Here is a 55,563-nt window from a genome sequence, read left to right as displayed (position 1 = left end):
GGCGGCGACCAGGCGCTCGAGGCGGAAGCTGACGCGCTCCTTGATGCCTTCTTTTTCGCGGGCATTGGCCGACAGGCGCATTTCTTCAAGGGCGTCATGCACCAGGGTGTGGGCCAGGGTGCCCGGCTTGTTGGAGACGTCGCTGGCGTCCTTCAGGCTCACGGCCTTCTTCAGGGCGGCGATCTCGCCACGCAGGCGGCGCTTGGCGCCCATCAGCTCGAAGCCCTTGGCGATCCAGATGGTCCAGGTGATGATCGAGGCGATGGCCAGGCCGATCATCACGGCCTTCACCACCACGTCGGCGTTCTTGTACATGCCCCAGGGGGACAGGTCGTGGGCCATGCCCAGCGACGTGTCCTCGACCATGGCCTGGACGTTTTCGTCAGTGGCGGCCGGGGCCTGGCCCTCGGCGGCAGCGTTGGCATCGACCGGCGCGCCGATAGGCGCCTGGCCTTCGCTGGCCGGTGCTGCCGGGGCACTGGCGGCAATCGGTGCGGCGGCCTGGGCGGCCGGCTCGTCGGCCATGGCCAGCGGGGCCAGGACCAGGCTGAGCATCAGCGCGGCGACGGCGCCCCAGGCGCGCGACGGGGTAGGCGAAGCGGAAGGTTGATTACGTGTCATGCTGGCCGGACCTGATGAAGAGAAATGGGTTGAGTTCTTCAAGGCCTCGAAACAGGCCGAGAACAGACAAGGCGGCCATTATTGCAAGTAATTCTTGTTAACAAAAGAATAGAGATTGCTTTTTTTAACCTTTGTCTAGCCGCTGATCGGTTGATCCGGTTAGCGTGAACCTTTGGATTTGGAGTGGGATGATGTCGGACCTCAGTGCATTGATCGTAGGTTGTGGCGATGTAGGAGGCCGTCTGGCCCGCCAGTTGCTGGCTCGAGGATGGCAGGTCGCGGGCCTGCGCCGCGCGGTGGGGGAGCTGCCTGAAGGGGTGCGGCCGATCGCCGCCGACCTGTCCGATCGCCGCCAGCCGGCCACCTGGCCTGAGCACGGGCCGGACTATCTGGTGTATTGCGTGGCGGCCAGCCAGCACGACGAGGCGGGCTACCGCGCGGCGTATGTGGAGGGGCTGCGGCATGTGCTGGGCTGGCTGGCCGCCAATGGCCAGCACCCTCGGCGATTGCTGTTTGTGTCCAGCAGCAGCGTGTATGCGCAGCAGGACGGCGAATGGATCGACGAGACGGCGGCCACCGCGCCCGAAGGCTATTCCGGCAAGGTGATGCTCGAGGCCGAGCGCCTGGCGCTGGATAGCGGGATCCCTGCCAGCATCGTGCGCCTGACCGGTATCTATGGCCCGGGCCGCGAGTGGCTGTTGAGCCAGGTACGCCAGGGCTATCGTGTGGCCGAGGAGCCGCCGCTGTATGGCAACCGGATTCATGCCGAGGATGCTGCGAGCTTGCTGGCGCACCTGTTGCAGGCGGATGCCCGCGGGGTGGCGCTGGATGATTGCTATATCGGTGTCGATGACGACCCGGCGCCATTGGCCGAGGTGGTTGGCTGGCTGCGGGGGTACCTGGGGGTTACCCAATGGTCAGAGGAGCAGCGGGTGCGGCGTACCGGCAGCAAGCGCTGCAGTAACGCGCGGGCGCGGGCCTTGGGCTGGGCGCCGGTGTATCCGAGCTACAAGGAAGGCTATGCCGCCATCCTGGAAGGTAAGGGCTGAAGTTACAGGCCTAGCGGCTCTTGTAGGAGCGGCCTTGTGTCGCGAAAGGGCCGCGAAGCGGCCCCTGAAATCTATGTGGCGAAGCTGAAGTCCTGGGGGCTGCTTCGCAGCCCTTTCGCGACACAAGGCTGCTCCTACAGAGGTAGGCGTGCTTCAGTCTTTCTCTAGTACCCACTGCCGCGCACCTGCGGCCAGTTGTGGCTTTTCGTCGGGTTGAGCAAGATTCATAGCCTGGTAGATTTCCAGGGTATCGCCGTCGCGCTTGAAAATCCAAGGTGCGCCGCGCTGGTTGCGTTCCAGCCACAAACTGTCATTGCCGTTGCCCATATCAGCGCAGTCGCCCGCCAGGCACAGCGCGAAGCGGTCCGGCCCGGGCAGGCCGGTGACAGTGCCGGTGTCGCTGAAACGCACGACCGCGCCTTTGCCCGGGCCTTCGACGATCTTCCAGTCGCCGCCCAGGTAGGCCTGGTACAGCGCCCTCTCGAAGCTGCCGCCCAGGGGCGCGTTGCCTGCCGCTTTACTGCGCGCGAAGGTCTGCTGGTGGCCGGAAGGGTCACTGGCCTGCAGTTCGTCGCCATCGAGCTTCAATTGCTCGGTCTGGCCGCCCTCGAAGTTGACCTGCCAGTTCTTCTCATCAGCGCTCAGGCGCCCGTCGGCGGCCTCGAAGCCATTGCTGAAGCTGGCTTGCTGGTTGCTGACGTCGATCTTCCACTCGAACACCGGGCCATGCTCGCTCAGCGCCTGGCGCAGGCTGATGCCCTTGGCGGCGGCGTCGATGGCCGTCTGGTTGATCCAGGTGCCGTTGAAATCTTCGGGTTTGTGGCTGGCGCAGCCGCCCAGGAGCAGGGCTGCCAGTGCGAGAGGCAATGCGTGGCGCATGGTGTGGACCTTGGCGGAAGAAGGGGTGACGGGCGAACGCCCGTCACCGGGGAGCATCAGTCGATGACCAGGATGGCGTCCATTTCGACCTGGGCGCCCTTGGGCAGCGCGGCAACGCCGATGGCGGCGCGGGCCGGGTAAGGCTGCTGGAAGTAGCGGCCCATGATTTCGTTGACCTTGGCGAAGTGGCTGAGGTCGGTGAGGAAGATGTTCAGCTTGACGATGTCCTTGAACGAACCGCCTGCCGCCTCGGCAACCGACTTCAGGTTCTCGAACACCTGCACGGTCTGGGCTTCGAAGCCTTCGACCAGCTCCATGGTCTTTGGATCGAGCGGAATCTGGCCCGACATGTAGACGGTGTTGCCGGCCTTGATCGCCTGCGAGTAAGTGCCGATGGCGGCAGGGGCCTTGTCGCTGTTGATGACGGTCTTGCTCATGATGACTCCTTGCGGTTGGCGGACTACGCACGCGTCCGGGTGATGCGGACCACGCCGGTGAGGGTGCGCAGTTTCTTGATCACACGGGCCAGGTGCACGCGGTCGCGCACGCTGACCACCAGTTGGACCACGCTGATACGGCCGTCGCGTTCGTCCATGCTGATTTTCTCGATGTTGCCGTCGGCGGCGTTGACGCTGCTGGCCAGCAGGGCGATCAGGCCGCGCTGGTGCTCCAGCTCGACGCGCAGCTCGACATTGAACTCGCCGGTGATGTCCTTGGCCCAGGAGAGTTGCAGGCACTTCTCTGGGTTGTGGCGGATTTCACTGATGTTGCGGCAGTCTTCCAGGTGCACCACCATGCCCTTGCCTGCCGACAGGTGGCCGACGATGGCATCGCCCGGGATCGGCGTGCAGCACTTGGCGTAGCTGAGCACCAGGCCCTCGGTGCCGCGGATCGCCAGCGGCCCTTCCGGCGCCGGCAGTTGCTCGCCCTCGGCGGACAGCAGGCGGCGGGCCACCACATAGGCCATGCGGTTGCCCAGGCCGATGTCCTCGAGCAGGTCCTCGACCAGCTCCAGGCGGTACTCGCTGAGAATGGCCTGGATGCGCTCCTGGGGAATCAGCTCCAGGCTGCTGTCGAAGCCGGTCAGCACCTTGTTCAGCAGGCGCTCGCCGAGGCTGATGGACTCGGAGCGGCGCTGCTGCTTGAGGGCGTGGCGAATATGCGTGCGCGCCTTGCCGGTGACCACGAAGTTGAGCCAGGCCGGATTGGGCCGGGCCCCCGGGGCGCTGACGATTTCCACCGTGGAGCCGCTCTGCAGCGGCTCGGACAGCGGCGCCAGGCGGCGGTTGATGCGGCAGGCGATGCAGCTGTTGCCGACGTCGGTGTGCACCGCGTAGGCGAAGTCGACGGCGGTGGAGCCTTTGGGCAGCTCCATGATCCGTCCCTTGGGGGTGAAGACGTAGACCTCGTCGGGGAACAGGTCGATCTTCACGCTCTCGATGAATTCCAGCGAGTTGCCGGCGCGCTGCTGCAGCTCGAGGATGCCCTTGACCCACTGACGGGCACGGGCGTGGCTACCCTTGGGCTGCTCCTGCTCGTTGGACTTGTACAGCCAGTGCGCGGCGATGCCGTTGTTGGCCATCTCCTCCATCTCGCGGGTGCGGATCTGGATTTCGATGGGCACGCCGTGCATGCCGAACAACGTGGTGTGCAACGACTGGTAGCCGTTGGCCTTGGGAATCGCGATGTAGTCCTTGAAGCGCCCCGGCAGCGGCTTGTACAGGTTGTGCACGGCGCCGAGCACGCGGTAGCAGGTGTCGACCTTGTCGACGATGATGCGGAAGGCGTACACGTCCATGATCTCGGTGAAGGCGCGGCGCTTGCCGCGCATCTTCTTGTAGATGCCATAGAGGTGTTTCTGCCGGCCGCTGACTTCGCCTGCGATGCCGTCGGCGGCCAGGCAGTTGGCCAGCGAGGTCTCGATCTTGGCGACGATCTCCTTGCGGTTGCCACGGGCGGCCTTGACCGCGCGGTGGATCAACGTCGAGCGCATCGGGTGCATGGCCTTGAAGCCGAGGTCCTCGAACTCCACGCGCACGGTGTGCATCCCCAGGCGGTTGGCGATGGGGGCGTAGATCTCGAGGGTTTCCTTGGCGATGCGCCGGCGCTTCTCGCCCGACAGCACCTCCAGGGTGCGCATGTTGTGCAGGCGGTCGGCCAGCTTGACCAGGATCACGCGGATATCGCGGGCCATGGCCATGGCCATCTTCTGGAAGTTCTCGGCCTGCGCCTCGGCCTTGGTCTCGAAGTTCATCTGGGTCAGCTTGCTGACCCCGTCGACCAGCTCGGCGACCGTCTCGCCGAATTGCTGGCTCAAGGCTTCCTTGGCGATGCCGGTGTCTTCGATCACGTCGTGCAGCATGGCCGCCATCAGGCTCTGATGGTCCATGTGCATGTCGGCGAGGATGCTGGCCACGGCCAGCGGGTGGGTCACGTAGGGCTCGCCGCTGCGGCGGCGCTGCCCATCGTGGGCCTGTTCGGCGTAGAAGTAGGCGCGCCGGACCAGGTTGACCTGTTCGGGGCCTAGATAAGTCGACAGCCGTTCGGCGAGGGCTTCTATACCCGGCATGGGTTCACCTCTTGCTGAAGAAGAGGGCCTTGCGCCGCACGGTGTCGACTGGGCATCAATCAGACCGCCTCGTTGTTCTCGTCCTCGAATGCGGCGAACACCGGATCTTCGGTGACGATCTCTTCGGCGGCGATGAATTCAGGGGTGACGATACCTTCGGCGATCTCACGCAGGGCGACGACGGTCGGCTTGTCGTTTTCCCATGCAACGCGTGGCTCTTTGCCGCCGGTCGCCAGCTGGCGGGCGCGCTTGGTCGAGAGCATGACCAGCTCGAAGCGGTTATCCACGTGTTCCAGGCAGTCTTCAACAGTTACGCGGGCCATGGTCTTCCTCAGTAGCAAATGCGGTAGGCGTGCGCCCAGAATGGGCAGGCGGACTCGATAGTTTAAAAAATCACCAGCCAATAGGGAAGGGCTGTTTTGTCGGGTGTGCCTGAGACGCCTCTATCGGGGGCGGTCCAGGCTACTGGAGCCCACCGCCGATGCCCGACAATAGCCTGCCGTCCATCGCCGACACAACCGCCCTTGACGCGTTAACGCAACATTGCGTCGCGCAGGCGCGGGGTCAGTTCCTCGAACAAGGTCTGCACCGAGCGCAAGGCCCGGCAGTCCGGGCGGGTCAGCAGCCACAGCTGGGTGTCGCAGCCCGGTAGCGGGCCGCTCAGCGCCTCGACCCCCGGCAGGGCGTGAACCATGTAGTCGGGCAGCGCCGCCACGCCCAGGCCGGTGGTCACCAGTTGGGCGATGGTCGACATGCCGCTGCACTGGTAGCGCGGGATCAGCCCGGGGTGGTGCTGGTTGCGCCAGACCACGGTGGCGTGGTCCTGCATGGAGTCGTCAGGGGCGATCCACGGCACGCTGGCGGGGGAGGCCTCGAGCCGCTCGCGCAGCTGCGCACGCCCGCAGATCACGTAGCTGGTCGAGCCCAGGCAGCGGCCCACCAGGTGCTCCGGCGGCGTATTGGTCAGGCGCAGGGCAATGTCGGCGTCGCGGCGGCTGAGGTTGGCGAACGTGTTGGAGGTGCCCATTTCCAGCGACAACGCCGGGTAGTTGGGCATGAACTCGGCCAGTGCCGGCAGCAGCAGGCTGTGCAGCACCGCTTCGGTACAGGTCAGGCGCACCGTGCCGCTGACCACCTGCTCGCCGCTGGTCAGGGCGATACGCGCGGCGTCCAGTGCCTGCTCGGCGCGCTCGGCCTGCTCGGCCAGGGCCTGGGCGGTGTCGGTGGGCAGGTAGCCCTTGCGGCTCTTGACGAACAGCGCGGTGCCCAGCGCCGACTCCAGCCGCCGGATCGAGCGGAACACCGTGGAAACGTCGACCTTGAGCAGCTCGGCGGCCTTGGCCAGGGAGCGCCCGCGTTCCAGCGCCAGGACCAGGGCGAGGTCCGCATGGTTGATCTGATATTGCATCGATGCACGCTCTGCTTGCCGAAATGCCAATGTCTGTTGCGTGGGGGCCATTTTATAGTGAAACGGCCCCCGGGAATCAATGCACCCGGTCGGCAACCAGCCCCCAACGATGGGCCAGTGAAAAGAACAACAGCAGCACCATCGTCGCCCTACCAGGCGTCATCCGCAGTTCCCACATCGCCGCTCCAAATCGAAGGATGTACAGCCATGACGTCGGTCTCCCCGTGCGCCAGTTCTTCCCGCGAGATGAATGAGTTCCTGGATGCCCATCCGGATACCCAGTACGTCGACCTGCTGATCTCCGACATGAACGGGGTGGTGCGCGGCAAGCGCATCGAGCGCGCCAGCCTGCACAAGGTGTACGAAAAGGGCATCAACCTGCCGGCCTCGCTGTTCGCCCTCGACATCAACGGCTCGACCGTCGAAAGCACCGGCCTGGGCCTGGACATCGGCGACGCCGACCGTGTCTGCCACCCCATCCCCGGCACGCTGTCCGACGAGCCGTGGCAGAAGCGCCCGACCGCCCAGTTGCTGATGACCATGCACGAGCTGGACGGCGCGCCGTTCTTCGCCGACCCGCGCGAGGTGCTGCGCCAGGTGGTGGCCAAGTTCGATGCCCTGGGCCTGGATATCTGCGCAGCCTTCGAGCTGGAGTTCTACTTGATCGACCAGGACAACCTCAACGGCCGGCCTCAACCGCCGCGCTCGCCGCTTTCGGGCAAGCGTCCGCAGTCGACCCAGGTGTACCTGATCGACGATCTCGACGAATACGCCGACTGCCTGCAGGACATGCTCGAGGCCGCCAAGGAACAAGGCCTGCCGGCCGACGCCATCGTCAAGGAAAGCGCCCCGGCGCAGTTCGAGGTCAACCTGCATCATGTCGCCGATCCGCTCAAGGCCTGCGACTACGCGATCTTGCTCAAGCGCCTGATCAAGAACGTCGCCTACGACCATGAAATGGACACCACCTTCATGGCCAAGCCCTACCCGGGCCAGGCGGGCAACGGCCTGCACGTGCACATTTCGCTGCTGGACAAGAAAACCGGCAAGAACATCTTCGCCAACGACGACCCGCTGCAAAGCGACGCGCTGCGCCACGCCATCGGCGGCGTGCTGGAGACCATGCCGGCGTCGATGGCCTTCCTTTGCCCGAACATCAACTCCTACCGCCGCTTCGGCGCTCAGTTCTATGTGCCCAATGCACCGAGCTGGGGCCTGGACAACCGCACCGTGGCCGTACGCGTGCCCACCGACAGCAGCGACAACGTGCGCATCGAGCACCGCGTGGCCGGTGCCGATGCCAACCCGTATTTGATGCTCGCGGCGATCCTCGCCGGCATCCATCACGGCCTGACCCAGCAGGTCGAGCCGGGCGCGCCGATCGAGGGCAACGCGTACGAGCAACTGGAGCAGAGCCTGCCGAACAACCTGCGCGACGCCCTGCGCGCGCTGGATGACAGCGAAGTGCTCAACCAATACATCAGCCCGGACTACATCGATATCTTCGTGGCCTGCAAGGAGAGCGAGCTGGCCGAGTTCGAAGTGTCGATCTCCGACCTTGAGTACAACTGGTACCTGCACACGGTGTAAGCCCATGAGCGCAATTGCGGTCCCCTTGATCGGTGTCAGCGCCTGCCGTCAGCAGGTGGGGAAGAACTCGTCGCACACGGTGGGCGACAAGTATGTCGAGGCCGCAGGCTTCGCCGGGCTGCCGCTGATCCTGCCGGCGCGCGATGGCGGCAGCGACCCGCAGGCGCTGTTGGCACGCCTGGATGGCATTCTTTTTACCGGTTCGCCTTCAAATGTCGAGCCGCATCATTACAATGGCGCGCCCAGCGTGGAAGGCACTCGCCACGACCTGGCGCGCGACCGGCTGACATTGCCCCTGCTGCAGGCGGCAATCGCCGCCGGCGTGCCGGTGTTGTGCATCTGCCGTGGTTTCCAGGAGCTGAACGTGGCCCTTGGCGGCAGCCTGCACCAGCGGGTGCAGGAACTGCCCGGCTACCTGGACCACCGCGAACCTGAGGACGCACCCCTGCAGGTGCAGTACGGCCCTCGGCACCCGGTCAGCATTGCGCCTGGCGGCGTGTTCGAGCGCCTGGGCCTGGCTGCGCAGTTCGAGGTCAACTCGCTGCACAGCCAGGGCATCGACCGCCTGGCCCCGGGCCTGCGTGTCGAGGCACGGGCCCCGGATGGCCTGATCGAAGCGGTGTCGATGCCTGACGCGCCGGGCTTTGTACTCGGCGTGCAGTGGCACCCTGAATGGCGTTTCGCCGAAAACCCGGTTTCGCTGCGCCTGTTCGAGGCGTTCCGCGAGGCTTGCATTGCCCATGCTGCACGGGAGGGTGCGCGTCAGAAAACACCCTGACGTTAGCCGAAGGTCCTGGATGACCGTGCCCCACCGCGAGCTTTCAATGAGTGAAAGCGGGCCCTCTACGGCGGGCCTGTGAAAACAATTCCAATAGTTACGGCACAGACTCATGAATGAATACACAGAAGCCGGCCGCCCACCCGACACGGCGTGCGACTCGGGCAACACCCAGCGCAGCAAGGGCTTGGCCAAGGGTCGGCTCGGCCTGCTGGCCAGCGTTGTATTGGGCATCTCCACCATCGCTCCGGTCTACACCCTGACCGGCGCGCTCGGCCCGACCGTGCGCGAAGTCGGCGCCCACCTGCCAGCGGTGTTCATCGTCGGCTTCCTGCCGATGCTGCTGGTGGCCCTGGGTTATCGCGAGCTGAACTCGGCGGAGCCCGACAGCGGTACCTCCTTTACCTGGTCGGCCCGTGCGTTCGGCCCGATGATCGGCTGGATCGGCGGCTGGGGGCTGGTGGTGGCCACCACCATCGTGCTGTCCAACCTGGCCGGCGTGGCGGTGGACTTCTTCTACCTGTTCCTCGCGCAGATCACCGGCAACCAGGAACTGGCGGCCCTGGCCGACAACCTGTTGGTCAACGTCAGTACCTGTTGCGTGTTCATCGCCCTGGCGGTGTGGATTTGCTGCCGCGGCATGGCCACCACCATGACGGTGCAGTACGGCTTGGTGGCGTTGCAACTGCTGGTGCTGGTCGGCTTTGCCTTCGCCGCCTTCGGTGAAACCACCGCGCCACCGCCGCTGGCGTTCGACCTGGCCTGGTTCAACCCGTTTGGCGTCGAGTCTTTCTCCGCCTTTGCCGCCGGCCTGTCGCTGTCGATCTTCATTTTCTGGGGCTGGGACGTGTGCCTGACCGTCAGCGAAGAGTCGGTGGGTAGCGAAGAGGTGCCGGGCAAGGCCGCCACCTGGACTGTGCTGCTGATTCTCGGCCTGTACCTGCTCACCGCCATCGCCACCCTGCAGTTCGCCGGGATCAGCGACCAAGGCCTGGGCCTGGGCAACCCGCGTATCCAGGAAAACGTCTTCGCCCACCTGGCCGGTCCGGTCATGGGGCCGCTGGCGATCCTGATGTCCATCGCCGTGCTGGCCAGTACCGCCGCCTCGCTGCAGTCGACCTTTGTGTCGCCGGCACGCACGTTGCTGGCCATGGGTTATTACGGTGCCGTGCCACAGCGCTTCGCCAAGGTCTGCCCGCGTTCGCAGACGCCGCGCTACGCGACCATCTGCGCCGGTATCGCCGCGGCTGTGTTCTACGTGACCATGCGCACCCTCAGCGAGAACGTGCTGGCCGACACCATCACCGCGCTGGGCATGATGATCTGCTTCTATTACTCGCTGACCGCGTTCGCCTGTGTCTGGTATTTCCGCCACAGCCTGTTCGACAGCGTGCGGCACTTCTTCATGCGTGGCGTGTGCCCGCTGGTGGGGGGAGTGATTCTGTCGGTGATCTTCGTGCGCACCGCCATCGACAGCGCTTCGCCGGACTTCGGCAGCGGCTCGCATGTGGCCGGGCTGGGGCTGGTGTTCGTGATCGCGGCGATCATCTCGGCACTGGGGATCGTGCTGATGATGCTGTCCCGCCTGCGGGCGCCGGCGTATTTCCTGGGGGCTACCCTGCGTCAGCAGGCGACCATTCCACTGCAGGAATAATGCTGGGGGCGCTTTGCGCCCCTTTCGCGACACCAGGCCGCTCCTACAGCAGATCGCATCAGTCCATATTGACGCGATCCCTTGTAGGGGCGGCCTTGTGTCGCGAAAGGGCTGCAAAGCAGCCCCGTGCGGTCTATCAGCAGAGCAGTTCTTTCAGCAGCCCACTGTTGCGCTGCTGTTGCTTCTTCAACGCCAGGCGATTCGAGCGGAACACCGCCTTCAAGTCTTCCAGCGCAACGGCGAAGTCGTCATTGATGATGACGTACTCGTATTCGTCGTAGTGCACCATCTCGCTGACCGCTTCCTTCATACGCCCGGCGATGATTTCCTCGCTGTCTTGCCCGCGGCCATCCAGGCGCTGGCGCAAAGCCTCCTGGCTGGGCGGCAGGATGAAGATCGAGCGCGCCTCGGGCATCAGCTTGCGCACCTGCTGGGCACCTTGCCAGTCGATTTCCAGGATCAGGTCGAAGCCTTGGTCCAGGGTTTCCTGCAACGCGCTGCGCGAGGTGCCGTAGAAGTTGCCGAACACCTCGGCATGCTCGAGGAAATCACCCTTGGCGATCAGTACCTTGAACGCTTCGTGGGCCACGAAGTGGTAGTTCACCCCGTGGATTTCGCCTGGACGCATGGCGCGGGTGGTGTGGGAGACCGAGACGCGTACGCGCGGGTCGTCCTTGATCAGGGCCGTGACCAGGCTGGTCTTGCCGGCGCCGGACGGGGCCGAGACGATGTAGAGGGTGCCGCTGCTATGGTTCATGGTAGGGGTGGCCTTACTCGATGTTCTGTACTTGTTCACGCATCTGTTCGATCAGCACCTTGAGGTTGACCGCCGCCTGGGTGCTGCGCGGGTCGAACGCCTTGGAGCCGAGGGTGTTGGCTTCGCGGTTGAGCTCCTGCATCAGGAAGTCCAGGCGCCGGCCGGCGGCGCCGCCGGACTTGAGCACCCGACGGACTTCGGTGACGTGGGTGCTGAGGCGGTCGAGTTCCTCGGCGACGTCGCTCTTCTGCGCCAGCAGGACCATTTCCTGCTCCAGGCGCTGCGGGTCGAGTTCGGCCTGCATGTCGCTGAAGCGGTCGAGGACCTTCTGCCGTTGGGCGGCCAGCATCTGCGGCACCAGGGCGCGCAGGGTGGTGACTTCGCTGGCCATGCTGTCCAGGCGCTCGTTGATCAGCCGGGCCAGTTCGGCGCCTTCGCGCTGACGGCCGGCCTTGAGCTCGGCCAGGGCCTCGTCGAACAGGGCGAGGGCTTCGGCGTTGAGGGCCTGGGGATCGGTCGCATCGGCCACCAGCACGCCTGGCCAGGCCAGCACTTCCAGTGGATTGAGTGGGGCCGGTTGCTTGATCAGGCTGGCCACGGTCTCGGCGGCGGCGACCAGTTGCGCGGCGCGCTCGCGGTCGACCTGCAGCGGCTTGCCGGCGTTGTCTTCGCTCAGGCGCAGGGTGCATTCGACCTTGCCGCGCGACAGGCCCTGGCGCAGGCCTTCACGGACCGCGCCCTCGAGGTCGCGCAGGGCCTCGGGCAGGCGCAGGTGAGGCTCGAGATAACGGTGGTTGACCGAGCGCAGTTCCCAGGCCAGGGTGCCTTGGCTGCCCGCGCGCTCGACACGGGCAAATGCGGTCATGCTGTGCACCATGGGGGCGTACCTCGCGAATTCAGGTGAACGGGGGAGAGCCTTCCGGCTGCAAGGCGCAGGATTGTAGCGCAGTGCGGCCCGGGCGCCCAATCCACCCCATGCTAGCGGCAGGCTTACGCGGGCATGGGAAAAGGCGACAGGTAGCGCGGGCGCGACGATAGGCATGTCTTCACCGGGCGTCGGGCTCTATAATGCTCGGCAGATTCAAATGTCCCGGTACAGGTATCCCAGATGAAACGTCCAAGTGGTCGCGCCGCCGATCAGCTCCGCTCGATCCGCATTACCCGCAACTACACCAAGCACGCCGAGGGGTCGGTACTGGTCGAGTTCGGTGACACCAAGGTCATCTGCACGGTCAGCGTCGAAAATGGTGTTCCCCGCTTCCTCAAAGGCCAGGGTCAAGGTTGGCTGACCGCCGAATACGGCATGCTGCCGCGTTCCACTGGCGAGCGTAACCAGCGCGAGGCCAGCCGTGGCAAGCAGGGCGGCCGCACCCTCGAGATCCAGCGCCTGATCGGCCGCTCCCTGCGCGCCGCGCTGGACATGAGCAAGCTCGGCGACATCACCCTGTACGTCGACTGCGACGTGATCCAGGCCGATGGTGGTACCCGCACCGCCTCGATCACCGGTGCCATGGTCGCCCTGTGCGATGCCCTGGCGGTGATCAAGAAGCGCGGTGGCCTCAAGGGTGGCAACCCGCTCAAGCACATGATCGCCGCGGTGTCGGTGGGCATGTACCAGGGCGAGGCGGTGCTGGACCTCGACTACCTCGAGGACTCCGCCGCTGAGACCGACCTGAACGTGGTCATGACCAGCGCCGGTGGCTTCATCGAGGTGCAGGGCACCGCCGAAGGCGCGCCGTTCCAGCCTGAAGACTTCAACGCCATGCTGGCGCTGGCGCAAAAAGGCATGGGCGAGATCTTCGAGCTGCAGAACGCCGCCCTGGCCGACTGATTTCGAGCTGATCTGAAAAAGCTGGGGCCGCTGCGCGGCCCTTTCGCGACACAAGGCCGCTCCTACCGCGAATCGTGTAGCAGCGGCCTTGTGTCGCGAAAGGGCTGCGAAGCGGCCCCAATGCTTTAGATGGTCAGCGTCCAGTCGTAGTCGACGATCAGCGGCGCATGCTGCGAGAAGCGCGGCTGGCGCGGCAGGCGGGCGTTGCGCACGAAGCGGCGCAGGCCTGGAGTGAGGATCTGGTAGTCGAACCGATAACCCAGGTTGAGCATCTCAGCCTGTTCGTTGTCTGGCCACCAGCTGTACTGGTCGCCCTCGCGGCTGACTTCACGCAGCGCGTCGACATAGCCCATGTCGCCGGTGATCGCGTCCATCCAGGCGCGTTCTGGCGGCAGGAAGCCGACCGCCTGCTGGCTGTCGCGCCAGTTCTTGATGTCGAGCTTCTGCTGCGCCACGTAGAACGAGCCGCAGTAGATGTATTCGCGACGCTTGCGACGCTGCTTGTCCAGGTACTTGGCGAAGTCGTCCATCAACTTGAACTTCTGGTTCAGGTCTTCGTCGCCGTTCATGCCCGAAGGCAGCAGCAGGCTGGCAATACTTACCTTGTCGAAATCCGCTTGCAGGTAGCGCCCGTAACGGTCGGCCGTCTCGAAGCCCAGGCCGGTGATGACTGCCTTGGGCTGCATGCGCGAATACAGTGCCACGCCACCTTGGGTGGGCACCTCCGCGTCGCAGGCGTAAAGGAAATAGCCATCGAGCTGGAAAGCTGGGTCGTCGAGTTCAAAGGCCGAGGCGCGGGTATCCTGAAGGCAGATGACGTCGGCATTCTGGGCTTGCAGCCAGCTGAGCAATCCACGCTCGGCCGCAGCCTGAATGCCATTTACGTTCACACTGATGATCCGCATAAATGGCCCCAAAAATCTCGTGCGTGTATGATACCCGAGCTCAACACATTTAGCTAAATCCGTGGTGTCCGGGACCTTTCATGCAGCCGTATCAGCGCGACTTCATCCGTTTTGCCATCGATCGCGGCGTTCTGCGCTTCGGTGAATTCACCTTGAAATCGGGGCGTACCAGCCCGTATTTCTTCAATGCCGGCCTGTTCAACACAGGTTCCGCGCTGGCCCAGTTGGGGCGTTGCTACGCCGCGGCCATCGTCGACAGCAAGATCCCCTTCGACGTGCTGTTTGGCCCGGCCTACAAGGGTATTCCGTTGGCGGCTGCCACTGCGGTGGCCCTGGCCGAACAGCATCAGCTCGACGTGCCATGGTGCTTCAACCGCAAGGAAGCCAAGGACCACGGCGAGGGCGGCAGCCTGGTCGGCGCCCCGCTGGCCGGTGACGTGCTGATCATCGACGACGTGATCACCGCCGGTACCGCTATCCGCGAGGTCATGCAGATCATCAACGCCCAGCAGGCCAAGGCCGCCGGCGTATTGATCGCGCTGAACCGCGAAGAGCGCGGCAATGGCGAGCTGTCGGCGATTCAGGAAGTCGAGCGCGACTTCGCTATCCCAGTGGTCAGCATCGTCTCGCTGACCCAGGTGCTGGAGTTCCTCGCCGACGACCCGCAACTCAAGCAGCACTTGCCTGCGGTCGAGGCCTACCGTGCCCAGTACGGTATCTGACGCAGCGGCGGCAATGAACAAGGCGACCTGAGGGTCGCCTTTTTCATGCCGGTGATTCAACGGCCGTTGGGGTAGGGATCCCGCTCGGCATCGCCGGCGCCCGTAAGGATTTTCCATGCGCGCTTGGGATGGGGGATGACCTTGAAGTCGGGGCAGGGCGGCAACGACCGCTTGCTCTGGTTGGCGTACTCGTAGCCGCAGTCCGCACACGCGTAACTACCTGCGGAGACATCGCTGCCGTAGGGCACCTCGTCTTTTTTCATCGCTGGACCTCCTATGGGTGAGAAGTGTCCATGCTAATCAGGCGATGAAAACAGGTGTTGTAGTACCTGTCCGGCATTGCTGTGGGATGGTTCTAAAGCGGACACGAGCCGCAGGAGCAGGCTTGCCGGCGAACACCGGCGTAGCCGGTGCCATTAACCGCGTCGCCTGGTTCGCCAGCAAGGCTGGCTCCTACCGTTATCGGTCAATCGGTACCGTATTTCGGCGAACGTGGCCCGTACAAGATGCCGCCGTTAGGGTACGGCGACAGCAGGCGTGCGCTGGTGATGCCGGCGATCGGGTAGCCGGCATCGTCCTGCACGCTGCTGATGACCTGGTTGATCGCGGCGGCTACCAGCATGCCGATCAAGCCGCCCTGGTTCTGCCGGCCCTCCTCGCTCGAGGCGGTGGCGCTGCCGGTCCACAGGGTGGCGCCGGTCTTCAGGTCGACCAGCTTGGCGTTGGCGGTGACGATGGTCGCGCTGCTGAGGATCATGTAGCGGGTGCCGTAGTCGCTGACGGTGACATACAGGCCGGCATCGGCACCGAAGATCTCCTGCAGCTTGGCCACTGGCAGCTGGTGGATATCGGCCGGAGTGGTCATGCCGTTCTGGCGGAACGTCTCGTCCACCAGGGCGACCGGCATCACGTAGTAGCCGGCTTCGGCCAGTGGGTAGGTAGCCTGGGACAGCATGCTGTAGGTGGCTTTTACATCCGGCGACTCGTTCAGCGGCGGCAGGATCAGGATCGATTTCGGCCGGCTCTGCTTGTAGGCCGAGTAGTCGATGCTCTTGCGCTCGGCGCAGCCAGCGAACAGCGCCAGCATGCAGGCGCCGACGATCAGGCGGGACAGGTGCTTGATCATTGCTTGGCCCCTTTGCTGGCGTTGCTCATCAGGAAGTCCATGTACTTGGCCGATTCGGGGAACAGCGCCTTCTCGGTACGGAACTGCTGGATCATCTGGTCATCCTTGCCCAGGCTGGAGTAGAGCAGGCCAAGCTGGGCGTGATAGCCCGGCGGCACGGCGCCATTCTTGGCCTTGATCTTCTCCAGGTCGCGCTCCAGGGCGATGGCCTGTTCTTCCTTGGCGTCGCCCTTGAGGTAGCTGTAGACCTGCGGCTGGTAGCTTTCCCACTGGTACAGGGGTTTCTGGGTATTGCAGCCGGACAGCAGGGCGCCGCCCAGTAACAGGCCCGCGACGGTACGCAGGGCCGGGGAGGTGATCTTCATCGAACGGTCTTCCTTGGGTTGTTCGCGTTACTGGGCCTGGGGTTTCCACTGGCCGCTTTCGACGGCGCCGACCAGCTTGTTCACCGCTTCGCGCATGGCCAGGTCGAGGACCTTGCCGTTGAGGGTCGAGTCGTAGCTGGCGGTGCCGCCGAAGCCGATGACTTCGCGGTTGGACAAGGCGTATTCGCCCGCGCCCTGGCTGGAGTACACCACTTCGGAGGTGCTGATGTTGACGATGTTCAGCGCCACCTTGGCGTAGGCGATCTGGGTTTTGCCGCGGCCGAGGATGCCGAACAGCTGGTGATCGCCGACTTCCTTGCGGCCGAACTCGGTGACGTCGCCGGTGACCACGAAGTCGGCGCCCTTCAGGCGTTGGACCTGGCCCTTGATGGCGGCTTCCTGCTGGATTTCGCCCATGTTGTCGCGGTCCAGCACGTTGAACCGGTTGGTCTGCTGCAGGTGGGTGATCAGAATGGTCTTGGCCTGGCCGCCGAGGCGGTCGACGCCGTCGGAGAAGATGCCGCGCATGTAGCTGGAGCGGTTGTCGAACTTGCCCACGGCGATGGGGGTACGCACGCCGCTGTAGGGGCGGTTGACGCTTTCGACCTGTTGCACGGCAACAGCAGTGGAGGTTTCAGTTGCACAGCCGGCGATGGACCCGACAGCCAGGGCGGCTGCCAGCACGAGTCCTTGTGATGCGTACTTCACGCGTGTTCTCCAGGTAAATAGAAACTATTTGCAACGAGCGTGCATTCTGCCACGTTGTTTCGGCAGTTTACCGGGATTCTTGATGATCAAAGATGAAGGTTGATGGCCTTGGGCCATCTGTTTGCCTGTGTCAATACAACCCGTAGGAGCCGGCTTGCCGGCGAACACCGGCGTAGCCGATGCCATGCACTGCGGCGCCTATTTCGCCAGCCAGCTCCTGCGGTCTGCGTCCGGCTGGATCAGCGCGGCTTGCGGTTGGTGATCAGGGTGCCCACGCCGCTGTCGGTGAAGATCTCCAGCAGCACGGCATTGGGCACGCGGCCGTCGATGATGTGCGAGCTGTTGACCCCGCCCTGGACGGCGTCCAGCGCGCATTTGATCTTCGGCAGCATGCCGCCGTAGATGGTGCCGTCGGCGATCAGCTCATTGACCTGCTCGGTGGTCAGGCCGGTCAGGACTTCACCTTGCTTGTCCATCAGGCCGGCGATGTTGGTCAGCAGCATCAGCTTCTCGGCTTTCAGCGCCTCGGCCACCTTGCCCGCCACCAGGTCGGCGTTGATGTTGTAGGACTCGCCGTTGGCGCCCACGCCGATCGGCGCGATCACCGGGATGAAGTCGCCCTTGACCAGCATGTTCAGCAGGTCGGTGTTGACGCTCTCGACTTCGCCGACGTGACCGATGTCGATGATTTCCGGGGTGGTCATCTCGGGCGTCTGGCGGGTGACGGTGAGCTTGCGGGCGCGGATCAGTTCCGCGTCCTTGCCGGTCAGGCCGATGGCGCTGCCGCCATGGCGGTTGATCAGGTTGACGATGTCCTTGTTGACCTGGCCGCCGAGGACCATCTCCACCACGTCCATGGTCGCCGCGTCGGTGACGCGCATGCCATCGACGAAGCGGCTCTCGATCGACAGGCGCTTGAGCAGGTCGCCGATCTGCGGGCCGCCACCGTGCACGACCACCGGGTTGATGCCAACGGCCTTCATCAGCACGATGTCACGGGCGAAGCCGGTCTTGAGCTCCTCGCTCTCCATCGCGTTGCCGCCGTACTTGATCACCAAGGTCTTGCCGACGAAGCGGCGGATGTATGGCAGTGCTTCGGACAAAACCTCGGCTACATGGGAAGCGGCATCGCGATCGAGGGTCATGCAGGGCTCCAGGTAAGGAACGGATAGTCGTCAGAACGGCAGTTGCAGGCCTGGTTGGACCTGCAGCAACTGCGTGCGGAATACAGCCTTGATACGGTCGAGCTCCGCCTCGCTGTCGGCCTCGAAGCGCAGCACCAGCACCGGTGTGGTGTTGGAGGCGCGGACCAGGCCCCAGCCGTGGGGGTAGTCGACCCGCACACCGTCGATGGTGGTCAGGTTGGCAGCGCCCCAGTCGGCGTCGCGTTGCAGAGCATCAATGATGCTGAATTTACCCTCGTCGGTCACATCAATGTTGATTTCCGGCGTGGAAATATCGTTCGGGAACGCGGCGAACAGGCTTTCGGCGTCCTGCTCGGCCTTGCTGAGGATCTCCAGCAGGCGCGCGGCGCTGTAGATGCCGTCGTCGAAGCCGTACCAGCGCTCCTTGATGAAGATGTGCCCGCTCATCTCGCCGGCCAGCAGCGAGCCGGTCTGCTTCATCTTCTTCTTGATCAACGAATGACCGGTTTTCCACATTAGCGCGCGGCCACCGTGCTGTTCGATCAGCGGGGTCAGGCGACGGGTGCATTTGACGTCGAAGATGATCTCGGCGCCTGGGTTGCGCGACAGTACATCCTGGGCGAACAGCATCAGCAGGCGGTCGGGGTAGACGATGCTGCCTGTGTTGGTCACCACGCCGACGCGGTCGCCGTCGCCGTCGAAGGCCAGGCCGATATCGGCACCGGTCTCTTTCACCTTGGCGATCAGGTCGACCAGGTTCTCGGGCTTGCCCGGGTCCGGGTGGTGGTTGGGGAAGTTGCCATCGACCTCGCAGAACAGCGGGATCACGTCGCAGCCCAAGGCTTCGATCAGCTGTGGGGCGATCACCCCGGCAGCGCCGTTGCCGCAGTCGACCACCACTTTCAGGCGCTTGGCCAGCTTCACGTCGGCGGTGACCTGCTGGAAGTAGCGCTCGAGGATCTCGACCTTCTCGACACGGCCTTCGCCGCGGGACAGGTCGTTGGTCTTCAGGCGGGTCAGCAGGGCCTGGATCTGTTCGTTGGCCAGGGTGTCGCCGGCGATGACGATCTTGAAGCCGTTGTAGTCGGAGGGGTTGTGGCTACCGGTGAGCATCACGCCCGACTTGCCGGCGAGCACATTGGCCGCGTAGTACAACGCCGGGGTCGGCACCAGGCCGACATCGCTGACCTGGCAACCGGCGTCGGCCAGGCCCTTGATCAGTTGCTCGACCAGCATCGGGCCGGACAGGCGACCGTCACGGCCAACCGAGATTTGCGGCTCGCCCTGGGCGAGGGTCTGGGCGCCGATGGCGCGGCCGATCCAGTAGGCGGTCTCGGCGTGCAGGGTCTTGCCGACCACGCCGCGGATGTCGTAGGCGCGGAAGATGCTGTCGGGCAGTGCGGGGACCAGCTGGGCCATGTCGTTCATCTCTGGGACTCCAAGTATTCAAAGGCTTCTGGGCAGGCACAAACTGAACGCTTGGACGGTGCTTTCGCCAGAGAGTTCGCCATCCATGGCCCCGACGGTCGGCTGACGGCTCAGCGGGTACCCGAGTGGCCGAAGCCGCCAGCGCCGCGCTGGGTCTCGTCGAACTGCTCGACGATGTCGAAGTGCGCCTGCACCACCGGCACCAGGATCAACTGGGCGATACGCTCGCCGACGGTGATGGTGAACGGGGTGTTGCCGCGGTTCCAGCAGGAGACCATCAGCTCGCCCTGGTAGTCCGAGTCGATCAGGCCGACCAGGTTGCCCAGCACGATGCCGTGCTTATGGCCCAGGCCCGAACGCGGCAGGATCATCGCCGCCAGGCCCGGATCGCCGATGTACACCGACAGGCCGGTGGGGATCAGCAGGGTCTGGCCCGGCTCGAGGACGCTGTCCTCCTTGAGCAGGGCGCGCAGGTCGAGGCCGGCCGAGCCAGGGGTGGCGTACTGCGGGAGGGGGAATTCCGAGCCCAGGCGTGGGTCGAGGATCTTGGCTTGAAGAGCGTGCATGGAACTTATTGAACCTGGTTGAGCCGTTCGGCGATGAAGGCGACCAGCTGACGGGCGATCTTGCCCTTGCTGGTCTGCGCGAAGAGGGTCTGGTGCTGCTGGCGGTCGATCACGGTCAGGGCGTTCTCCTCGCTGTTGAAGCCGATGCTGGGGTTGGCCACATCATTGGCGACGATCAGGTCGAGGTTCTTGTCCTTGAGCTTGCGCGTGGCGTAGTCGAGCAGGTGCTCGGTTTCGGCGGCGAAGCCGACGCTGAACGGGCGATCGGCCCGACCGGCAATGGTCGCAAGGATATCGGGATTGCGCACCATCTGCAGCAGCATGCCGTCGCCGGTGGTGGGATCTTTCTTGAGCTTTTGTGGGGCGACTACCTCTGGCCGGTAGTCTGCGACCGCCGCCGAGGCAATGAACAGGTCGCAGGGCATGGCCGCCTCGCAGGCCGCGAGCATGTCTCGGGCGCTGACCACGTCGATGCGGCTGACCCGATCGGGCGTCGACAGGTGCACCGGGCCGGTAACGAGGGTCACCCGAGCCCCTGCTTCGGCGGCCGCTTCGGCCAGGGCAAAGCCCATCTTCCCTGAACTATGGTTGGTGATGTAGCGCACCGGGTCGATGTTTTCCTGGGTCGGGCCGGCGGTGATCAGCACATGCTTGCCGGTCAGCGCCTGGCGCTTGAAGCTCTCGGCGGCGCACCAGGCCAGGTCCGTGGCTTCGAGCATGCGGCCCAGGCCGACGTCGCCGCAGGCCTGGCTGCCGGAGGCCGGGCCGAACACCTGGATGCCGCGGCGCTTGAGCAGCTCGAGGTTGTCCTGGGTGGCTGGGTCGCGCCACATGGCCTGGTTCATGGCCGGGGCCACGGCGACGGTGGCGTCGGTGGCCAGTACCAAGGTGGTCAGCAGGTCGTCTGCCATGCCTTGGGCCAGGCGCGCCATCAGGTCGGCGGTGGCCGGTGCGATCAGCACCAGGTCGGCCCATTTTGCCAGCTCGATATGGCCCATGGCCGCTTCGGCGGCGGGGTCGAGCAGGTCCATGTGTACCGGGTGGCCGGACAGCGCCTGCAGCGTGAGCGGGGTGATGAACTCGGCGCCCCCGCGGGTCATGACCACGCGCACCTGCGCGCCGTGTTCCAGGAGTCGGCGAATCAGCTCGGCGCTCTTGTAGGCGGCGATGCCGCCACCCACGCCGAGAACGATGCGCTTGCGATACAGCCGCTGCATAGGCTTGCCTTATATTCCAGTGAGAACGGTCGGCGACGTTCGGAACCGCTTGCGGCAGAACGTCTCATGTACGAGGCGAAATAGATTAACACATGGCCGGCGTTACTCGCTCGGCGTGACATTGATAGGAGGTTGAATGGGTATAAGGGATTGGCCGTTGGAAGAAAGGCCTAGGGAAAAAATGCTTAAGCATGGAGCCTCGCACCTCTCTGACGCGGAGCTATTAGCGGTATTTCTACGCACGGGTGTCTCTGGCACCGATGCTATAGAGCTATCTCGTAAATTGTTGAACCGTTTTGGAGGTTTCAGGAAACTTTTGGACGCGAAATACAGTGACTTTAAGCCAGGAATGGGGCTCGGTCTTGCGAGGTATTCTCAATTGCAGGCTGTGGTTGAGCTTGCTAAGCGTCACTTGGCGGAAACCCTCAAACAGGGTTCTGCCGTAGATAGTCCCAAATCCGTTAAAGATTATTTGAAATATCAGCTAAGGGGGAGGTTTAATGAGGTTTTTGGCTGCTTGTTTTTGGATAATAAGCATCGCTTGATAGGGTTTGAGCTATTGTTTGAGGGGACGATTGACAGGACGCATGTTCATCCACGTCAAGTCGTTCGAAGATGTCTTGAGCTTAATGCTGCGGCTGTTATTGTTTGTCATAATCATCCTTCTGGAGGTGCGGAGCCAAGTCAAGAGGATGTTTATATGACAAGTACTTTAAAAAAGGCGTTAGGTTTAATTGATGTTAGACTAATTGATCATCTGGTTGTAGGTGATGCGGACCCATTTTCTTTTGTCGAGCATGGATTGATGTGAGTGAAGCGGTGAAAGTGTTGGTGACTTTCACCGCCAAACTATTTATTCCCGCTCTGGAGGGAAGTCGACTTGCTCGCCGCTATCTTGAACAGCTCGATCAACCACCTTGGACTCAACATCAAGGTAAGAGTCTAGGTGTTCGCTAGAAATTGGTGTGGCTTCTTTTTTGCTATTCAGCCGGATAGCGGAGCCATCTGATTCTTTTCTACGGTTGTTGAAAGAGAAAAGAGTAGTGTATCGGCTTGGTGATACGCCTTCGAAGTTTTCAAAGACAACTTTTCCACTAGAGCTTTTGTCAATGGTGATGGCGTCGCCATGCAGCTTTATAGCTAGGCTTTTTTCGTAAGGCTCAATATAAACCACACGAGAGATCCCGGCTGCGATGATGTGTCGAGCGCAGTTATGGCACGGATATGTAGTGGTGTACATGATAGAGCCGGAGGTGTTGCCAGTCCCGCCTCGGGCTATATTGATAATGGCTTCCATCTCCGCGTGTATGGCACGAGAATATTCTATAATTGAGCCGAGTTGGGTTTGCTCCAATATGATCTTAGTCAAGTCTTGTGCTTCTGCGGTTGCAAAGCTAAGTTGTTTGACGGCATTGTCTTTTTTGGAGTTGGTTAAAATTTCCACAATTCGCTTAGCAAGCTTTTGCTTTGTATCATCGTTGTGGCATTTTTTTCCATGATTAATGCAGCGTTGATCGGGCTCCGACTCAGTATTGTAGAGGCCGCCACCTGCCGCAGGCACATCGTTCCACCCCACTGAAATCACATCTCCGCTATCATTGGTGATAGAGGCGCCAACTTGCCGACTTAGGCAGGCTGATTTGAGGGAGGCCGAGTAGGCTGCATACATCCCCGCTTCGTCTTTGGTAGGGGTGATTCCGTTTTCACCGTGGACTAAGCCTGCGAATCGTTTGCAAGGTTTAGTTATGTTTCCAACATTTGTAAGGCTATGCTTTACAAAAAAGTCGGAGCGGTGAATGGTTTTTTCGAGCTGTTGGCCATGATCAACATTATCTCGTCGGTCACGCTCGACTAGCTTCTGAGCGTCAACAGAATTGAGACCTTCAGCCTGCAAGTGCTCGAGGCGAGCTTGTTGAGGGCTCATTACTCCAATTAAGAAGAACGCATTTCTATACACGAGCTTGAATAAGTCAACTTCCGCTGGGTGCTTAAGTTGATCGACGATGTATACGACGCGAGGAGGGTTGGCATCCCCGCTTTCGTTCATTTTGATCTGACGCTCGGAGGAAATGGACTTTATTGCTTGTACGGCTAGAGCGTCATCACCCAAAGTGCTTCGAATATAGTTGCCGAGATCTTGCAAGGCTTCATATCTTGCAGAAAGAGAGAAGTTTTCGATCTGGTCGATTTTGCCTAGATATTTTGCGGGTGGCGGGACATCTTTAAAGTAGCTTTTAATAATACTACTAATTTTGATGTATTCAACTTCATAAGAGAAGGTGCTGAATTGCTCTCGGAGTTCGGCTACAACATCCTGTAAGTTACAACCTACAGCGCCGCAGACCCCGATAACAATCTCTTTGGTTCTACGAGATTTTATTTTTTCGCGAAGGTTTTCTTTAGCATCCGGCTGTACAACTTCGACCGATCCAATTTGAGGAAAGGCCTTAACGGTCCCTGTCGACATTCATTACCTCACCAGTTTAATTTTTTGGCCCGCTCCAGTATTTGAGCGATCGCGGTTTTGTAGTCTTTCTTTTTTTTGTGCTCTAGGAATACGTCCGAATAGATGACCGAACAACGAGCGGCTTCATCAGTTACTGGTTTAACTAATGGATTTGCTACTCTCTCTTCTTGTCTCATCTCGACACCTGATCCTCAGCTTATTGCCCTAATGAAGCGGCGCTTTACTCGTGATCGTCTACTGCTTTTGGTAGCTTAGATCACCAATCAAAAAAAACACGGCGAAAACGTGCTCGTGCTTAATATCTCCTGTAGGCTGGCCCCTCCCAAGGCGCCAGCCTACAGGAGAATTCTGCTTTGTCAACCCTGGAACTGTGAGCGCCATAACTTTGGCCGCGAAGGCTAGCAGGTGTAAAAAAAATCCAAAAAAAAGGATGACCAACGGTCATCCTTTAAAATGTTTTTGATCTTTCGGTCTCAGGTAGCCTCGCTCAGCGAACCGCCGACACCTTGCTGAAATCCTGCCGCCCGAACGGGCTCACCTGATAACCCTCGACCCCTTTGTGCAGCAGCGCCGCCGCCGTCGGATGCGCCAGTGGCAGCCACAGCGCCTGCTGCTGGATCAGCGTCTGCGCCTGCTGGTACAGGCGGCTGCGCACGCTCTGGTCGTTGGTGGTGCGCCCGGCATTGATCAACTGGTCCAGGCGGCTGTCGCAGAAGCGCGCGAAGTTGGTCCCGGACTTGACCGCCGCGCAGGCAAATTGCGGGCTGAGGAAGTTGTCCGGATCGCCGTTGTCGCCGGCCCAGCCCATGAACAGCAGGTCGTGCTCGCCGGCCTTGGCGCGGCGGATCAGCTCGCCCCATTCGATGGTGCGGATCTCGGCCTTGATGCCGACCTTGGCCAGGTCCGCCTGGAGCATCTGCGCGCCGAGGTTGGGGTTGGGGTTGAGCAGGCTGCCCGCCGGTCGGGTCCAGATCGTGGTTTCGAAGCCCTTGGCCAGGCCGGCCTTGGCCAGCAGCGCCTTTGCCTTCTTTTGGTCCAGGGCATAGCCGGGCAGGTCCTTGGCGTAGCTCCAGGTGTTCGGCGGATAGGGGCCGTTGGCGGCGGTGGCGGTGTCTTCGAACACCGCCTTCAGGTAGGCGGCCTTGTCGAAGGCCAGGTTGATCGCCTGGCGTACCTCGGGTTTGTCCAGTGGCGGGTGCTGGCTGTTGATGGCGACGAAGGCGGTCATGAACGCCGGTGTGGTCACCACTTTCAGGTTGCCGTCCTTGCCGGCCTCGGCGATGTCCAGCGGCTTGGGCGACAGGGCTATCTGGCACTCGCCGCGCTTGAGCTTTTGCAGGCGCACGTTGGCGTCCGGGGTGATGGCGAACACCAGCGGGTCTACGGCCGGTTTGCCGGCGAAGTACTCCGGGTTGGCGCGGTAGCGCACCACGGCGTCCTTCTGGAAGCGCTGGAACACGAACGGCCCGCTGCCGATCGGCTGGCTATTGAGCTTTTCCGGGGTGCCGGCCTTGAGCAGCTTGTCGGCGTACTCGGCGGAGTAGATCGACGCGAAGCCCATGCTCAGGGTCGCCAGGAAGGTGGCGTCGGCATGGGTCAGGGTGAAACGCACGGTGTGCCGGTCCGGCGCATCGATCGCCTTGATCAGGCTGCCCAGCTGCAGCGACTGGGCATGCGGGTAGCCGCCCGCGGCGGTCTTGTGCCAGGCATGGGCCGGGTAGAGCATGCGCTGGAAGCTGAACAGCACATCGTCGGCGTCCAGCTCGCGGCTCGGCTTGAAGTACGGCGTGGTGTGGAACTTCACGTCCGGGCGCAGGGTGAAATCGTAGATCAGGCCGTCGGGCGACACCGTCCAGCTTTGCGCCAGGCTCGGCACCACCTTGCCTGCATCGGCGTCGAATTCGACCAGGCGGTTCATCAGCACGTCGGCCGAGGCGTTGGTGGTGGTCAGCGAGTTGTACTGCACCACGTCGAAGCCTTCGGGGCTGGCTTCGCTGCATACCGCCAGCGGCGCAGCCTGGGCCAGGCCGGCGGTGCACAGCGCGGTGAAGAAGAGTGAGAGGGCGGCGGCACGCATGGCGGCTCCTTGGCTGGTCAGATGGCCCATCTGCCGGTGCAGTCTGGAAATCGTCCTACCCTAGTGTGCGTTTTCGCAAATGACCACCTTCTTTTTCCACGGGCTGTCGACGAGTGGTCGACAGTGCGGCGGGCGAGTCGCTATGCTGCTCGCGCGCGATTTGCAGCACCGAGATGCTCATCTTCTGTTGTTGCGGCGTAGTCTTTCTGGTATAAAGCAGCGCTCTTTTCTAGGGGCTCGGCCTGTCGCATCAGCGGATCCGGTCGATAAGACCTCCAGAATCACGGCGCCTGGCGCCAAAGACTGAGAGATTAAGCGGCCAACCCATGCCGGGTTGGGCATGTGGTTTTAGAGGGCTGAGTCATGTCGAGAGTCTGTCAAGTTACTGGTAAGGGTCCAGTAACCGGGAACAACATTTCCCACGCAAACAACAAAACCCGTCGTCGTTTCCTGCCGAACCTGCAGCACCACCGTTTCTGGGTTGAGTCCGAGAAGCGTTTCGTGCGTCTGCGCGTATCCGCCAAAGGCATGCGCGTCATTGACAAGCGTGGTATCGACGTAGTGCTGGCCGAGCTGCGCGCTCGCGGCGAAAAGTTCTAAGGAGAACGTCATGCGTGAATTGATCCGTCTGGTTTCGAGTGCCGGTACCGGCCACTTCTACACCACCGACAAGAACAAGCGCACCACTCCGGACAAGATCGAGATCAAGAAGTACGATCCGGTCGTCCGCAAGCACGTGGTGTACAAGGAAGCCAAGATCAAGTAATTGATCGGCAACCTGAAAAAACCCGCAACCGCAAGGTGGCGGGTTTTTTTATGCCTGTCCGCATGCCATCGCGGGGCAAGCCCGCTCCTTCGTGCTTACTTCTGCTCGAACAGTACGTAGATCTTGCGGCACGGCTCCAGCACCTCCCAGGTGCCCTTGAAGCCGGCCGGGATGACGAAGCGGTCACCGCTGCGCAGGGTCTTGGCGTTGCCTTCCTGGTCGCGCAGTACCGACACGCCCTGGACGATTTCGCAGTATTCGTGCTCGGTGTAGCTCACCGTCCACTGCCCCACCTCACCTTCCCAGACGCCAGCGGCGAACTGCCCGCAGGGGCTGGCGTAATGGTTGTAGACAGCCTGGTCAGGCTCGCCCTTGAGGATTTTCTCTGCCGCCGGGCGGTAGCGTTCGGCTTCTGTGAGTACCTGGGCAAAATCGACGATGCTGGCGATGCTCATGGTGGTTACCCTGTTGTTGTTTAATAAAATGCACATCAGTAGGCGTTTAGGCCATTCGTGTCAAATATATTGATAGTTTCCCCGCCCTGGTTTAGGGTGTCGGGTGCCGGTGTGCGTTCGTCGCCCGGCCAGAATTTCTGACAGCGCCCGTGAGTCCTCAGTGCGGCGTTGCACCTTAACAAGAGAGGAGTTTCCTATGACCACCCTGACTCGTGCGGACTGGGAACAGCGTGCCCAGCAACTGAAGATCGAAGGCCGCGCCTTCATCGACGGCGAATACACCGATGCCGCCTCCGGTGAAACCTTCGACTGCCTGAGCCCGGTGGACGGACGCTTCCTGGCCAAGGTCGCCAGCTGCGACCTGGCCGACGCCAACCGCGCCGTCGACAACGCCCGCGCCGTGTTCGAATCTGGTGCCTGGTCGCGCCTGGCCCCGGCCAAGCGCAAGGCCAAGCTGATCCGTTTCGCCGACCTGCTGCGCAAGCACGTCGAGGAACTGGCCCTGCTCGAAACCCTCGACATGGGCAAGCCGATCGGTGACTCCTCTTCCATCGACATTCCCGGCGCGGCCCAGGCCATCCACTGGACTGCCGAAGCCATCGACAAAGTCTACGACGAAGTCGCGCCGACCCCGCACGACCAGCTCGGCCTGGTTACCCGCGAGCCAGTGGGTGTGGTTGGCGCCATCGTACCCTGGAACTTCCCGCTGCTGATGGCCTGCTGGAAACTCGGCCCGGCCCTGGCCACCGGTAACTCGGTCGTGCTCAAGCCGTCGGAGAAGTCGCCACTGACCGCTATCCGTATCGCCCAGCTGGCGATCGAGGCCGGTATCCCGAAAGGCGTGCTGAACGTGCTGCCAGGCTACGGCCACACCGTGGGCAAGGCCCTGGCCCTGCACATGGACGTCGACACCCTGGTGTTCACCGGCTCGACCAAGATCGCCAAGCAACTGATGGTGTATGCCGGCGAGTCGAACATGAAGCGTGTCTGGCTGGAAGCCGGTGGCAAGAGCCCCAACATCGTCTTCGCCGATGCCCCTGACCTGCAGGCTGCCGCCGAGGCTGCGGCCAGTGCCATCGCCTTCAACCAGGGCGAAGTCTGCACCGCAGGTTCGCGCCTGTTGGTCGAGCGCTCGATCAAGGACAAGTTCCTGCCCATGGTGGTCGAGGCCCTCAAGGCCTGGAAACCGGGCAATCCACTGGATCCGGCGACCACCGTCGGCGCGCTGGTCGACACCCAGCAGATGAACACCGTGCTGTCGTACATCGACGCCGGCCACCAGGACGGCGCCAAGCTGCTGGCCGGTGGCAAGCGCATCCTCGAAGAAACCGGCGGCACCTACGTCGAGCCGACCATCTTCGACGGCGTGACCAACGCCATGAAGATCGCCAAGGAAGAGATCTTCGGCCCGGTGCTGTCGGTGATCACCTTCGACACCGCCGAAGAAGCGGTGGCGATTGCCAACGACACCCCGTATGGCCTGGCCGCCGGGATCTGGACCGCGGATATCTCCAAGGCTCACAACACCGCCCGCGCCGTGCGCGCCGGCAGTGTCTGGGTCAACCAGTACGACGGCGGCGACATGACCGCGCCGTTCGGTGGCTTCAAGCAGTCGGGCAACGGCCGTGACAAGTCGCTGCACGCCCTGGACAAATACACCGAGCTGAAGGCGACCTGGATCAAGCTGTAATCGACTGGCGCCTTTTCGCGGGGCAAGCCCGCTCCCACAACTCACGTGGGGGCGGGCTTGCCCCGCGATGCTTTCTGCCCTGTTTTTCCACCCGGAGGCCATCATGCGTTGGGGAACCTACTTTGCCGTACTGGCCGCAGTGCTCAGTGTCGGGCTCGCGCTCGGCGTGAGCATGCCGCTGGTGTCCTTGCGCCTGGAGGGCTGGGGCTACGGTGGGTTTGCCATTGGCGTGATGGCGGCGATGCCGGCGCTCGGCGTACTGGTGGGGGCCAGCTTGTCCAGCCGCCTGGCCAGTTGGGTCGGCGTGCCTGCGGCCATGCGCCTGTGCCTGTTGGGCGGGGCGTTGTCGATCGGCCTGCTGGCGCTGCTGCCCAGCTATACGCTGTGGCTGTTGCTGCGGCTGATGATCGGCATGTCGCTGACCGTGGTGTTCATCCTCGGCGAAAGCTGGATCAACCAACTGGTGGTCGAGCAGTGGCGTGGTCGGCTGGTGGCGCTGTACGGCAGCAGTTATGCCCTGAGCCAACTGGCCGGGCCGTTGCTGCTGGGTTTGCTGGGCTCGGACGATGATTTCGGGTTCTGGGCGGCGACCGGCTTGCTGCTGGTCGCGCCGTTGATCCTGTTGGGGCGCGGTGGCGCGCCGACCACCGAGGCGTGCAGCGTTACCCTCGTCGACTTGTTCGGTTTCTGCCGGCGCCTGCCGGTGATCGCCTGGGCCATCGCCTTGTTCGCCGCGTTCGAGGCGATGATCCTCACCCTGTTGCCGGTGTACTGCCTGCAGCAGGGCTTCACCACGGAAGTGGCGTTGTTCATGGTCAGCACGGTGGTAGTGGGGGATGCGCTGTTGCAACTGCCGATTGGCGCGCTGGCCGACCGCATGTCGCGGCGCACGCTGTTCAGCGGTTGCGCCGTGACCTTGCTGCTGTCGAGCCTGGCGATTCCGTTGCTGTTGCATACGCTGGCGATCTGGCCGTTGTGGGTGCTGTTCGGCGCCAGTGCCGGTGGCTTGTTCACGTTGTCGCTGGTGCTGATTGGCGAGCGCTACCGCGACGACGCGCTGGTGCGTGCCAACGCCCACGTGGCGCAGCTGTGGGGCATCGGTTGCCTGATCGGGCCGTTGCTGGCCGGCGCGGGTAGCCAATGGATCAGCGGGCATGCGTTGCCGTTGCTGATGGCGGTGGGCGCGGCGGGGTTGGTACTGCTGACCCGGCGGCGGGGTGCCTTCGAGCCGGCGTCGGCCTGAGCGCTTGTCCGGTGATGCGTTCTACAACATCTTCTCCAGCCCGACCGCCTTGCTGATCCAGGCATTGAAGCGCCGCCACAGGCCGCCAGGCTCGGTCACCAGCATGTGCCGCTGGCCATTGTCCTCGGTCGCCCAGGCCAGCTTGCCGTCCACCAGCTTGACCTGGTAGCTCAGCGCCGGGGCCATGCCCTGCACCGCCAGTTCGCGGGTGTACTCGGCCAGCTCGGGGCTGTCCACCAGCACGCCGACTTCGGTGTTCCACAGCACCGAGCGCGGGTCGAAGTTGAACGAGCCGATGAAGGTCTTGCGTCGGTCGAAGACCATCGCCTTGCTGTGCAGGCTCGAATCAGAGCTGCCGTGAAAGCCCAGCCGCAGCCGCGGCGAGCCGGGCTGGCGGCGCAGCTCGTACAGCTGCACGCCGTGCTCCAGCAGGGCGCGACGGTAGGGTGCGTAGCCACCGTGCACCGCTGGCACGTCGGTGGCCTCCAGCGCGTTGGTCAGCAGCTTGACCGAGGTGCCGGCGTCGGCCCGGCTGGTGAGGTACAGCAGGCCCGGTTCGCCCGGCACGAAATAGGCCGAGACCAGGATCAGCTCCTTGTGCACGGCGTTCAGGTCCGGGGCCAGTTGCTGGGTCAGCAACAGTTGCGGGTCTGGCTCGTCATCGGCCAGCACCTTGCTCGGTGCGTCCCACAGCGCCTGGCCGTGGGCCCAGATCAGCTCGTTGCGCCAGATGTCCAGGCGTGGTTCGGTCTGGTAGGCCATGAGCCGGTCGTACAGGGCCTTGCGCCGGGTGCGCGCCTCGGCCAGGGACACTTCCAGGCGCTGTCGGCTGGCCCACAGGTCGCCTGCGTCGGGCGGCCACCAGAGGAAGTCGCCGATGGGCCGGCTCAGGGCGCTGTTCCAGTACTGGTCGAAACTGTGGCCGAGCTGTTCGGCCACAGGCCCGACGCCCAGCAGGTCGATGTCGGTGAAGTTGAGGTTGGGCTCGGCGTCGAAATATTCGTCGCCCAGGTTGCGCCCGCCGACGATGGCCATGCTGTTGTCCACCAGAAACAGCTTGTTGTGCATGCGCCGGTGCTGGCGCGACAGGTTGAACAGCCGGCCGACGGCGCGGGTAGCCCCGGTGCTGCGCCCCAGGTGCAGGGGGTTGAACACGCGGATATGGATGTTCGGGTGGGCGGCGAGGGTGCCCATCAGGTTGTCCAGGCCGTCGCTGGTGGTGTCGTCGAGCAGGATGCGCACGCGCACGCCGCGGTCGGCGGCGCGCAGCAGCTCGTGCACCAGGGCGCGGGTGCTGAGGCCGTCGTGGACGATGTAGTACTGCAGGTCGATGCTGGCCTGGGCGTTGCGGATCAGCTCGGCGCGGGCGCGGAACGCCTCGTTGCTGTTGGGCAGCAGGCGAAAGCCCGAGCGCCCTTCGTAGGGCGCGGCCTGGCGCTGTACCGAACGGCCGAACGCCGAGGCGCCGGCCGGCAGGGCCTGGCTGACTTCGCGGGGCGTGCCGACGCTGGCGCAGCCCGACAGGCCGAGCAGCAGCACCAGCAGCAGAGGCAAGGCGCGCTGGAATCTCAAGGGTGGATCGTCCTGTGCAGCAAGGGCTTATGGGGTTGGACCGTGGCAAGCGGCGCAAAGTTACCCGCCGGTGCGTTCGGCATCCAGTAGACGAAGGGCGGTCTCACCGACCTTGCGTACGGCGGCTTCGACCTGCGCCGTGGGCCGGGCGGCGAAGTTCATGCGCAGGCAGTTGCGGTACTTGCCCGAGGCCGAGAAGATGCTGCCGACGGCGATCTGCACACCTTGTTCCAGTAAAGCGCGGTTCAGGCGCAGCGTATCGAAACTTTCCGGCAATTCCACCCACAGCATGAAGCCGCCCTGTGGCCGGCTGGCGCGGGTACCGGGCGGGAAGTAGCGGGTCACCCAGTCGCACATCAGATCGCGGCCGCGCTGGTACTGGCTGCGCATGCGCCGCAGGTGCGGTTGGTAGTGGCCTTCGGCGATGAAGTCGGCGACCGCCAACTGTGGCTGGCAGGCGGTGCTGCCGGTGCTGATGTACTTCATGTGCAGCACCCGTTCCAGGTAGCGCCCCGGCGCCACGCAGCCGACCCGCAGGCCGGGGGCGAGGGTCTTGGAGAACGAACTGCACAGCAGTACCCGGCCATCGTCGTCGAATGACTTGAGGGTACGCGGGCGCGGGTAGGTGTAGGCCAGGTCGCCATACACATCGTCCTCGAGGATCGCCACGTCGTAGCGCTGGGCCAGCGTCAGCAGGGCCTTCTTGCGCGCCTCGGGCATGATGTAGCCCATTGGGTTGTTGCAGCTGGGGGTGATCTGGATGAGCTTGATCGGCCACTGCTCCAGGGCCAGCTCCAGGGCCTCCAGGCTGATGCCGGTGATCGGGTCGGTGGGGATCTCCAGGGCTTTCATGCCCAGGCCCTTGAGCGTCTGCATGGCGCCATGGAAGCTGGGCGAATCGACCGCGACGATGTCGCCCGGCTGGCACACGGCGCGGATGCTGCATGACAACGCCTCATGGCAACCGGTGGTGACCACCAGGTCTGACGGGCCCAGGCGGCAGCCGGAGTCGAGCATCAACCGGGCGATCTGCTCGCGCAGGTGGGCGTTGCCGTGGATGTTGTCGTAGTACAGGCCGGGCATGTCCATGCGCCGGCTGATCTGCGCCAGGCTGCGTAGCAGCGGCTTGAGCGTGGGGCTGTCGACATCGGGCATGCCACGGCCGAGCTGGATCACGTCGGGGTGCGGGGTGGCACGCACCAGCTCGAGCACCTGTTCCCACTGGGAGATATCCACCGGCCGTTGGGCTGGTCGGCTGATGTCGGGCAGGGCCGGGAGCTGGCGGTCTTCGGCGACGAAATAGCCGGACTTTGGCCGGGGCGAGACCAGGCCGTTGTCTTCCAGCAAGCGGTAGGCCTGCTGCACGGTGCTCAGGCTGACGCCGTGTTCCACGCTCAGGGCGCGCACCGACGGCAGGCGCTGGCCCGGGCGGTAGAGGCCTTGCTCGATGCGCGAGCCGAGCAGTTCGGCCAGGTTGAAGTAGAGCGTCACGGGATACTCCTGCGCAGGGGGCGGGTCAGGTACCGATACAGATAGCCAGAAAATACTGCATTCAGCCGAGTTTGTGCCAATTCTGTATGGGAATAATAAACCGGTGTTGGATCTGTATCCTCGCGGGTCTGGCGCGCATGCTTACTCCACGGTATCAGCTGAGTAGGGAGAGTACGGCGATGGGAAGCATGAGCGATGTGCGTGTGCAGTTGTTGGCCAAGGAGCTGGAGGCAGGGCAACGCACCCAGGTCTACGACACTCGTCTTGGCCAGATGCTGCACCGATGGCGCACCCGCAAGGCCCTGCTGGACCTGGATGCGCGCCAGTTGCAGGATATCGGGTTGAGCTGCGAAGAAGCGTGGAAAGAGGGCTGCAAGCCGTTCTGGAAGGCGTAGCCGCGGCTATGGCCTGCTTCGGCGGGCAGCGTCAGACCAGCTCCTTGAGCCGATACCAGAGCATCCCCAGTGCCAGCAATGGCGAGCGCATCAGCTTGCCGCCGGGGAAAGTCGGGTGCGGCACCTTGGCGAACAGGTCGAAGCGCCCGCCCTGCTGGCCGCTGATGGCCTCGCCCAGCAGGCGTGCGGCCAGGTGGGTGGCGTTCAGGCCATGGCCGGAATAGGCCTGGGCGTAATAGACGTTGGGCTGGCTGGCCAGGCGGCCGATCTGCGGCAGGCGGTTGGCGCCGATGCCGATCATGCCGCCCCATTGGTAGTCGATGCGCACATCGGCCAGTTGCGGGAACACCTTGAGCATCTTCGGCCGCATGTAGGCGGCGATATCCCGTGGGTCGCGCCCGGAATAATGACAGGCGCCGCCGAACAGCAGGCGGTGGTCGGCGGACAGGCGGTAGTAGTCCAGCGCCACACGCTGGTCGCATACCGCCATGTTCTGCGGCAGCAGTTGCCGCGCGCGCGCCTCGCCCAACGGCTCGGTGGCGATGATATAGCTGCCGGCGGGCAGCACCTTGCCGCCCAGTTCGCGGTTGAGGTCGTTGTGGTAGGCGTTGCAGCACAGCACGAGGGTCTTGGCCCGCACCCGCCCCTGGGCGGTGTGTACCTTCACCTCGGGGCCATACTCGATGCGGGACACTTGCGATTGCTCGTACAGGCCGACGCCCAGGCTGCTGGCCACGGCGGCTTCGCCAAGTGCCAGGTTGAGCGGGTGCAGGTGGCCTGAGCCCATGTCGACCAGGCCACCGACATAGCGGTCCGAACCCACCACCGTATGCACCTCGCCGGGCTGCACCAGGCGCAGTTCGTGGCGATAACCCAGGCTGCGCAGTTCCTCGGCGTCCTCGGCGAAGCCTTGCAGCTCGGCGGGCTTGTTGGCCAGGTCGCAGTAGCCCCAGGTCAGGTCGCAGTCGATGCCATGGCGCTCGACGCGGTCGCGGACCATTTCCACGGCTTCCAGGCCCATCAGCTTGAGGCTGCGAACGCCTTCTTCACCGATCACCGGGAGAAACTGCTCGAGGCCGTGGCCGACGCCACGGATGAGCTGGCCACCGTTGCGGCCGCTGGCGCCCCAGCCGAGCTTGCGGGCTTCGAGGAGGATCACCGAGAACCCGCGCTCGGCCAGTTCGATGGCGGTGTTCAGGCCCGAGTAGCCGCCGCCGACGATGCATACGTCGGCGCTGTGCTCGCCTTGCAGGAACGGATGGTCTGGGTGTGGCGCGCTGCTGGCGGCGTAGTAGGAGGCGGCGTGCTGCGCGCTGTAGACCATGGGGCGATTCCTGGGTTGAGACTAAAGGGGGAGGATAGGCAGTTGGTCAATCGCGGGGCAAGTCGCATCGGCCCACCCTGCGATTGGGCTTATAATCCAGGCACATTCATCGTTCTGTCTTCGGTCATGTCCTGCAACCGCCACAAGATCCACTTCCTGCGCGAACTCATCCCCTCGTTCGAGTGCGAGCCCGGCTGCCATGATTGCTGTGGCCCGGTCACCACCTCGGCCGAGGAAATGGCCCGCCTGCCGCGCAAGACCCAGGCCGAACAGGATGCCGCGCTGGAGCGCCTGGACTGCGTGCACCTGGGGCCTGGCGGCTGCACGGTGTACCAAGAGCGGCCGATGATCTGCCGCCTGTTCGGCACCACGCCGCGCCTGGCCTGCCCCCGTGGCCGTGGCCCGCAGCAGCCGATCGACCCGGCGGCCGAACAGCTGGTGCATAACTATATCGCCAGCACCCGTCAGGTACTGGTCTGAGGCCTCAGTCCGGAATCGGCAGGCACAGGCTCTCTTTGACTTCCTCCATCACGATGTAGCTCTTCGACTCGCGCACATGGGGCAGCTTGAGCAGGATGTCGCCGAGCAGCTTGCGGTACGAGGCCATCTCCGAAATGCGAGCTTTCACCAGGTAGTCGAAGTCACCCGACACCAGGTGGCATTCCAGCACGTGGGGCAGCTTGAGCACTGCGCGGCGGAACTCCTCGAAAGTGTCGCCGGACTTGTAGTCCAGGCTGATCTCGACGAACACCAGCAGGCTGCCCTTCAAGTGCTGCGGGTTGAGGCGGGCGTTGTAGCCCATGATGATTCCCTCGCGCTCCAGGCGGCGTACGCGCTCGGTGCAAGGAGTGGTGGACAGCCCGACTTTCTCGCCCAGTTCGGTGAACGAGATACGCCCGTCATTCTGCAGGATCCGCAGGATGTTGCGGTCTATCTTGTCCAGTTCACGCTTGCTTTGATGCTGGGTTCTCATAGGGGATGCCCCTCCGTGAAAGGCAATGTTGCCGAGAATTCTCGCCAAATATAGGCGTTTATATAGTGAATTGCACTGGTCTGTAGTTCATACAATGCGCGCATCCATGCCATATCAACAAAAGACTGCGGCGAGCCGCGTGCGAGGGATGAACAATGCGAGTGCTGGTACTTGGTAGCGGTGTCATCGGAACCGCCAGTGCCTACTATCTGGCCCGGCAAGGTTTCGAGGTGACGGTGGTCGATCGCCAGCCGGCGGTGGCCATGGAAACCAGCTTTGCCAACGCCGGCCAGATCTCGCCCGGCTATGCCTCGCCCTGGGCCGCCCCAGGCGTGCCGCTCAAGGCCATCAAGTGGCTGCTCGAGCGCCACGCGCCCCTGGCCATCAAGTTGACCGGCGATGTCGACCAGTACCTGTGGATGGCGCAGATGCTGCGCAACTGCACCGCCAGCCGCTACGCGGTGAACAAGGAGCGCATGGTGCGCCTGTCCGAGTACAGCCGCGACTGCCTCGACGAGCTGCGCGCCGAAACCGGCATCGCCTACGAGAACCGCAGCCTGGGCACTACCCAGCTGTTCCGCACCCAGGCCCAGGTGGATGCCGCGGCCAAGGACATCGCCGTGCTCGAGCAGTCCGGCGTGCCTTACGAGCTGCTCGACCGCGATGGCATCGCCCGCGTCGAACCGGCCCTGGCCGGCGTCAAGGACATCCTGGCCGGCGCCCTGCGCCTGCCCAACGACCAGACCGGCGACTGCCAGCTGTTCACCACCAAGCTCGCCGACATGGCCATCAAGCTGGGCGTCGAATTCCGCTTCGGCCAGGATATCCAGCGCCTGGACTTCGCCGGTGATCGGATCAACGGCGTGTGGATCGACGGCAAGCTGGAAACCGCCGACCGCTACGTGCTGGCACTGGGCAGCTACTCGCCGCAATTGCTCAAGCCGCTGGGCATCAAGGCGCCGGTATACCCGCTCAAGGGCTATTCGCTGACCGTGCCGATCACCAATGGCGACATGGCACCGACCTCGACCATCCTCGACGAGACCTACAAGGTCGCCATCACCCGCTTCGACAACCGCATCCGTGTCGGTGGCATGGCTGAAATTGCCGGTTTTGACCTGTCGCTGAACCCGCGTCGACGCGAAACGCTGGAGATGATCGTCAACGACCTTTATCCTCGCGGCGGCGACCTGAGCCAGGCCAGCTTCTGGACCGGCCTGCGTCCGGCGACCCCGGACGGCACCCCGATCGTGGGCGCCACCCGGTTCCGTAACCTGTTCCTCAATACCGGTCACGGCACCCTGGGATGGACCATGGCGTGTGGATCCGGCCGTTTGCTGGCCGATCTGATCGCCCGCAAGAAGCCGCAGATCAGCGCCGAAGGCCTGGATATCTCCCGCTACGGTAACAACCGGGAGCAGGCCAAGCACGGCCAGGCCGCGCCTGCCCACCAGCAGTAAGGTCGCCTGCACCGGCCCTTTCGCGGGGCAAGTTGCCGCGCCGTCGCTGCGACTTGCCCCGTTAAAGAACCAACACCGATTTCAACCTGAACACCATAAGGCTGCCGCCATGCGCCCCGCCCGTGCCCTGATCGATCTCCAAGCCCTCCGTCACAACTACCGCCTGGCCCGTGAGCTGACCGGTGCCAAGGCCCTGGCGGTGGTCAAGGCCGACGCCTATGGCCATGGCGCGGTGCGTTGCGCCCTGGCCCTGGAAACCGAGGCCGACGGCTTTGCCGTGGCCTGCATCGAGGAAGCCCTGGAGCTGCGCGCGGCGGGCATCAAGGCCCCGGTGCTGCTGCTCGAGGGTTTCTTCGAGGTTGGCGAGCTGGCGCTGATCGCCGAGCATGACCTGTGGTGCGTGGTGCATTCGCTGTGGCAGCTCGAAGCGATCGAGCAAAGCCAGGTGCACAAGCCGCTGACCCTCTGGCTGAAGCTGGACACCGGCATGCATCGGGTCGGCATTCACCCCAAGGACTACCACGACGCCTACCAGCGCCTGCTGGCCAGCGGCAAGGTTTCGCGCATCGTGCTGATGAGCCACTTTGCCCGCGCCGATGAGCTGGACGCCGCCGCCACCGAGGCGCAGGTCGCGGTGTTCGAGGCCGCGCGTCAGGGCCTGGCCGCCGAGTGCAGCCTGCGCAACTCGCCGGCCGTGCTCGGCTGGCCGAGCATCAAGAGCGACTGGGTGCGCCCGGGCATCATGCTCTACGGCGCGACCCCGTTCGAGGTGGCGCAGGCCGAGGCGGCCCGTCTGCAGCCGGTGATGACCCTGCAATCGCGGATCATCAGCGTACGCGAGCTGCCCGCCGGTGAACCGGTGGGCTATGGCGCCAAGTTCATCAGCCCGCGCCCGACCCGGGTTGGCGTGGTCGCCATGGGCTATGCCGATGGCTACCCGCGCCAGGCGCCCACCGGCACTCCGGTGGTGGTGGCTGGCAAACGCACCCAGTTGATCGGGCGGGTTTCGATGGACATGCTCTGCGTCGACCTCACCGAGGTGCCCGAGGCCACCGTCGGCAGCCCGGTCGAGCTGTGGGGCAAGCAGGTACTGGCCAGCGACGTGGCGCTGCAGGCCGGGACCATTCCGTACCAGATCTTCTGCAATCTCAAGCGCGTGCCACTGGACTATATCGGCGAATAAGGCGCTGAAGCGGACAGGCTGCGGGGCTGTGTGTTGTAAATACTGAACGGCATTGCCATCATATCGTTCACACTTCCCCCACCTCGACCGTTTCAGGAGGCTCCCGCTTTGGACGTCGGTGAACGACTGCAAGCCATCCGCAAGCTCAAGGGCCTGTCCCAGCGCGAACTCGCCAAGCGCGCGGGGGTGACCAACAGCACCATCTCGATGATCGAGAAGAACAGCGTGAGCCCGTCGATCAGCTCCCTGCGCAAGGTGCTCAGCGGCATCCCCATGTCCATGGTCGAGTTCTTTTCGGTGGAGCTGGCGCCGGAAAGCCCGACCCAGATCGTCTACAAGGCCCATGAACTGATCGACATCTCCGACGGCGCGGTGACCATGAAGCTGGTCGGCAAGTCGCACCCCAACCGCGCCATCGCGTTTCTGACCGAGGTCTACCCGCCGGGCGCCGACACCGGCGCGGAAATGCTCACCCATGACGGTGAAGAGACTGGCATCCTCCTCGAGGGCCGTCTGGAGCTGGTGGTCGGCACCGAGATCTTCATTCTCGAAGCCGGCGACAGCTACTACTTCGAAAGCACCCGCCCGCACCGTTTCCGCAATCCGTTCGCCGAGCCGGCCCGGCTGATCAGCGCCGCCACCCCGTCGAACTTTTGATCCAGCGCAGTGCATTGATTCGCCAATACCCTTTCCCTGAGTGTGGTCGTTTCACGCCTTCCGGGTTCCCGCTATACTTTTCAACGCTCGCAATTCCGTGGCCGCGGGCGTGATTAGCCACCATGAGGGTGTTCGCGTGAACCAAATCAAGAAGATGCTGGCCGTACCAGCAGCTGTATTCGCCCTTTGGGCAATGAGCGCAACCGCTGCAACCAACGACGACATCGCCAAGCGGCTCGAGCCGGTGGGCCAGGTGTGCGTGCAGGGCCAGGAATGCAAGGGCATGGAAGTGGCTGCCACTGCCGGCGGCGGCGCTGCCAAGACGCCGGACGAGATCATCGCCAAGCACTGCAACGCTTGCCATGGCACCGGCCTGCTGAACGCGCCCAAGATCGGCGACACCGCCGCCTGGAAAGAGCGCGCCGACCACCAGGGCGGCCTCGACGGCATCCTGGCCAAGGCCATTACCGGGATCAACGCCATGCCACCGAAAGGCACCTGCGCAGACTGCTCGGACGATGACCTCAAGGGTGCGATCAAGAAGATGTCGGGCCTGTGAACCCGGCCTGATTTCAAGCAAGCCCGCCGCTGATGGCGGGTTTTGTTTTTGTATGCCAGTACCGGCCTCATCGCGGGGCAGGCAACCAACCCGCTCAAGTCCCTGTCCAACGTCCTGACCCCACGGATGACCCAGGAGGCCCAGATGCAGCGCTGCCCCATCGACCAGGCCGTGGACGAAGTCCTGAAGCGCCTGCCCACCCACATTCACATGGGCCTGCCCCTGGGCCTGGGCAAACCCAACGCTTTCGTCAATGCGCTCTATGCGCGGGTGCGCGACCTGCCCGAACGGCGTCTGACCATCTACACCGCCCTGTCCCTCGGCCGCCCACCCCTGGGCGACGGCTTGCAGCGCCGCTTCCTCGAGCCCTTCGTCGAGCGGGTGTTCGCCGACTACGAGGAGCTGACCTACCTGGCCGACCTGCGCGCCGACAGGCTGCCGCCAAACATCCGGGTCGAGCAGTTCTTCATGCAGCCCGGCAGCCTGTTGCACAGCGAACCGGCGCAGCAGCATTACGTCAGCAGCAACTACAGCCATGCCGCCCGCGACATCAACGCCAAGGGCCTGAACCTGGTCGCCCAACTGGTGGCGGCCACGCCGGAGCGGCCCGATCATCTAAGCCTGGCCTGCAATCCCGATATCACCCTCGACCTGCTGCCGATGATCGCCCGGCGCCGGGCGGCGGGCGAGACCATCCTGGTACTTGGCCAGGTGCACAGCGAGCTGCCCTATATGCCCGGTGCGTCGGAACTGGAGCTGGAGCAGTTCGACCTGCTGATCGAGCAACCCGAGCAGCGCCGCTTGTTCTCCACGCCGAACATGCCGGTGACGACCCAGGACCATTGCATCGGCCTGTATGCCAGCGCCCTGGTGCGCGATGGCGGCACCTTGCAGGTCGGCATTGGCGCCATGGGCGATGCCGTGACCGCGGCGCTGTTGGCGCGCCAGGGCGATAACGCAGGTTATCGCGCGTTGCTCGGCGAGCTGGGTGTGGCGCCGTGGCAGGCGTTGATCGACCGGGAAGGGGGCCTGGACACCTTTGCCCAGGGCCTCTACGGCTGCAGCGAGATGTTCGTCAACGGCCTGTTGGTGCTGGCCGAAGCCGGAGTGGTGCGACGCCCGGCGGACGAGCGCGGGGTATTGATCCACGGTGGCTTCTTCCTTGGGCCTCGGGCGTTCTACCAGCGTCTGCGGGAGATGCCGTTGGCTCAGCGTGCGCGTTATGCCATGAGCGCGATCAGCTTCATCAACGAGCTGTACGGCCAGGAAGACCTCAAGCGCCGCCAGCGGCGAGATGCCCGCTTCCTCAACACGGTGTTCGGCATGACCTTACTCGGTGCTGGCGTTGCCGACCAGCTGGAGGATGGTCGGGTGCTCAGCGGGGTGGGCGGGCAGTACAACTTCGTCGCCCAGGGCCATGCGCTGGAAGGCGGGCGCTCGGTCCTGCTGTTGCGCAGTTGGCGCGAGGCTGGCGGCGAGGTCACCTCAAACCTGTACTGGAGCTACGGCCATTGCACCATTCCTCGGCACTTGCGCGATATCGTGATCACCGAGTACGGCATCGCCGACCTGCGTGGGCAGACCGACAGCGAAGTGATCGCGCGGCTGTTGGCGATTTGCGATTCGCGTTTCCAGGGCGAACTGATGGCCCAGGCCAAGGCGGCGGGCAAGCTGGCCAGGACGTTCGTGCTGGAGGCGTGCTACACCGACAATACGCCCGAGCGTCTGGCGACGATCCGGGCACGGCATGCGCGGTTGTTCCCGGAGTATCCGTTGGGCAGTGATTTCACAGCCGAGGAGCGCGACCTGCTAAGGGCGCTGAACTGGCTGAAGAGCAAATTCAAGCTGAGCGAGGCGCTGGAACTGGGCAAGGCGGCGCTGGATGCGCCAGGGCCGGAGGGGTATGGGGCACAGTTGGCGCGGATGCGGCTGGATGACCCTCAGGGTTTGAAGGAGGAGCTATATCAGCGGTTGCTGCTGGCGGCGCTTCAGGCAACGCGATAATGCTGGCCCCCTGTAGGAGCGGCCTCGTGTCGCGAAAGGGGCGCGTAGCGGCCCCAGGATTTCAGCGTTCATGCAAAAATCGCCGGGGCCGCTTTGCGGCCCTTTCGCGACACAAGGCCGCTCCTACAGGGTACGAGCAAGGCTTTACTCGATGAAAGTGACCACGCCGCCTTCCAGCGACTTGACCCGGGCCAGCGATTCGACGCGGTAACCCTGGCTGTCCAGCTCGGCACGGCCGCCCTGGAACGACTTTTCGATGACGATACCCAGGCCCGCCACGGTGGCGCCGGCCTGCTTGATGATCGAGATCAGCGCCTGCGACGCCTTGCCGTTGGCCAGGAAGTCGTCGATCACCAGCACGCGGTCGCTGCTGTTGAGGTGGCGCGGCGAGATCGCCACGGTGTTCTCGGTCTGCTTGGTGAAGGAGTACACCGAGGCAGTCAGCAGGTTCTCGGTCAGAGTCAGCGACTGGTGCTTGCGGGCGAAGATCACCGGCACGCCCAACTTCAGGCCCGTCATCACCGCCGGGGCGATACCCGAGGCTTCGATGGTGACGATCTTGGTCACGCCCGAATCGGCGAACAGACGGGCGAACTCGTCACCGATCAGCTGCATCAGGGCAGGGTCGATCTGGTGGTTTAGAAACGCATCGACTTTGAGTACCTGGTCGGAAAGCACGATGCCTTCTTCGCGAATCTTCTGCTGCAGTGCTTCCACTGTGTGTCTCCGATGTAATGAGTGGCCTGTATGGCCGATTTGTAAGTCCAACTTCGGCGCCAGACTTCGTCACACTGCGTTGCCACTCCTCGCCGTAGCTGGGCTACGACTCGTCGTGTCGCCTTGTGTGCCGAACCCTGGCACTCGAATTTGAACTCACAAATCGGCCATACAAGCCACCGTGGCCGCAAAATGCGGCAAAGTTAAAGAGTAATGGTTGATCAGCGTTTGAGCATTGCCCGGATATCGGCCAGCGCGTTGTTGCCGCGCGCGGCCTTCACCTCGACCGGCGCATCGTCCAGGCCTTCCCAGGCCAGGTCGTCCGGCGGCAGTTCGTCGAGGAACCGGCTTGGCGTGCAGTCGATGATTTCACCGTACTGCTTGCGCTTGGCGGCGAAGGTGAAGGCCAGGGTCTGACGTGCGCGGGTGATGCCCACGTAGGCCAGGCGGCGTTCTTCCTCGATGGTGTCGGCCTCGATGCTCGAGCGGTGGGGGAGGATTTCCTCCTCCATGCCCATGATGAACACATAGGGGAACTCCAGGCCCTTGGAGGCATGCAGGGTCATCATCTGCACACCCTCGGCGTTCTCTTCCTCTTCCTGCTGGCGCTCGAGCATGTCGCGCAGCACCAGCTTGCCGATGGCGTCCTCGATGGTCATGTCACCCTCTTCGTCCTTCTCGAGGGTGTTCTTCAGCGCTTCGACCAGGAACCAGACGTTGCTGATGCGAAACTCTGCGGCCTTGTCGCTGGCGGTCTGCTGGCGAATCCAGTTTTCGTAGTCGATGTCGCGGATCATCTCGTGCAGCGCGGCGATCGGGTCGTCCAGGGCAACCTTGTGGCGCACCCCGTCGAGCCAGTGCTTGAAACGCTGCAGGCGCTCGGTGTAACGCGCGTCCAGGTGCTCACCCAGGCCCAGCTCCTCGCTGGCGGCGTACATCGAGATACCGCGCTCGGTGGCGTAGTTGCCGAGCTTTTCCAGGGTGGTCGAGCCGATTTCGCGGCGCGGCACGTTGATGACGCGCAGGTAGGCGTTGTCGTCGTCCGGGTTCACCAGCAGGCGCAGGTAGGCCATCAGGTCCTTGACCTCCTGGCGCCCGAAGAAGCTGTTGCCGCCGGACAGGCGGTACGGCACCTGGTGGTGCTGCAGCTTCAGCTCGATCAGCTTGGCCTGGTAGTTGCCCCGGTAGAGGATGGCGAAGTCGCTGTACGGCCGGTTGGTGCGCAGGTGCAGGGTAAGGATTTCCATGGCCACGCGTTCGGCCTCGGCTTCTTCGTTCTTGCAGCGGATCACGCGGATCTCGTCGCCCACGCCCATTTCGCTCCACAACTGCTTCTCGAAGTCGTGCGGGTTGTTGGCGATCAGCACGTTGGCGCAGCGCAGGATGCGGCTGGTGGAGCGGTAGTTCTGCTCGAGCATCACCACTTTCAGGGAGGGGTAATCCTCCTTGAGCAGCATCAGGTTTTCCGGACGCGCGCCACGCCAGGCGTAGATCGACTGGTCGTCGTCGCCGACCACGGTGAACTGGTTGCGCATGCCGATCAGCATCTTCACCAGCAGGTACTGGCTGGCGTTGGTGTCCTGGTATTCGTCCACCAGCAGGTAGCGCACGCGATTCTGCCAGCGCTCGAGCACCTCGGGGTGCTCCTGGAACAGCTTGACCGGTTGCAGGATCAGGTCGTCGAAGTCCACCGCGTTGAACGCCTTGAGCGTGCGCTGGTAGTGGGTGTAGACGATGGCCGCGGTCTGCTCGCGCGGGTTGCGGGCCTTTTCCAGGGCTTCAGGGGGCAGGATCAGGTCGTTCTTCCAGGCACCGATCATGTTCTTGATCTCGTCGATGCCGTCGTCGCCGGAGTATTCCTTTTGCATGATGTCCGACAGCAACGCCTTGATGTCGGACTCGTCGAAGATCGAGAACCCCGGCTTGTAGCCCAGGCGCTCGTGCTCCTTGCGGATGATGTTCAGGCCCAGGTTGTGGAAGGTGCACACGGTCAGGCCCCGGCCTTCCCCCGGGCGCAGCAGGGTGCCGACCCGCTCCTTCATCTCGCGCGCGGCCTTGTTGGTGAAGGTCATGGCGACGATGTACTGGGCGCGGATGCCGCAGTTCTGGATAAGGTGGGCAATCTTGCGCGTGATCACGCTGGTCTTGCCGGAGCCTGCACCGGCGAGCACCAAAAGAGGGCCGCCGACGTAGTCACGGGCTTCCTGTTGCCGGGGATTGAGTCGGGACATGCTAGAAACCGGGGGTCGCCAGAAAATAGCCGCGCATTCTAGCAGGCATGGGGCCTTTAATGCGCGACCGTCTGACAGTGTGATGCAGGGCGCGAATCGGATTTGCCGCTTCTGCTACTTTCGCGCAGGATGCACGTCAAATTGCGTCGGGATGGCGGCCACGGATGGGCAATGATTAAAAGTGAAAATCATTTTCACTTATTCGGGTAGGATGGCCCGCGCTCGTCGTTTCACCGTCCTCGTCTAAGGAGCCCGCTTGTCCACGCCTGTCGAACCCCTGCGTTTGCTGCTGTTGGCCGATGAGCCGGAATGGGCCGCGCACCTGCGCGAGTGCCTGCAGCCGCTGGGCGGTAGCGTCGTGCTGCTGACCGCGCCGAACTGGGCGGCGGTGGACAGCCTGTTCGCCCATGACCGCCAGGCGGTGGTGCTGGCCACCCCGGCCTTGCAGCCGGCCCCTGGGCGCTGCGAGCTGCCGACCATCCTGCTGCTGGAGCAGGAGCCGGCCAGCGCACCGGTAGGCGTGAGCGACTGGCTGGTGCTGGCGCAACTGAGCACCGACACCCTGCGTCGTTCCTTGCGCCATGTCCGCGAGCGGGGCGTGCTGGTCGCCACCTTGCAGCGCCTGGCCGAGCAGGACCCGTTGACCGGCATCGCCAACCGCCAGGGCTTCCAGGCACTGCTCACCGCGCGCCTGGCCGAGAACGATGGCCGTGGCCTGGCGCTGGGGCATCTGGACCTCGATAATTTCCGCCACGTCAACGACGCGCTCGGCCACCAGGGTGGCGACCGGCTGATCCTGCAGGTGGTCGCCCGCCTGAAGAAGCAGCTGGCGGCCGGCGACCAGCTGGCGCGCCTGGGCAGCGACGAATTCGCCCTGCTGATCGATACGCGCCGCGACCCCAACCGCGCCGAGTGGCTGGCCGAAGGCATCATCGAGGCGCTGACCGAGCCCTACTGGGTCGACGGTGAGAGCCTGTTGCTCGGCTGCAGCCTGGGCATCGCCCACGCCCGCGCCCAGGCCGGCGCCGACCCCTTGATGTGGCATGCGCACATCGCCATGCGCCAGGCCAAGGGCAGCCAGGGTTGTACCTTCCATGTGTTCAACGAGCGGATCAACCGCAACGCCCGCAGCCTCGCCGACCTGGAGAGCGAGCTGCGCCGCGCCCTGCGCCGTGACGAGCTGGAGCTGCACTACCAGCCACGGCTGAACCTGGCCGATGGGCGCATCGTCGGCCTCGAGGCGCTGGTACGCTGGAACCATCCCGAGCGCGGCCTGCTGCCGCCTGCCGAGTTCGTGCCGCTGGCCGAGCAGAGCGGGTTGATCGTGCCGCTGGGCTACTGGGTCATCTCCCGCGCGCTGAGCGATATGCAGGCCCTGCGCGAGCATGGCCTGGCGCCATTGCACATGGCGGTGAACCTGAGTTTCCGCCAGTTCCAGGACAGCCAGCTGCTGGCCACCCTGAGCCGGCTGATCGTCGAGCATGGCGTGGATGCGCGTTGGCTGGAATTCGAGTTGACCGAAACGGCGGTGATGCGCCGCAACGAACTGGTGCGCCAGACCATGGATGCCCTGGGCCGCCTGGGTGTGCGTTTTTCGCTGGACGATTTCGGCACCGGGTTCTCTTCGTTCGTGCACCTGAACAGCCTGCCGATCACCTTGCTCAAGGTCGATCGCAGCTTTGTCGGCGGCATGGAGCAGCGCGAGGAAAACGCCAAGCTGGTGCACGCGATGATCAACCTGGCGCACAACCTCAACCTGGAGGTGGTCGCCGAAGGGGTCGAGAGTGAGGCGCAGCTGGCGCTGCTGCGGGCGTTTGGCTGCGACCAGGTGCAGGGTTTCCTGGTGAGCCGGCCGTTGCCGGTGGCTGAGTTGATCGAGTACCTGTTGCGGGTACCGAGCCTGGCTCAGCTGCAGACCTTGTAGATTGCGCATGGGGGCTGCTTTGCAGCCCTTTCCGACCGGTCCGACGCCTCGGCAAGGCCGCTCCTACAGGCGACCGCGGTCCTCTGTAGGAGCGGCCTTGCGTCGCGAACGGGGCGCAAAGCGCCCCCGGCAATTTCAAGCCGTAAAGATGATCAACCGGCCAGCATCCGCCCGGTTTCTTCCAGGTTCTCGTGCCAGCTCAGCGCTTCGCGCAGGATGTGCGGGGTGTGTCCACCACGCTGGCAGGCGCGCTCGAAGTAGTCGTTGAGCGCCGCGCGGTAGTCTGGGTGCACGCAGTTGTCGATGATCACCCGGGCGCGCTCGCGTGGTGCCAGGCCGCGCAGGTCGGCCAGGCCCACCTCGGTCACCAGGATGTCCACATCATGCTCGGTGTGGTCGACGTGGCTGACCATCGGCACCACGCTGGAGATCGCGCCGCCCTTGGCAATCGACTTGGTGACGAAGATCGCCAGGTGAGCGTTGCGGGCGAAGTCGCCCGAGCCACCGATGCCGTTCATCATCTTGGTGCCGCAGACGTGGGTCGAGTTGACGTTGCCGTAGATGTCGAACTCCAGCGCCGTGTTGATGCCGATGATACCCAGGCGACGGACGACCTCGGGATGGTTGGAGATCTCCTGCGGACGCAGCACCAGCTTGTCCTTGTAGCGCTCCAGGTTGCCGAACACGTCGGCATTGCGACGGCTCGACAGGGTGATCGAGCTGCCCGAGGCGAAGCTCAGCTTGCCGGCGTCGATCAGGTCGAAGGTCGAGTCCTGCAGCACTTCGGAGTACATGGTCAGGTTTTCGAACGGCGACTCGATCAGGCCGCACATCACGGCGTTGGCGATGCTGCCGATGCCAGCCTGCAGTGGGCCGAGGTTGTTGCTCATGCGCCCGGCGTCCACCTCGCCCTTGAGGAAGGCGATCAGGTGGTCGGCGATGCCTTGGGTCTCGTGGTCAGGCGGCAGCACGGTGGAGGGCGAATCCGGCTGGTCGCTGATGACGATGCCGACGATCTTGGCCGGGTCGATCGGGATCGCGGTGCTGCCGATGCGGTCGTCGACTTTCACCAGCGGGATCGGCGTGCGGGTCGGGCGGTAGGTCGGGATATAGATGTCGTGCAGGCCTTCGAGGTTGGCGTTGTGCGACAGGTTGATCTCGACGATGACCTGCTTGGCGAAGATCGCGAAGCTGGCCGAGTTGCCGACGGAGGTGGTCGGCACGATATGGCCCTGTTCGGTGATCGCCACCGCTTCGATGACCGCGATGTCCGGCAGGGTCAGCTGCTTGTTGCGCAGCTGCTCGACGGTTTCCGACAGGTGCTGGTCGATGAACATCACCTTGCCGTCGTTGATGGCCTTGCGCAGGGTGCTGTCGACCTGGAACGGCATGCGCCGGGCCAGCACGCCGGCCTCGGTCAGTTGTTTGTCGAGGTCGTTGCCCAGGCTTGCGCCGGTCATCAGGCTGATCTTCAGCGGCGACTGCTTGGCGCGTTCGGCCAGGGCGTGGGGCACGGCCTTGGCTTCGCCGGCGCGGGTGAAGCCGCTCATGCCGACGGTCATGCCGTCCTCGATCAGGCCAGCGGCATCGGCCGCACTCATTACCTTGCTGTGCAGGGAGGACAAGCGGATACGATCACGGTACATGGATTGTTATCTCGGGCTACTGAAACTACTGCAGCGCAGTCTAGAGGTATTGCCCCTTGCCGTCCCACGACCATGGTCGTATGAGAAACCTTGGAATAGAGCCGTTGATCTGGATCATCGAAACGCAAAGGCCCCGGGACGAATCTCGCCGGGGCCTTCTTTATAACGCGCGGTTTGCAGCGAAAAGCCTTACTCCACCGCCTTGACCATATCCTCGATGACCTTCTTCGCGTCACCGAACACCATCATGGTCTTGTCCAGGTAGAACAGTTCGTTGTCCAGGCCTGCATAGCCGCTGGCCATGGAGCGCTTGTTGACGATGATGGTCTTGGCCTTGAACGCCTCGAGGATCGGCATGCCGGCGATCGGCGACTTCGGATCGTTCTTCGCCGCCGGGTTGACCACGTCGTTGGCGCCCAGCACCAGTACCACGTCGGCCTGGCCGAACTCGGCGTTGATGTCTTCCATCTCGAACACCTGGTCGTACGGCACCTCGGCCTCGGCCAGCAGCACGTTCATGTGCCCGGGCATGCGCCCTGCCACCGGGTGGATCGCGTACTTCACGGTCACGCCGTTGTGGGTGAGCTTCTCGGTCAGCTCCTTGAGCGCATGCTGGGCGCGGGCTACCGCCAGACCGTAGCCGGGCACGATGATCACGCTGTCGGCGTTGCTCAGCAGGAAGGTGGCGTCGTCGGCCGAGCCGGATTTCACCGGGCGCTGCTCCTTCGAGCCCTGGGCCGCGCCGGTGTCGGTGTCGCCGCCGAAGCCGCCAAGGATGACGTTGAAGAACGAACGGTTCATCGCCTTGCACATGATGTACGAGAGGATCGCACCGCTGGAGCCCACCAGGGAGCCGGCGATGATCAGCATCGAGTTGTTCAGCGAGAAGCCGATACCGGCCGCAGCCCAGCCCGAATAGCTGTTGAGCATCGACACCACCACCGGCATGTCGGCGCCGCCGATCGGGATGATGATCAGCACGCCCATGATGAAGGCCAGGGCCAGCATCAGGGTGAAGGCGCTGTAGTGGCCGGTGAAGGTGAACAGCAGCCCCAGGGCGATGGTGGCCAGGCCCAGGATCAGGTTCAGCTTGTGCTGGCCGGCGAACTGTACCGGTGCGCCCTGGAACAGGCGGAACTTGTACTTGCCCGACAGCTTGCCGAAGGCGATCACCGAGCCCGAGAAGGTGATGGCACCGATCGCCGCGCCGAGGAACAGCTCCAGGCGGTTGCCGGTGGGGATCGGGTCGCTGATGGCGGCGACGATGCCCATCGACTGCGGTTCGAGCACCGCGGCAATGGCGATGAACACCGCCGCCAGGCCGATCATGCTGTGCATGAAGGCGACCAGCTCGGGCATCTTGGTCATCTCGACGCGCTTGGCCATGATCGAACCGGCCGTGCCGCCGACCAGCAGGCCGACGATGACGTAGCCGATGCCGGCCGTGGCCAGCTCAGCCCCAAGCTTGTAAATGAGGCCGACCGTGGTGAGGATCGCGATGCCCATGCCGATCATGCCGAACAGGTTGCCGCGCCTTGAGGTGGTCGGGTGCGAGAGGCCCTTGAGCGCCTGGATGAAACAGACCGAGGCGACCAGGTACAGAAGCGTTACCAGATTCATGCTCATGCTTACTTCTGCGCCTCGTTCTTGGTTTTCTTCTTGAACATTTCCAGCATGCGGCGGGTGACCAGGAAGCCCCCGAACACGTTCACCGCGGCCAGTGCCACGGCCAGGGTGCCCATGACCTTGCCGGCCGGGGTGACGGTCAGCGCGGCGGCCAGCATGGCGCCGACGATGACGATCGCGGAAATGGCGTTGGTGACCGCCATCAACGGGGTATGCAGGGCCGGGGTGACGTTCCACACCACGTGGTAGCCCACGTAGATGGCCAGCACGAAGATGATCAGGTTGTAAATGCCGTGGGAAATCAGCATGTCTTCCATTGTCGTGCTCCTCAGCCGTTCTTGCGCACGACCTGGCCGTCGCGGCACATCAGGCACGCGGCGACGATGTCGTCTTCGAGGTTGATGACCAGGTTGCCGTCCTTGTCGAACAGCAGCTTCATGAAGTCCAGCAGGTTGCGTGCATACAGCGCCGAGGCATCGGCACCGAGCTGGGCTGGCAGGTTGGTCGGGCCGACGATGGTCACGCCGTTCTCCATCACCACCTGGTCGGCCACCGTCAGCGGGCAGTTGCCGCCCTGGGCTGCGGCCAGGTCGATGACCACCGAACCGGGCTTCATCTGCGCCACGGTCTCGGCGCTGAGCAGGGTTGGCGCCTTGCGCCCGGGAATCAGCGCAGTGGTGATGACGATGTCGGCCTGCTTGGCGCGTTCGTGCACGGCCTGGGCCTGGCGCTGCATCCAGCTGGCCGGCATTGGCCGGGCATAGCCGCCGACGCCTTCGGCGCACTCGCGCTCCTCGTCGGTCTCGTAGGGCACGTCGATGAACTTGGCGCCGAGGGACTCGATCTGCTCCTTCACCGCCGGGCGCACGTCGGATGCCTCGATCACCGCGCCCAGGCGCTTGGCCGTGGCGATGGCCTGCAGGCCGGCCACGCCGGCACCGAGGATCAGTACGCGGGCGGCCTTAACGGTGCCGGCGGCGGTCATCAGCATGGGCATGAAGCGCGGGTAGTGGTGGGCGGCCAGCAGCACGGCCTTGTAGCCGGCGATGTTGGCCTGCGAAGACAGCACGTCGAGGCTCTGCGCGCGCGAGGTGCGCGGGGCCGCCTCCAGGGCGAAGGCGGTGATGCCGCGCTCGGCCATCTTGGCGATCAGTTCGTTGTTGAACGGGTTGAGCATGCCCGCCAGGAGGCTGGAGCTGTTGATCAGCGCCAGTTCCTGGTCGTTGGGCGCGACCACCTTGAGCACCAGCTGCGCGCCGAAGGCGTCGGCGGCTTCGCCCAGCGTGGCGCCCACGGCTTCATAGGCACTGTCCGGAATGCTGGCCTTGAGCCCTGCCCCCCGTTGCACGGTGACCTGATGGCCCTGGCCAACCAGTTTCTTGATGGTTTCCGGGGTTGCGGCGACCCTTGTCTCACCCGTCTGCGTCTCGAGAGGAACACCAATGTGCACGACTTTGTCTCCTGCGGTGACCTTTTGTCTTTGTAGAAACCAGCGCACTTCGGGTGGTGCGGCTGGGCGGTCGTAGAGCACGACCCCGCCGAATCCGGGGCGGGAAGGCATTTTGCAGACGAACCTTTGGGCCTTCAACCGGTTCTGAAGCGAAACGAAGTTAAAACTACAAGTCACCCTGTGACCGTATGTCGCAACGATTGGGTTCCGGCCCGTCAAGTACGCGCTCTTCGGAGCTTAGGAGAAAAATTGAAAAATATTTCGCTGTTTTCGTTGTCGGCTTGCTGAATGTCGCAAAATAAGCTGCAAACCCGCGCAGGGCCTAGGGTTGCTGCGTTTTACCTGGCGAACGGAACAGATTACGGATTTGCGACAAATCCATATATCTGTAGGTGTTTAAAATAATTGACTACGAAGTCAACTTATCCGCTTCCGCGCTACTTCTCCGCGGTGTACTGCCGCGCCTGGGCCACCAGCCAGTCGCGGAAAGCCCGCAGCGAGGCAGACTCCACCTTTCGCTCGGGGATCATCAGATGGTAGGCCTTGTCGCTGGCCAGGGCATGCCTGTTAGCGACCACCAGTCGGCCTTCCTGCAGCTCGCGCTGGATCAGGAAGGGCGGGATCAGCGCAATCCCCATCTCATGCATGGCGCCCTGGGCCAGCATCGAGAACAGCTCGTAGCGTGGGCCGGTCATGTCCCGCTCCACGCTCATGCCCAGGCTGGCGAACCATTGTCGCCAGGCGTAGGGGCGGGTGGTCTGTTGCAGCAGCGGCAGTTCGCCGATGCGCCGGGCATCGAGGTCATCCAGCCCGGCCAGCAACGCCGGGCTGCAGACCGGCATCGGGTTCTCGCCCATCAGCCGGTGCGCCTGGGTGCCCGACCAGTCGGCGTCGCCGAAGTAGATGGCGGCATCGAAGGCGGTGTCGGCGAACAGGAAGGGGCGGGTGCGGTTGGTCAGGTTGACCGTGACCTCGGGGTGGCGATGCTGGAAGTCCTTCAGGCGCGGCAGCAACCACTGGGTGCCGAAGGTGGGTACCACCGCCAGCTCGATTACGTTGGCGCCTTGCTGACGCATCACCGACAGGGTGTCGCGCTCCACCGCATCCAGCTGCGCGGCGACCTGGCGGCTGTACGACAGCCCGGCCTCGGTCAGCTTCACACCGCGGCGCGAACGCCGGAACAGTTCCACATTGAGGAAGGTTTCCAGCCCGCCGATCTGCCGACAGACGGCGCCTTGGGTCAGGGCCAGTTCGTGGGCGGCCTTGGTGAAGCTCTCGTGACGGGCCGCGGCCTCGAAGCAGACCAGGGCGGTGGTGCTGGGAATCTTGCGGCGCATGTACGTCAACCTCACTTGTTCGCCGTTAACCAGGGCTTTTGGCTGTTCATGGAGTGAGAAAATATCACTAAATGGTGCGCAATCCTCGTTTGTTCCGCTGCCCGATCAAGCCTAGGATCAATGCAGCACAACAATTCGTTTCCCACTGTTTGAGGAATCCGCACATGGCCGGTAAAGCAAGCTTCAACTGGATCGACCCGCTGCTGCTCGACCAGCAGCTCACTGAAGAAGAGCGCATGGTCCGCGACAGCGCTTATCAGTTCGCCCAGGACAAGCTGGCGCCGCGCGTGCTGGAGGCGTTCCGCCATGAGCAGACCGACCCGGCGATCTTCCGCGAGATGGGGGAAGTCGGCCTGCTCGGCGCGACCATCCCCGAGCAATATGGCGGCAGCGGCCTGAACTATGTGTGCTACGGCCTGATCGCCCGCGAGGTGGAGCGCATCGACTCTGGCTACCGTTCGATGATGAGCGTGCAATCGTCGCTGGTGATGGTGCCGATCAACGCGTTCGGCACCGAGGCACAGAAGCAGAAGTACCTGCCGAAGCTGGCCAGCGGCGAGTGGATCGGCTGCTTCGGCCTGACCGAACCCAACCACGGTTCCGACCCAGGCTCGATGATCACCCGGGCACGCAAGGTCGATGGCGGCTACCGCCTGACGGGCGCGAAGATGTGGATCACCAACAGCCCGATCGCCGACGTATTCGTGGTTTGGGCCAAGGATGATGCCGGTGATATCCGCGGCTTTGTCCTGGAAAAGGGCTGGCAAGGCCTCAGCGCGCCGGCGATCCACGGCAAGGTCGGCCTGCGCGCCTCGATCACCGGTGAAATCGTCATGGACAACGTGTTTGTGCCGGAAGAGAACATCTTCCCCGACGTGCGTGGCCTGAAAGGCCCGTTCACCTGCCTGAACTCGGCCCGCTACGGCATCTCCTGGGGCGCCTTGGGCGCCGCCGAGGCCTGCTGGCACACCGCCCGCCAGTACACCCTGGACCGCCAGCAGTTCGGCCGCCCGCTGGCTGCCAACCAACTGATCCAGAAGAAGCTGGCCGACATGCAGACCGAGATCACCCTGGCCCTGCAAGGTTGCCTGCGCCTGGGGCGCATGAAGGACGAAGGCACCGCAGCGGTGGAAATCACCTCGATCATGAAGCGCAACTCCTGCGGCAAGGCGCTGGACATTGCCCGCCTGGCGCGCGACATGCTGGGCGGCAACGGTATCTCCGACGAGTTCGGCGTGGCGCGGCACCTGGTCAACCTCGAGGTGGTCAACACCTACGAAGGCACCCATGACGTGCATGCGCTGATCCTGGGGCGTGCGCAAACTGGCATTCAGGCGTTCTATTAATAGAGGAGCCAGGCCATGGGCGCGCTTTCCCATTTGCGGGTGCTGGATCTTTCCCGGGTATTGGCTGGCCCTTGGTCAGGGCAGATTCTTGCCGACCTCGGGGCCGACGTGATCAAGGTCGAACGCCCAGGGGCAGGAGATGATACGCGGTCCTGGGGGCCGCCATTTCTGCGCGATGCCCAGGGCGAGAACACCAGCGAGGCGGCCTATTACCTGTCGGCCAACCGCAACAAGCGGTCGGTGACCATCGACTTCACTCAGCCCGAAGGCCAGCGCCTGGTGCGTGAGTTGGCGGCGAAGTCGGATGTGGTCATCGAGAACTTCAAGGTGGGTGGCCTGGCGGCTTACGGGCTCGATTACGCCAGCCTCAAGGCCGTCAACCCGAAACTGGTCTATTGCTCGATCACCGGCTTTGGCCAGACCGGGCCCTATGCCAAGCGCGCCGGCTACGACTTCATGATCCAGGGGTTGGGCGGCTTGATGAGCCTGACGGGCCGCCCGGAGGGCGAGGAGGGGGCTGGGCCGATGAAGGTGGGCGTGGCACTGACCGACATCCTTACCGGCTTGTATTCCACCGTGGCGATCCTGGCAGCGCTGGCCCACCGTGACCAGGCCGGGGTTGGCCAGCATATCGATATGGCGTTGCTGGATGTGCAGGTGGCCTGCCTGGCGAACCAGGCGATGAACTATCTCACCACCGGTACGCCGCCGCGCAGGCTGGGCAATGCGCATCCCAATATCGTGCCTTACCAGGATTTCCCGACGGCGGATGGCAACTTCATTCTTACCGTGGGCAATGACGGGCAGTTCCGCAAGTTTGCCGAGGTGGCGGGGCAGGCGCAGTGGGCGGACGACCCGCGGTTTGCTACTAACAAGCAGCGAGTGGCCAACCGTGCTGAGCTGATCCCGCTGATTCGCCAGGCGACGGTGTTCAAGACCACGGCGCAGTGGGTGGCGGCTTTGGAGCAAGCAGGCGTGCCTTGTGGGCCGATCAATGACCTGGGGCAGATGTTCCAGGACCCGCAGGTGTTGGCGCGGGGGCTGGCGGTGCATGTCCCGCATCCGTTGGCGGGCAGTGTGCCGCAGGTGGCCAGCCCGCTCCGGCTGTCGGAGACGCCGGTGGAGTATCGTCTGGCGCCACCGTTGTTGGGCGAGCATACCGAGGCGGTGTTGGGGGATGTGTTGGGGCTGGCTGCGGGGGATGTGCAGCGGTTGCGGGAGGCTGGGGTGGTTTGAGGCTTCTATATAGGTAGGAGATAGCGGGGAGGCTGGGAGGTCTCCCCGGTTTTGTTTTGGGGGCTACATAGATAGGTGTTGGGGTCGGCAGGGGCTGTCTTGAGATTGGGCTGGCTTTGCGAGGTGTTCGCCGATAGGTCTCACAGGCGCTGAAGGTGTTGCGGCAGGCCCCTGTCGTGGTCTCTCCCTAAATATTTCAATTTCTTGAAATTAAAGGTTGACGCGGTTCCAGATCCCCTTATAATGCGCCCCACTTCCAGCGACAACGGAACGCGAAACTCCTTGAAATTCAACGAGTTAAGCGAGTTCGAAATCGGTGCAAGGGCTTCGGTTTCACATCGAAAGCGGTGAAAAAGGTGGTTGACAGCAGGTTGTAACGCTGTATGATTCGCCTCCCGCTACGAGAGATCGCAGCG

At 63.7% G+C, this 55,563-nt stretch carries 52 protein-coding genes and 1 pseudogene (1 of these 53 only partly in view); 21 read left to right on the top strand and 32 right to left on the bottom strand.

Annotated features, from left to right (window positions below):
* Window positions 1-621, bottom strand: the 5' portion of a protein-coding gene (gene exbB / locus NJG22_RS21225; protein WP_253097510.1) for a tonB-system energizer ExbB. The gene continues 360 nt to the left of window position 1, outside the view; only the first 621 of its 981 coding nucleotides appear in the window; its start codon is at window positions 619-621; its stop codon lies off the left edge, out of view.
* A gap of 191 nt (window positions 622-812) precedes the next feature.
* On the opposite strand from exbB, the gene NJG22_RS21220 reads away from it, so the two are divergent.
* On the top strand, window positions 813-1,670 hold the full coding sequence (locus NJG22_RS21220; protein WP_253097508.1) for an SDR family oxidoreductase: 858 nt from the start codon (window positions 813-815) through the stop codon (window positions 1,668-1,670).
* Between the two features lie 153 nt (window positions 1,671-1,823).
* Here the strand turns inward: NJG22_RS21220 and NJG22_RS21215 are convergent, their stop codons facing one another.
* From NJG22_RS21215 to NJG22_RS21195, 5 genes are all read right to left on the bottom strand, one after another.
* A complete protein-coding gene (locus NJG22_RS21215) occupies window positions 1,824-2,549 on the bottom strand; it encodes a hypothetical protein (protein ID WP_253097506.1) in 726 nt (241 codons plus the stop codon).
* 56 nt (window positions 2,550-2,605) lie between these two features.
* Window positions 2,606-2,986 carry a RidA family protein gene (locus tag NJG22_RS21210; RefSeq protein ID WP_253097503.1) on the bottom strand — a complete coding sequence of 127 codons (381 nt, stop codon included), beginning with the start codon at window positions 2,984-2,986 and terminating at the stop codon, window positions 2,606-2,608.
* A gap of 23 nt (window positions 2,987-3,009) precedes the next feature.
* Window positions 3,010-5,118 carry a bifunctional GTP diphosphokinase/guanosine-3',5'-bis pyrophosphate 3'-pyrophosphohydrolase gene (gene spoT / locus NJG22_RS21205; protein WP_217851727.1) on the bottom strand — a complete coding sequence of 703 codons (2,109 nt, stop codon included), beginning with the start codon at window positions 5,116-5,118 and terminating at the stop codon, window positions 3,010-3,012.
* A gap of 59 nt (window positions 5,119-5,177) precedes the next feature.
* Window positions 5,178-5,441 carry a DNA-directed RNA polymerase subunit omega gene (gene rpoZ, locus NJG22_RS21200; RefSeq protein WP_008091595.1) on the bottom strand — a complete coding sequence of 88 codons (264 nt, stop codon included), beginning with the start codon at window positions 5,439-5,441 and terminating at the stop codon, window positions 5,178-5,180.
* Between the two features lie 209 nt (window positions 5,442-5,650).
* A complete protein-coding gene (locus tag NJG22_RS21195) occupies window positions 5,651-6,526 on the bottom strand; it encodes a LysR family transcriptional regulator (protein ID WP_253097501.1) in 876 nt (291 codons plus the stop codon).
* A 246-nt stretch (window positions 6,527-6,772) separates the two neighbouring features.
* Here NJG22_RS21195 and NJG22_RS21190 point away from each other — a divergent pair, with 246 nt between their 5' ends.
* From NJG22_RS21190 to NJG22_RS21180, 3 genes are all read left to right on the top strand, one after another.
* Window positions 6,773-8,116 carry a glutamine synthetase family protein gene (locus NJG22_RS21190; protein WP_253097524.1) on the top strand — a complete coding sequence of 448 codons (1,344 nt, stop codon included), beginning with the start codon at window positions 6,773-6,775 and terminating at the stop codon, window positions 8,114-8,116.
* Window positions 8,117-8,120: 4 nt separating this feature from the next.
* A complete protein-coding gene (locus NJG22_RS21185; protein ID WP_253097500.1) occupies window positions 8,121-8,894 on the top strand; it encodes a gamma-glutamyl-gamma-aminobutyrate hydrolase family protein in 774 nt (257 codons plus the stop codon).
* A 112-nt stretch (window positions 8,895-9,006) separates the two neighbouring features.
* A complete protein-coding gene (locus NJG22_RS21180) occupies window positions 9,007-10,548 on the top strand; it encodes an APC family permease (RefSeq protein WP_253097498.1) in 1,542 nt (513 codons plus the stop codon).
* A 136-nt stretch (window positions 10,549-10,684) separates the two neighbouring features.
* Here the strand turns inward: NJG22_RS21180 and gmk are convergent, their stop codons facing one another.
* Window positions 10,685-11,305: a guanylate kinase gene (gmk, locus tag NJG22_RS21175; RefSeq protein WP_253097489.1), complete on the bottom strand. Its 621-nt coding sequence runs from the start codon at window positions 11,303-11,305 to the stop codon at window positions 10,685-10,687.
* 13 nt (window positions 11,306-11,318) lie between these two features.
* Complete coding sequence (locus NJG22_RS21170) at window positions 11,319-12,182, bottom strand: YicC/YloC family endoribonuclease (protein ID WP_253097487.1); 864 nt, start codon at window positions 12,180-12,182, stop codon at window positions 11,319-11,321.
* A gap of 231 nt (window positions 12,183-12,413) precedes the next feature.
* Between NJG22_RS21170 and rph the strand changes: the two genes are divergently transcribed.
* Entirely contained in the window at window positions 12,414-13,136 is a 723-nt protein-coding gene (rph, locus tag NJG22_RS21165) for a ribonuclease PH (RefSeq protein ID WP_110991997.1), read from the top strand.
* 125 nt (window positions 13,137-13,261) lie between these two features.
* Here rph and NJG22_RS21160 read toward each other — a convergent pair whose 3' ends face one another.
* Window positions 13,262-14,041 (bottom strand): exodeoxyribonuclease III, encoded by a 780-nt coding sequence (locus NJG22_RS21160; protein WP_186653056.1) that lies wholly within the window; start codon window positions 14,039-14,041, stop codon window positions 13,262-13,264.
* Between the two features lie 80 nt (window positions 14,042-14,121).
* Between NJG22_RS21160 and pyrE the strand changes: the two genes are divergently transcribed.
* Complete coding sequence (gene pyrE / locus NJG22_RS21155; protein WP_217851740.1) at window positions 14,122-14,763, top strand: orotate phosphoribosyltransferase; 642 nt, start codon at window positions 14,122-14,124, stop codon at window positions 14,761-14,763.
* 56 nt (window positions 14,764-14,819) lie between these two features.
* Here the strand turns inward: pyrE and NJG22_RS21150 are convergent, their stop codons facing one another.
* From NJG22_RS21150 to coaBC, 8 genes and pseudogenes are all read right to left on the bottom strand, one after another.
* Window positions 14,820-15,026, bottom strand: a complete 207-nt coding sequence (locus NJG22_RS21150) for a hypothetical protein (protein ID WP_253097484.1) — start codon at window positions 15,024-15,026, stop codon at window positions 14,820-14,822.
* 203 nt (window positions 15,027-15,229) lie between these two features.
* Window positions 15,230-15,850, bottom strand: a complete 621-nt coding sequence (locus NJG22_RS21145; protein ID WP_253097523.1) for a DUF799 domain-containing protein — start codon at window positions 15,848-15,850, stop codon at window positions 15,230-15,232.
* Between the two features lie 35 nt (window positions 15,851-15,885).
* A complete protein-coding gene (locus NJG22_RS21140; RefSeq protein WP_253097482.1) occupies window positions 15,886-16,254 on the bottom strand; it encodes a DUF4810 domain-containing protein in 369 nt (122 codons plus the stop codon).
* 27 nt (window positions 16,255-16,281) lie between these two features.
* Window positions 16,282-16,962, bottom strand: a complete 681-nt coding sequence (locus tag NJG22_RS21135; protein WP_217851761.1) for a CsgG/HfaB family protein — start codon at window positions 16,960-16,962, stop codon at window positions 16,282-16,284.
* Between the two features lie 239 nt (window positions 16,963-17,201).
* A complete protein-coding gene (argB, locus tag NJG22_RS21130) occupies window positions 17,202-18,107 on the bottom strand; it encodes an acetylglutamate kinase (RefSeq protein WP_134689199.1) in 906 nt (301 codons plus the stop codon).
* Between the two features lie 30 nt (window positions 18,108-18,137).
* Window positions 18,138-19,505 (bottom strand): annotated as a pseudogene (locus NJG22_RS21125) (phosphomannomutase/phosphoglucomutase); the annotation flags it as partial.
* Between the two features lie 140 nt (window positions 19,506-19,645).
* Entirely contained in the window at window positions 19,646-20,101 is a 456-nt protein-coding gene (gene dut / locus NJG22_RS21120; protein ID WP_253097480.1) for a dUTP diphosphatase, read from the bottom strand.
* A gap of 5 nt (window positions 20,102-20,106) precedes the next feature.
* Window positions 20,107-21,318 (bottom strand): bifunctional phosphopantothenoylcysteine decarboxylase/phosphopantothenate--cysteine ligase CoaBC, encoded by a 1,212-nt coding sequence (coaBC, locus tag NJG22_RS21115; protein WP_253097478.1) that lies wholly within the window; start codon window positions 21,316-21,318, stop codon window positions 20,107-20,109.
* A gap of 136 nt (window positions 21,319-21,454) precedes the next feature.
* Here coaBC and radC point away from each other — a divergent pair, with 136 nt between their 5' ends.
* On the top strand, window positions 21,455-22,129 hold the full coding sequence (gene radC, locus NJG22_RS21110; RefSeq protein WP_253097470.1) for a DNA repair protein RadC: 675 nt from the start codon (window positions 21,455-21,457) through the stop codon (window positions 22,127-22,129).
* Window positions 22,130-22,171: 42 nt separating this feature from the next.
* Here the strand turns inward: radC and NJG22_RS21105 are convergent, their stop codons facing one another.
* The 3 genes from NJG22_RS21105 to NJG22_RS21095 form a co-directional block, all read right to left on the bottom strand.
* The gene (locus NJG22_RS21105) at window positions 22,172-23,785 is read right to left on the bottom strand and encodes an anti-phage dCTP deaminase (protein WP_253097467.1); all 1,614 of its coding nucleotides are present in this window, start codon (window positions 23,783-23,785) and stop codon (window positions 22,172-22,174) included.
* An 8-nt stretch (window positions 23,786-23,793) separates the two neighbouring features.
* Entirely contained in the window at window positions 23,794-23,961 is a 168-nt protein-coding gene (locus NJG22_RS21100; protein WP_253097457.1) for a hypothetical protein, read from the bottom strand.
* 311 nt (window positions 23,962-24,272) lie between these two features.
* On the bottom strand, window positions 24,273-25,862 hold the full coding sequence (locus NJG22_RS21095; protein WP_253097455.1) for an ABC transporter substrate-binding protein: 1,590 nt from the start codon (window positions 25,860-25,862) through the stop codon (window positions 24,273-24,275).
* Window positions 25,863-26,225: 363 nt separating this feature from the next.
* Between NJG22_RS21095 and rpmB the strand changes: the two genes are divergently transcribed.
* The gene (rpmB, locus tag NJG22_RS21090) at window positions 26,226-26,462 is read left to right on the top strand and encodes a 50S ribosomal protein L28 (protein ID WP_003258972.1); all 237 of its coding nucleotides are present in this window, start codon (window positions 26,226-26,228) and stop codon (window positions 26,460-26,462) included.
* A gap of 10 nt (window positions 26,463-26,472) precedes the next feature.
* Window positions 26,473-26,628: a 50S ribosomal protein L33 gene (gene rpmG, locus NJG22_RS21085; protein WP_003253507.1), complete on the top strand. Its 156-nt coding sequence runs from the start codon at window positions 26,473-26,475 to the stop codon at window positions 26,626-26,628.
* A 95-nt stretch (window positions 26,629-26,723) separates the two neighbouring features.
* Here the strand turns inward: rpmG and NJG22_RS21080 are convergent, their stop codons facing one another.
* Window positions 26,724-27,083 carry a cupin domain-containing protein gene (locus tag NJG22_RS21080; RefSeq protein ID WP_253097453.1) on the bottom strand — a complete coding sequence of 120 codons (360 nt, stop codon included), beginning with the start codon at window positions 27,081-27,083 and terminating at the stop codon, window positions 26,724-26,726.
* Window positions 27,084-27,279: 196 nt separating this feature from the next.
* On the opposite strand from NJG22_RS21080, the gene NJG22_RS21075 reads away from it, so the two are divergent.
* Entirely contained in the window at window positions 27,280-28,773 is a 1,494-nt protein-coding gene (locus NJG22_RS21075; protein ID WP_134689206.1) for an aldehyde dehydrogenase, read from the top strand.
* A gap of 103 nt (window positions 28,774-28,876) precedes the next feature.
* Window positions 28,877-30,016, top strand: coding sequence for an MFS transporter (locus NJG22_RS21070; protein ID WP_253097451.1), 1,140 nt, complete (start codon window positions 28,877-28,879; stop codon window positions 30,014-30,016).
* Between the two features lie 21 nt (window positions 30,017-30,037).
* Here NJG22_RS21070 and NJG22_RS21065 read toward each other — a convergent pair whose 3' ends face one another.
* The gene (locus NJG22_RS21065; RefSeq protein WP_253097449.1) at window positions 30,038-31,588 is read right to left on the bottom strand and encodes a phospholipase D family protein; all 1,551 of its coding nucleotides are present in this window, start codon (window positions 31,586-31,588) and stop codon (window positions 30,038-30,040) included.
* A gap of 60 nt (window positions 31,589-31,648) precedes the next feature.
* The gene (locus NJG22_RS21060) at window positions 31,649-33,079 is read right to left on the bottom strand and encodes a PLP-dependent aminotransferase family protein (protein ID WP_253097446.1); all 1,431 of its coding nucleotides are present in this window, start codon (window positions 33,077-33,079) and stop codon (window positions 31,649-31,651) included.
* A 179-nt stretch (window positions 33,080-33,258) separates the two neighbouring features.
* On the opposite strand from NJG22_RS21060, the gene NJG22_RS21055 reads away from it, so the two are divergent.
* Window positions 33,259-33,474 carry a DUF1127 domain-containing protein gene (locus NJG22_RS21055; protein WP_217851779.1) on the top strand — a complete coding sequence of 72 codons (216 nt, stop codon included), beginning with the start codon at window positions 33,259-33,261 and terminating at the stop codon, window positions 33,472-33,474.
* A gap of 31 nt (window positions 33,475-33,505) precedes the next feature.
* On the opposite strand, the gene NJG22_RS21050 is transcribed toward NJG22_RS21055, so the two are convergent.
* A complete protein-coding gene (locus NJG22_RS21050; RefSeq protein ID WP_253097444.1) occupies window positions 33,506-34,798 on the bottom strand; it encodes an FAD-binding oxidoreductase in 1,293 nt (430 codons plus the stop codon).
* Between the two features lie 126 nt (window positions 34,799-34,924).
* On the opposite strand from NJG22_RS21050, the gene NJG22_RS21045 reads away from it, so the two are divergent.
* Window positions 34,925-35,278 (top strand): YkgJ family cysteine cluster protein, encoded by a 354-nt coding sequence (locus NJG22_RS21045; RefSeq protein WP_253097439.1) that lies wholly within the window; start codon window positions 34,925-34,927, stop codon window positions 35,276-35,278.
* A 4-nt stretch (window positions 35,279-35,282) separates the two neighbouring features.
* Here NJG22_RS21045 and dadR read toward each other — a convergent pair whose 3' ends face one another.
* Entirely contained in the window at window positions 35,283-35,771 is a 489-nt protein-coding gene (gene dadR / locus NJG22_RS21040) for a transcriptional regulator DadR (RefSeq protein ID WP_003258963.1), read from the bottom strand.
* 155 nt (window positions 35,772-35,926) lie between these two features.
* On the opposite strand from dadR, the gene dadA reads away from it, so the two are divergent.
* The 5 genes from dadA (at window position 35,927) to NJG22_RS21015 (ending at window position 41,634) form a co-directional block, all read left to right on the top strand.
* On the top strand, window positions 35,927-37,231 hold the full coding sequence (dadA, locus tag NJG22_RS21035) for a D-amino acid dehydrogenase (protein WP_253097437.1): 1,305 nt from the start codon (window positions 35,927-35,929) through the stop codon (window positions 37,229-37,231).
* A 109-nt stretch (window positions 37,232-37,340) separates the two neighbouring features.
* A complete protein-coding gene (gene alr / locus NJG22_RS21030) occupies window positions 37,341-38,414 on the top strand; it encodes an alanine racemase (protein ID WP_253097436.1) in 1,074 nt (357 codons plus the stop codon).
* 108 nt (window positions 38,415-38,522) lie between these two features.
* Complete coding sequence (locus tag NJG22_RS21025) at window positions 38,523-39,071, top strand: cupin domain-containing protein (RefSeq protein WP_134689215.1); 549 nt, start codon at window positions 38,523-38,525, stop codon at window positions 39,069-39,071.
* Between the two features lie 136 nt (window positions 39,072-39,207).
* The gene (locus NJG22_RS21020) at window positions 39,208-39,630 is read left to right on the top strand and encodes a c-type cytochrome (RefSeq protein ID WP_177414180.1); all 423 of its coding nucleotides are present in this window, start codon (window positions 39,208-39,210) and stop codon (window positions 39,628-39,630) included.
* A 144-nt stretch (window positions 39,631-39,774) separates the two neighbouring features.
* Window positions 39,775-41,634: an acetyl-CoA hydrolase/transferase C-terminal domain-containing protein gene (locus NJG22_RS21015; RefSeq protein WP_253097434.1), complete on the top strand. Its 1,860-nt coding sequence runs from the start codon at window positions 39,775-39,777 to the stop codon at window positions 41,632-41,634.
* A 144-nt stretch (window positions 41,635-41,778) separates the two neighbouring features.
* On the opposite strand, the gene NJG22_RS21010 is transcribed toward NJG22_RS21015, so the two are convergent.
* Window positions 41,779-42,351 carry a xanthine phosphoribosyltransferase gene (locus NJG22_RS21010; RefSeq protein ID WP_011536381.1) on the bottom strand — a complete coding sequence of 191 codons (573 nt, stop codon included), beginning with the start codon at window positions 42,349-42,351 and terminating at the stop codon, window positions 41,779-41,781.
* A gap of 221 nt (window positions 42,352-42,572) precedes the next feature.
* Complete coding sequence (gene rep, locus NJG22_RS21005) at window positions 42,573-44,582, bottom strand: DNA helicase Rep (protein WP_253097432.1); 2,010 nt, start codon at window positions 44,580-44,582, stop codon at window positions 42,573-42,575.
* 256 nt (window positions 44,583-44,838) lie between these two features.
* Between rep and NJG22_RS21000 the strand changes: the two genes are divergently transcribed.
* Entirely contained in the window at window positions 44,839-46,506 is a 1,668-nt protein-coding gene (locus NJG22_RS21000; RefSeq protein WP_253097430.1) for a bifunctional diguanylate cyclase/phosphodiesterase, read from the top strand.
* A gap of 152 nt (window positions 46,507-46,658) precedes the next feature.
* On the opposite strand, the gene NJG22_RS20995 is transcribed toward NJG22_RS21000, so the two are convergent.
* The 5 genes from NJG22_RS20995 to NJG22_RS20975 all read right to left on the bottom strand — a co-directional run bounded on the left by NJG22_RS20995 (window position 46,659) and on the right by NJG22_RS20975 (window position 52,565).
* The gene (locus tag NJG22_RS20995) at window positions 46,659-48,152 is read right to left on the bottom strand and encodes an acetyl-CoA hydrolase/transferase family protein (RefSeq protein WP_023631270.1); all 1,494 of its coding nucleotides are present in this window, start codon (window positions 48,150-48,152) and stop codon (window positions 46,659-46,661) included.
* 189 nt (window positions 48,153-48,341) lie between these two features.
* Window positions 48,342-49,778 carry an NAD(P)(+) transhydrogenase (Re/Si-specific) subunit beta gene (locus tag NJG22_RS20990; protein WP_217851793.1) on the bottom strand — a complete coding sequence of 479 codons (1,437 nt, stop codon included), beginning with the start codon at window positions 49,776-49,778 and terminating at the stop codon, window positions 48,342-48,344.
* Between the two features lie 2 nt (window positions 49,779-49,780).
* On the bottom strand, window positions 49,781-50,095 hold the full coding sequence (locus tag NJG22_RS20985) for an NAD(P) transhydrogenase subunit alpha (protein WP_008097413.1): 315 nt from the start codon (window positions 50,093-50,095) through the stop codon (window positions 49,781-49,783).
* 11 nt (window positions 50,096-50,106) lie between these two features.
* A complete protein-coding gene (locus tag NJG22_RS20980; RefSeq protein WP_217851795.1) occupies window positions 50,107-51,228 on the bottom strand; it encodes a Re/Si-specific NAD(P)(+) transhydrogenase subunit alpha in 1,122 nt (373 codons plus the stop codon).
* Window positions 51,229-51,665: 437 nt separating this feature from the next.
* Complete coding sequence (locus tag NJG22_RS20975) at window positions 51,666-52,565, bottom strand: LysR family transcriptional regulator (protein WP_253097428.1); 900 nt, start codon at window positions 52,563-52,565, stop codon at window positions 51,666-51,668.
* A 164-nt stretch (window positions 52,566-52,729) separates the two neighbouring features.
* Here NJG22_RS20975 and NJG22_RS20970 point away from each other — a divergent pair, with 164 nt between their 5' ends.
* Together NJG22_RS20970 and NJG22_RS20965 are read left to right on the top strand one after the other, a co-directional pair.
* Entirely contained in the window at window positions 52,730-53,911 is a 1,182-nt protein-coding gene (locus NJG22_RS20970; protein ID WP_253097426.1) for an acyl-CoA dehydrogenase, read from the top strand.
* Window positions 53,912-53,926: 15 nt separating this feature from the next.
* A complete protein-coding gene (locus tag NJG22_RS20965) occupies window positions 53,927-55,147 on the top strand; it encodes a CaiB/BaiF CoA-transferase family protein (RefSeq protein ID WP_253097425.1) in 1,221 nt (406 codons plus the stop codon).
* The last annotated feature ends 416 nt before the right edge of the window (window positions 55,148-55,563 follow it).

Origin of the sequence: Pseudomonas sp. VA159-2 (assembly GCF_024126635.1) — a bacterium.
Taxonomy (GTDB): domain Bacteria; phylum Pseudomonadota; class Gammaproteobacteria; order Pseudomonadales; family Pseudomonadaceae; genus Aquipseudomonas; species Aquipseudomonas muyukensis.
Note: the sequence above shows the minus strand (reverse complement) of the source record. Positions and strands in the feature narration are given on the sequence as shown.

Excerpts from the sequence above, each read along its gene's own strand:
- NJG22_RS21220 (WP_253097508.1), top strand. The coding sequence starts at position 813 with ATGTCGGACCTCAGTGCATTGATCGTAGGTTGTGGCGATGTAGGAGGC.
- NJG22_RS21215 (WP_253097506.1), bottom strand. The coding sequence starts at position 2,549 with ATGCGCCACGCATTGCCTCTCGCACTGGCAGCCCTGCTCCTGGGCGGC.
- NJG22_RS21210 (WP_253097503.1), bottom strand. The coding sequence starts at position 2,986 with ATGAGCAAGACCGTCATCAACAGCGACAAGGCCCCTGCCGCCATCGGC.
- spoT (WP_217851727.1), bottom strand. The coding sequence starts at position 5,118 with ATGCCGGGTATAGAAGCCCTCGCCGAACGGCTGTCGACTTATCTAGGC.
- rpoZ (WP_008091595.1), bottom strand. The coding sequence starts at position 5,441 with ATGGCCCGCGTAACTGTTGAAGACTGCCTGGAACACGTGGATAACCGC.
- NJG22_RS21195 (WP_253097501.1), bottom strand. The coding sequence starts at position 6,526 with ATGCAATATCAGATCAACCATGCGGACCTCGCCCTGGTCCTGGCGCTG.
- NJG22_RS21190 (WP_253097524.1), top strand. The coding sequence starts at position 6,773 with ATGAATGAGTTCCTGGATGCCCATCCGGATACCCAGTACGTCGACCTG.
- NJG22_RS21185 (WP_253097500.1), top strand. The coding sequence starts at position 8,121 with ATGAGCGCAATTGCGGTCCCCTTGATCGGTGTCAGCGCCTGCCGTCAG.
- NJG22_RS21180 (WP_253097498.1), top strand. The coding sequence starts at position 9,007 with ATGAATGAATACACAGAAGCCGGCCGCCCACCCGACACGGCGTGCGAC.
- gmk (WP_253097489.1), bottom strand. The coding sequence starts at position 11,305 with ATGAACCATAGCAGCGGCACCCTCTACATCGTCTCGGCCCCGTCCGGC.
- NJG22_RS21170 (WP_253097487.1), bottom strand. The coding sequence starts at position 12,182 with ATGGTGCACAGCATGACCGCATTTGCCCGTGTCGAGCGCGCGGGCAGC.
- rph (WP_110991997.1), top strand. The coding sequence starts at position 12,414 with ATGAAACGTCCAAGTGGTCGCGCCGCCGATCAGCTCCGCTCGATCCGC.
- NJG22_RS21160 (WP_186653056.1), bottom strand. The coding sequence starts at position 14,041 with ATGCGGATCATCAGTGTGAACGTAAATGGCATTCAGGCTGCGGCCGAG.
- pyrE (WP_217851740.1), top strand. The coding sequence starts at position 14,122 with ATGCAGCCGTATCAGCGCGACTTCATCCGTTTTGCCATCGATCGCGGC.
- NJG22_RS21150 (WP_253097484.1), bottom strand. The coding sequence starts at position 15,026 with ATGAAAAAAGACGAGGTGCCCTACGGCAGCGATGTCTCCGCAGGTAGT.
- NJG22_RS21145 (WP_253097523.1), bottom strand. The coding sequence starts at position 15,850 with ATGCTGGCGCTGTTCGCTGGCTGCGCCGAGCGCAAGAGCATCGACTAC.
- NJG22_RS21140 (WP_253097482.1), bottom strand. The coding sequence starts at position 16,254 with ATGAAGATCACCTCCCCGGCCCTGCGTACCGTCGCGGGCCTGTTACTG.
- argB (WP_134689199.1), bottom strand. The coding sequence starts at position 18,107 with ATGACCCTCGATCGCGATGCCGCTTCCCATGTAGCCGAGGTTTTGTCC.
- dut (WP_253097480.1), bottom strand. The coding sequence starts at position 20,101 with ATGCACGCTCTTCAAGCCAAGATCCTCGACCCACGCCTGGGCTCGGAA.
- coaBC (WP_253097478.1), bottom strand. The coding sequence starts at position 21,318 with ATGCAGCGGCTGTATCGCAAGCGCATCGTTCTCGGCGTGGGTGGCGGC.
- radC (WP_253097470.1), top strand. The coding sequence starts at position 21,455 with ATGGGTATAAGGGATTGGCCGTTGGAAGAAAGGCCTAGGGAAAAAATG.
- NJG22_RS21105 (WP_253097467.1), bottom strand. The coding sequence starts at position 23,785 with ATGTCGACAGGGACCGTTAAGGCCTTTCCTCAAATTGGATCGGTCGAA.
- NJG22_RS21100 (WP_253097457.1), bottom strand. The coding sequence starts at position 23,961 with ATGAGACAAGAAGAGAGAGTAGCAAATCCATTAGTTAAACCAGTAACT.
- NJG22_RS21095 (WP_253097455.1), bottom strand. The coding sequence starts at position 25,862 with ATGCGTGCCGCCGCCCTCTCACTCTTCTTCACCGCGCTGTGCACCGCC.
- rpmB (WP_003258972.1), top strand. The coding sequence starts at position 26,226 with ATGTCGAGAGTCTGTCAAGTTACTGGTAAGGGTCCAGTAACCGGGAAC.
- rpmG (WP_003253507.1), top strand. The coding sequence starts at position 26,473 with ATGCGTGAATTGATCCGTCTGGTTTCGAGTGCCGGTACCGGCCACTTC.
- NJG22_RS21080 (WP_253097453.1), bottom strand. The coding sequence starts at position 27,083 with ATGAGCATCGCCAGCATCGTCGATTTTGCCCAGGTACTCACAGAAGCC.
- NJG22_RS21075 (WP_134689206.1), top strand. The coding sequence starts at position 27,280 with ATGACCACCCTGACTCGTGCGGACTGGGAACAGCGTGCCCAGCAACTG.
- NJG22_RS21070 (WP_253097451.1), top strand. The coding sequence starts at position 28,877 with ATGCGTTGGGGAACCTACTTTGCCGTACTGGCCGCAGTGCTCAGTGTC.
- NJG22_RS21055 (WP_217851779.1), top strand. The coding sequence starts at position 33,259 with ATGGGAAGCATGAGCGATGTGCGTGTGCAGTTGTTGGCCAAGGAGCTG.
- NJG22_RS21050 (WP_253097444.1), bottom strand. The coding sequence starts at position 34,798 with ATGGTCTACAGCGCGCAGCACGCCGCCTCCTACTACGCCGCCAGCAGC.
- NJG22_RS21045 (WP_253097439.1), top strand. The coding sequence starts at position 34,925 with ATGTCCTGCAACCGCCACAAGATCCACTTCCTGCGCGAACTCATCCCC.
- dadR (WP_003258963.1), bottom strand. The coding sequence starts at position 35,771 with ATGAGAACCCAGCATCAAAGCAAGCGTGAACTGGACAAGATAGACCGC.
- dadA (WP_253097437.1), top strand. The coding sequence starts at position 35,927 with ATGCGAGTGCTGGTACTTGGTAGCGGTGTCATCGGAACCGCCAGTGCC.
- alr (WP_253097436.1), top strand. The coding sequence starts at position 37,341 with ATGCGCCCCGCCCGTGCCCTGATCGATCTCCAAGCCCTCCGTCACAAC.
- NJG22_RS21015 (WP_253097434.1), top strand. The coding sequence starts at position 39,775 with ATGCAGCGCTGCCCCATCGACCAGGCCGTGGACGAAGTCCTGAAGCGC.
- rep (WP_253097432.1), bottom strand. The coding sequence starts at position 44,582 with ATGTCCCGACTCAATCCCCGGCAACAGGAAGCCCGTGACTACGTCGGC.
- NJG22_RS20995 (WP_023631270.1), bottom strand. The coding sequence starts at position 48,152 with ATGTACCGTGATCGTATCCGCTTGTCCTCCCTGCACAGCAAGGTAATG.
- NJG22_RS20990 (WP_217851793.1), bottom strand. The coding sequence starts at position 49,778 with ATGAGCATGAATCTGGTAACGCTTCTGTACCTGGTCGCCTCGGTCTGT.
- NJG22_RS20985 (WP_008097413.1), bottom strand. The coding sequence starts at position 50,095 with ATGGAAGACATGCTGATTTCCCACGGCATTTACAACCTGATCATCTTC.
- NJG22_RS20975 (WP_253097428.1), bottom strand. The coding sequence starts at position 52,565 with ATGCGCCGCAAGATTCCCAGCACCACCGCCCTGGTCTGCTTCGAGGCC.
- NJG22_RS20970 (WP_253097426.1), top strand. The coding sequence starts at position 52,730 with ATGGCCGGTAAAGCAAGCTTCAACTGGATCGACCCGCTGCTGCTCGAC.
- NJG22_RS20965 (WP_253097425.1), top strand. The coding sequence starts at position 53,927 with ATGGGCGCGCTTTCCCATTTGCGGGTGCTGGATCTTTCCCGGGTATTG.